Genomic DNA, 43,617 nt, shown 5'->3' on the forward strand with positions numbered 1-43,617 from the left:
ATTAGAAAATGGCTCATCGAATACTTCCTATGCAGCTGCATACTTTGCTAATTCAGCAACAGTAACGCCCAATGGTAATGGCAGTTATACTGTCACATCAACGGTTACGACTCAGAAGGATTTAGGTAATTATCCTGTGCAAGTGCTAAGTATTGACGGCGCAGGTGCTAATGTATCACGCAGCGATTCCGGCAACTCACAGACAATTACTTACAGCTTCGTGACATCGAACTTAAGTGCTCGTCACAATGCTGCGATTAAAGTTGATGTTAATAGCATTAACTATCATCACAACTATGTTGTTGGTTTATCATTGAACGCATCTTCAGTACCTGCTGCAACATCATCATCGAGTTCATCTGCAACTAGTCAGTTATCAAGTTCAAGCAGCCAAGTAGCTAGTTCACAAACAACTAGTTCGAGTGTTGTTTCAAGTAGCTCAAGCTCATCTGAATCAAGCCAAAGTTCTTCCACAACGACTAGTTCGAGTGCAACTAGTAAACACGCTGCATCTAAGAGCAGCCAAAAGTCAACAAAACAAGTTGCTGAAGAGACTCACAAAGACAAGCAATTACCTGTCGCTGCTATTGTAGGTGGTGGTCTGGCAATTGGCGTTATTCTTGGATTAGTCATTAATCTTAAAAAGAAGTAATTGCCTATGCGAAAACAACAAAAAATCTTAACTGTTTTATTACTCGTGCTATTAATTATCAGTGCTGGTTGGATTTGGTTAATGATGCGCCCAACTCATGAAACAACCGTTTCAAAAAGAATTGTCGTGACGACAAATGCGCAAGCTCAGATATTTAATAAGCTAGATGTCCCTTTAGTTGGCGTACCAACGCCCGGAGCGCAACAATCACTACCTAAAAAGTACCGTGATTTACCACAAGTTGGTAATCATGTTGCCCCAAACTTAGAGAAAATTGGTCAATTAAAACCTGATTTGGTTTATTTGGATGCTGCCATTGCTTCTGATTATCAACAAAAATTAGATAGTGAGCATATTAAATATCAACAATTGAAATTTAATACATTATCTGATTTACAAACAACGGTCACTTCTCTTGGTAAGACTTACCACCGAGAAGCTGCTGCTAAACAATTAAATCACTCACTTTCATTGCCACAACAACATCCCAAGAAAAGGCAAAATGTCTTGTTATTGATGGGGATGCCTGGCGGTTCATTTTTAGTTGGTACTGAGCATAGTTATATTGGTAATTTAATTACCCAAGCTGGTGGTCATGTCGTCGGGTCTGGTTCAAGTCCATTTGTCACAATGAATGCTGAACAGATTGCACAATCACAACCAACAGTTATCATTACAATGGCACATGCAATGCCTGATAGTGTCTTCAAAAACTTTGATGCACTGTTCAAACAATCAACATGGCAAGCAGTGCCTGCTGTTAAGGACGGTCATGTTTACCGTGCTAAAGAACCAATATTCAGTATGACTGCTAATTTAAATGCACCGAAAGCCTATCAACAAATTCGGACTTGGCTTAAAAAATAGGAGGAGATAATGTCTAGATATTATCGATTTATTTTGGTCATCTTAGTGATTATCAGCATCATGATTGCACTGGTTGTTGGTAGTACACCGATTTCTCTGATAAAAATGATTCACGGAAATCACAACACTTGGCAGCTAATTATCAATTACCGTTTACCAAGAATCCTTGTAGCGGTGCTTGGTGGTGCACTCATTGGTATAAGTGGCTTGCTGCTACAAAGTGTTCTACGAAATCAACTCGTTGATACATCTATTCTAGGAATTATGAACGGTAGTCAGTTTTTACTAATTGCACTCTTAGTTCTTTTACCTAGTTTCTTAAACGTCAACGTTTTGCTAGGTAGTTTTGCAGGATTAATACTAACTGCGGTTTGGTTCGTTGTGCTACCTAAACATCAACCACCATTGCGGTTGATTCTACTAGGAATTGCGACAGCCATGACTTTTCAAGCGCTGACAAATATTGCGAGTGAAGGTTTGGGTGTCCCATTACCCTCACTAAGTACGGTGAGTTGGCCACAGGTTATGCAACTAATCATGGTCATAATTATTGGTTGTATTTTGATTACGCTGGTCTGGCCAAATCTAAAATATTTTGCGCTCCCTTCTCGCCAAGTAAAATTACTTGGTATCTCAGAAGAGAAAACGATTTGGATCGTCCTACTGGCAATTGGCCTATGGACGGGTGCTCTGACTAGTCTCATTGGTATTGTTTTTTTCCTAGGTGCCATCTTGCCAGAAATTGCTCGCTTTATGAATCCAAAACAAAAAAGCCAACATTTAATCTGGCCAACTGCTTTGTGGGGCAGTCTGTTGCTACTTAATGCTGATACGATTGCACGCACAGTAGTCGCACCCAAGGAATTACCAACTAGCGCCATTCTGCTAGCTATCAGTGGCCCACTATTTGGTCTAATGTTAATCAAAGGAGGTCATCATGCTCGACATTAATCATCTATCTTTTAGTCGTGGTAACCATAAGTTACTAGATAATGTGTCTGCCCGATTACCTACAAATCAGATTACGGCATTAATTGGACCGAACGGCGTTGGTAAATCAACTTTAATCCAGTTACTAACTGCTGAACTATTGCCGGACAGTGGCTCAGTGATTAACCACGCAAAGCATGTTGCAGTATTATCGCAACATAATCAGTTATACGAACCTTTAACTGTTCGTGAACTATTACAGCTTAGTCATGCAAAAATGGACGAAGAAGTGATTAACACACTGCAACTGACACCGTTACTAGATCAAGAGATGACTGATTTATCTGGTGGGCAACAACAACTGGCTTGGCTAGGTTTTGTTCTACAGCAACAACCAGATTTGTTGATTTTAGATGAACCGACCACATTTCTTGATTTACATTTTCAAGAGTTGTTCCTCAAAACGTTACAACAGTTACAAGAAAAACGGCAAATGACGGTCTTAATGGTGCTTCATGATTTAAATCAAGCATTCCGTTACAGTCAGCATATTTGGCTCTTACGACGTACAGCCGATTTGGTCAGTGAAGCTGCTGTATTAATGCAAAATCAAATCGATTTACTTTCTGAAGCTTTTGAGACACCGTTACAATTAATAAAAACACCTAACCAGACGATTATTCAGCCAAAATAACTTTATCATCTGTGTTGCATAAAAATTTTTTCAGGCAGTAGATTATCGAATGATTACGGTAATTTACTGCCTGATTTTTTTATTAATAATTTTCATACAGACAATGTATAATTTAAGCGACAGGATATTAATTAAAGGGGAGCTTGTTCATGGAAAAGGAAGAGGAACGGCATTGTGTCTCATTAGTACCAATTTTTAAGGCATTAGACCAGGATGATCTTGGAAAAATTTCTCAAAATATTACTAGTAGACAGTTAGCTAAAGGGGAAATTCTATATTCTCTGAATGATAATGATGACACTTTGTATATCGTCCATACGGGAGAACTAAAAAACTATCGTATTTTAGAAAATGGCAAAGAACAATTAATTCGTCTTTTGGGACCCGGAGCATTCACAGGGGAATGGAGTATCTTTAAATCAGACATAAAACACAATGATTACATTGAGGCTCTAGAACCAACCGAAATATGCCAACTAACACGACAAGGCTTCAAGCAAGTTTTAGGCCAGTATCCTGAAATAAGTATGAGCCTGTTACAACACATGTCTGAACGCTTAGACATTTCTGAAAATCAAACGGCCACACTTGCCTATGGATCAATCACTAAAAGAATCACGTCTTACTTAGCTGATTTAATCATCAACTCGAAAGTTAATCAAGAAGGTACGATTCAAGTTGCGCTACCGATGACACGGAAGGATTTAGCTTCTTATTTAGGAACAACACCCGAATCCGTCACTCGTGGATTTAATAAACTAGAGAAAGCGGGCGTAATCGAATCTATATCAAATAAAATCATCCAAGTGCATGATTTTAATAGTCTGTAATATTTCAGGAATATTTATACTATAAAACTGACTTGCTTATAACTAAGCTATTTTAACAAAAAGGAGTTGGGAACAATGTTCCAACTCCTTTTTATTAGCTATCAAGCATGCCATTTTTATTCTTCTTCATCCAGTCCGTCACGTGCAGTCTTACCCAATAAAGCCTGTAAAGTCGCAATATTATGATTATTTGCAGCTAATAAATTGGTTAACGTTAATGCTAATACCGGCCGGTCTTCCTTATTAGCCAATTTAATTGCACGTGTAATAAACATATTTTCAGTATCATAATCATGGACAAGATTATTAATTAACCAATCTGTCGTTTCATATTTATTTTGCCCATTTTCTTCAAGCATTGTATAAGTATCAAACTCTTTTTGTACACTGGGTACGATTAAATTTTCATCAATTAAGGTCTCGCCAAGTTGGTCCTTTTGCCCATATGCTTGTAGTAGTAATTGATTAAACAAATCTTTTAGCATTGTTACTTGACTACCTTTTACGTACCATTTTGCTTGTTGTAACTTATTTGCTAAAACGGCTAAATTTGCCACGATATGTCCCGTCATCGCCCCAGCTGTTGGCGTGTGATGATCAATATCAGCTTGCTTAACTTCTGCTGTAAATAATTCTGTTGGTGTTGTCATAGTTTTTTCCTTATTTAACTTTGATTGACTGTACATTGTAACCCAAATTTGTCACGGTATCCGCTACTTTATCCGCTGAAATTTTATCACTGTCAAAATCTGCCTTGACCTTTGCTGCGTTGAACAAAACTTTAACATTTGTGATGCCTACTTGTTTATCTAATGCACTCTGAATTTTTTGCAAACATGACGGGCATGACAATTCATCCAGTTGTAAAACAATTTTATTCATTATAGTAACCTCCTGATTGAAATAGCTTTATCATAAATGATTTGCCGTTTTGCGTAATTGATTAGGATCAAGTTTTGAATTTTTTATTCGATAATTAATTAATCTCATTGCATTAAAAATGACGATTAAAATGCTTATTTCGTGAATGAACATACCACTGGCCATATAGATGAACCCTAGAATGAGGCCCATTAACAATGCAATAACTGTCGCGATAGCAATAAAAATATTTTCTTTGGTATTACGTACTGTTCGCTTAGCTAAACCGTATGCATGTGTCAATTCCTCAAAACCTGATGACATTAAAACGATATCAGATGTCTCAACGGCAACATCCGTCCCACTGCCCATAGCAATACCAATATTTGCAACTGCCAATGATGGACTGTCATTAATACCATCCCCAATAAAAGCGACTGTATGATGATCTGCTTGAGCCGACGTAACATAACTAACTTTGTCCTCGGGCATTAGATTAGCGTGCACCTCATCAATACCAATTTGTTTGGCTACAGCATTAGCTGTTTGGGCATTATCACCCGTCAACATAATTGTTTTTTTAATGCCCAACTGCTTAAGTTGCTGCAAGCTTTCTTTCACATTCGGACGCACAGTATCTGATATACCAATTAGTCCAATGACCTTTCCGACATAACCAAGTAAAACAGTAGAACTACCAGTTTCTTGAATGGTATTCAAATCAGCTAGTTGTTCGGCTGTTAAATCAATCCCATTATCAACCAATAATTGTTGATTACCCAAGTATATTGGCTGTTTGTTGTACTGTGTCACAATACCGCGACCTTTGATGGTGTTTGCATCAGAAACTGTCATTTGGTCAATCGCAATGTGCTGGCTATCTGCATAATTATTAATTGCTCGAGCTAATGGATGATCAGAATGATATTCAATAGCGGCAGCTAAACTAATACTGTCGTAATCAGTCGTATAATTATGAACTTGCGTCACCGTAGCTTTACCTTCAGTTAGCGTACCTGTCTTATCAAACATAACCGTATCTACCTTAGAAAAGGTATTCATGACCTCGCCACCTTTGATCAGCACACCATTTTTGGCGCCATTACCAATCCCTGTCACATTTGAAACTGGGGCGCCAATGACCAAGGCACCTGGGCAACCCAGAACTAGCACGGTAATTGCTAATCGATAATTTTGCGTAATTATGCCAACGACTACTGCAATAACGAGGACGGCTGGTGTGTAATAGGTGGCAAATTTATCAATAAATTTTTCTGCTGGTGATTTAGCATCTTGCGCCTCCTCAACTAACGTAATAATTTTTCCAAAAGTTGTTTCTTCACCAACCTTAGTTGCTCGAATTTTTAAAGTCCCATTATCCAATATTGTCCCTGAAAAAACATCATCGCCAACTGCTTTACTGACGAGTTTCGCTTCACCAGTAATACTAGCTTCATTAATATCTCCTGAACCCGTTATAATTTCACCGTCTACTGGAATCTGTCCACCAGTTTTCACCAAAACAACATCATCAACAGACACAAAATCAACGTCTGTTTCTGCAACCGAATTATCATTCTGAACAACTAATGCAGTCGTCGGAGCCATTTTTGTTAAGTCTTTGATGGACTTTCTGGTTTTCGTTAATGTTTTCTCTTCTAAAAATGTCCCAAACAAAAACAGAAAGGTGACAATGGCTGATTCATTAAATTCACCAATCATAAATGCCCCAATGACCGCAATTGAAACTAGTAACTCAATACTCACTGTTTTATATCGCAAAGCTGACCAAGCCCGTAACATAACTGGGATTGCAGCTATAATCGATGCCAATATAAATGCTCCCGTGTAAATATTCTCATTATGAACAAGTTTTCCAAACAAACCAATAACGATTAAAACTGCCGTAACCAATGTAATCTGATTAGTATGTCGATGAACATATCGCTGAAATTTCATTATTGTATTCTCCTTTGACTAATTTAAGTTCAGTATAGACAAAGCAGTAAAATTAATAATTGATTAGCATCAATTTTTGCATAAAAAAAGACACCAATTTCTAAAGTAAACTGTGTCCTATAAAAATGATACAATACTTCGAAAGAGGAGGGATTAGATGATCGATTGGAAATATGGCACGTATATAACCATTTCGTGGCTTATAATATTATCTACTTTTACCATTGCAAAAGGACTTACCAATAATTTTGGCTGGTATTTCTTAGCATCTTTCCTAGCAATACTGATAGTGCTAGCCGCTAGTTATTTTTATGAGCATAAACATCCTCAATTTCAAGATAAAAACAGACTAGCCACTGTTCGATACTTTAGAGGATTTTGGGTACTGTTCATTTTTATTATTTATCTCGTTGTCGCTCTAACAGCCTCACATTTCAGTGACCTATTTTTCCTGATTTGTCTCTCACTCGGGCAAGCTGTACCCGCATTTTTCACTAAATATCAGCTCAATTCATAGGTGCAAAAAATTAGACTGACTTGGTCTATTTTTTTGCATTTTTTTAATAAAGTGTTATTCTCATCATAAGGAGTGAATACTCACTCACTTTTAATGACAAACATATCACTCAAATTAACAGGAGGGGTCGAGATGGGAGAAATCATTCAAGTAAAAGATCTTGTCCAGGGGTACGGAAAAAATATTGTTATTCATGACATTAATTTATCTATTATGTCCGGTGAGATTTTAGGCTTAATTGGACCAAGTGGTGCCGGTAAAACGACACTGATTAATGCCATTATGGGCATGCTTCGACCAAAGAAGGGGTCCGTCACTGTCCTTGGTACAGCAATGCCTAATCGCAAGATACTAGCCAGAATTGGTTTTATGGCTCAAGCTGATGCCTTATATGAAACACTAACGGCGCGAGAAAATTTAACTTTCTTTGGTCAAATGCAAGGCATGGACAAAAAGGAACTACCTGCTCAAATTGATTATGCAACGAAAGTGGTCGATCTAGATGAAGATTTAGATAAACATGTTAGTGACTATTCTGGTGGTATGAAACGACGGCTGTCATTAGCCATTGCTTTAGTTGCCAACCCAGATATCCTAATTCTAGACGAACCAACTGTTGGTATTGATCCTGAGTTACGCAAGCAAATTTGGCAGGAATTACATCGCTTAAGTCATGAAGGTAAAACAATTCTATTAACGACTCATGTCATGGATGATGCTGAAGAATCTGATAGTTTATTGATGATTCGCAATGGTGTTGCCATTGCTCAAGGACGACCAGCTGAATTAATCAAAGAATTTGAGGTCAATAGTGTTGAAGAAGTATTTTTAAAGGCAGGGAGGGAACAAGATGCGCACACTGGCAATGCTTAAACGTGTTTTACAAGAAATGTTGCGGGATAAGCGAACTCTAGCAATGATGTTTATTGCCCCATTGCTAATTCTCACTTTAATGTACTTTCTTTTCCAATCAAATAACAATCAAACCGCAGATTTAGCTGTTCGAAATGTTGATTCAACATTAATTAAAGCGATTGATAATGATAATTTGAAAATACATCATATCTCTTCCGATGATTCCGCAAAACAATTGATTCGTGATCATGATTATGCGGCGGTCATGACCCAAAAAGGAAATAAGTTAACTTTAACACTTCAAAATAGTAATCAAACAAAAAGTTCAATCATCAAAAAGAGTTTGCAAGCTGGGCAAATTAAGCTGAAGACACAAACATCAGTAACTGCGCTAAAAACACAAAAGGAAGCTATTCAAAAGCTACAACAACAACTAGCAATTCTTGCAAAGCAAACGGGCACACAAGCAAAAGTTCAATCATCATTACCTAACCAACAAAAAACAACAACGAAAAATTACTCAGTTAGTACACATTATATCTATGGCGATAAGGATACTAATTTCTTTGACACCTTCTTGCCAGTTATGATGGGATTTGTTGTTTTCTTCTTCGTCTTTCTAATTTCAGGAATTGCCCTACTACGTGAAAGAACCACTGGTACTTTGAAGCGTCTACTAGCCACACCAGTTAAACGAGGTGAGATTATCACCGGTTATTTGAGTGGTTACGGTATTTTTGCCCTCATTCAAACACTGCTAATTGTTTTTTATAGTACGTACGTTTTCGATATTCAAATTTTAGGTAGCATTTGGAATGTCTTACTCATAAATGTTCTCATGGCCATGGCTGCCCTAACCATGGGACTATTTATTTCAACATTTGCAGCGTCAGAATTTCAAATGATGCAATTCATCCCAATTGTCGTCATTCCACAAGTGTTCTTTTCAGGAATCATCCCCGTCGATCAGATGGCTGGATGGTTACAAGCAATTGGTCATTTGATGCCACTTTATTACGGTGCTAATGCCATGAGCGATGTGGTTACGAAAGGATTTAGTATCACCCAAATTTGGCCAAATCTATTAGCCTTATTACTGTTCGCCACCTTATTCTTGGTTTTGAATCTAAATGCAATGCGCCGATATCGTGAAGTTTAAAGGAGGAAGATTTAGATGGTTAATAATATTTCAACACTTTTTAGTAAAAGTCTTGATGAAATGGATATTTCCGATAAACAAAAGGCTGTTTTGCAAGCAAGTTTAACTCTTTTTTCCGAAAAGGGATTCGAAAACACGAGTACTCATGATATTGCCGCGATGGCTGATGTAGCAGAAGGCACCGTATATAAACAATTTAAAACCAAACAAGAATTATTACAGGTTGTCGTAGACTCTATCATTGATGAAGTCATTCCTAAGGTTGCTAACGAATTTATCGATGAAATAACTAAACCAGAGGGGCCCCACTTTCAAGAATTTTTACAAAATCTGATTCAAAATCGGATGCAGTTTTTTATAAATAATTTACCACAAATTCGCATTTTGATTCGTGAATCAATGACTAACGAAAGGGTTCGCCTACAGATTATTCATAAATTTACCCATTTACATTTAGAAAAATTAGAAACTATTTTTCAATACTATCAACAACAGGGGCAGTTAGTTGCTTGGAATTTTATAAAAATTCTTCAATATATTTTAGGCATAACTGGTAGTTATGTTGCACCTTTACTTTTTTCTGGAAGTACCACTTTTGATATAACTCGTTCTAGCCAAGAGGCAGCTGCATTCTTGGTTAAAGGGCTACAGCCTAAATAAAAAAATAATCTCCCGCTAAATTAGTCAAAGCTAAATTTAGTGGGAGATTGTTTTTTAATCAATATCATACCTGAGTTAACTAGCAACAATTATGCCAAATGTTTTTCTAACGTTGTTTGGGCAATCGTCATTAACCAACAGAAGAACCAATACAGAATCGCAATCATAATATAAATTGTCATATAATCCTGGTCTGCACCAGCAATAATCTGCGCTTTCATAAACATTTCACTAACCGTAATCATTGCTGCTAATGATGTTCCTTTAAACAAATCGAGTAAAATATTACCAAGTGCTGGTATAGAAATACGAAATACTTGCGGAAAAATCACTTTTCTCACAACCTTGCGATAGGGTAACCCCAGTGAATAAGCAGCATCCCATTGTCCTTGTCCAACGGCCAAAAATGATGAACGATAAACTTCTGAAACGAACGCACTGCTACTAATCGTAAAAGCAATCACTGCAGCCGGAAAAGCTGCCGTTTGAAACCCAAAATATATCACAAACAAAATGACCAACATTGGCACACCACGCATGAACGAAATAAATCCTCGTGCTGCCCAGTGTAAAATTTTAAAATGACTAAGTTGAGCCAAGGTTAGTAATAACCCTAGGATGAGTGACAATGCAAAACTCACAGCAGTTAATCCAAATGAAATCGGAAAACCAGACAAAATTGATGGTATCGATGAGATAGCTAGCGGGGCATCAAAAAAGTTAGGAATTGAAAGATAGTGTAAAAATGCCATTCACAATCACATTCCTTATTCCTTAATCGTAAAAGTCTTTGAAATATGAACGTTTGGTTTCTTAGTCACATCCGCACCATAGAATTTCTCAGACAATTTCTTCAATGTACCATCTTTTTTGAGCGAGGCTAAAGCCTTATTTACTTGCTTAGCTAACTTTTTATTGTCTTTTTTCATCAAAATACCAACGCCAGCACCATCATCTTTGGTCTTAAAATACATATCCTTCTTAATCTTTAGACCATTATTAGGAACGGCTTTTAATGCTAGTTTTTGCAAGTAATAATCATTCATAATGAAATCTGTCCGGCCATTTTTAACATCGCGTAGATAGACATCGTTTGAAACATTATTATAGTTAATTGTCTCTGCGCCAAGTTGCTTAGCTAAACGTTGATAACTCGTACCTGCTTCACCAGCAGCTTTTTTACCTTTGATATCATGCCACGAATTAATGCCTGAGTTGTCACTCTTACGAACAACAATACTGTTAAACGAATGCTTATACGGCGTTGATAGCGTAAACTCCTTCTTACGCTGTGGTGAAATACCAATATCATTAGCTGCCATATCAACTTTACCAGTTTTAACCGCGGTTAATTGACCATCAACATTTAATTGCTTAAATTCTACTTTGCGTCCCATTTTCTTGGCCACAGCACGAACAATTTCAATATCATATCCTGTCAACTTTTTAGTCTTTGGATCATGATATGAGGTCGGATAAAGAGTACCCGAAGTAGCAACTTCTAGTGTTGATTTATCCGTTGTATTACTACTAACTTTCTGACCACAACCTGCAACCAACAGACCAGCAGCAACTACAGTTATCCCACCCACGATCAAACCAGTTTTTTTCTTAACCATTTTCCGACTCCTTTTTGAAAACGTTTTCATTTCTCAGTATAGAGTGCGAGACACCCTTTTTCAAGGGAAAGTCCCAGTTATCTTTGGGATTTTATTTTCCGTCAAGAATAACAACATTTTATATTCAAAATAAATCAAAATAACATCAAATTATTTGTCTTCATCATTTTATAAAATTTTCTTCTATTATTTTTTATTGTTGTGTTCCAAAAGCTACGTTAAAATGCTTAGCAGGTACTTTTTACAAAGTAATTAAACATTTTGAATCATACATATATTTAGAAAGAGAGCATAAATGAGGTAGATTGAGGCTTCAGACTTTTAGAACGCGTTTATGCTATCAAACTTTCATGCTGATAATTAATACATTTTTAGCAAAAAGAAGTTGGAACAATTTTTTTGTCTCAACTTCTTTTTTTGTATTAAACTAGGGTTTGATTATTTTTTTCAGCAACAATCTGCGTTAAGTATTGATGACTTGCCATCATTTCTTGACAATGTCGTTGATCCGCTAAATTAATTTCATAGATACGACTTGCTGTCGGATTTAATTCATTTACCACTCGCTGCCAATCAACCAATCCTTTACCCAATGGCAAGCTATCATGATCTTGTCCCATAGAATCAACCAAATGATAGTGTTTCACTTGTAGCTTAAGGTGACGCAAACTCTCTATTAACGCATCATTATCAGCATGCACTGCAATGAACGCATGGCTGATATCAAATGCTAAGGGAAGGTTGGCTTGAATGATTCGATTCTCAAGTTCAGGATCCCCATATCCGTAAACTGGTGAGATACCATTCTCAAAAACAACATGTTCGGGAGCAATTTCTCTTAACCGCTCCATCTCATTAAAAACCGCATCCTGCGCTGCTGCAATCGTTGGCCACTGCGTTGTAATATTGCTAATGGCTGACTTATATGCGCCATGAACCAACGCATAACTATTCGTTTGCGCTGCCAACTTGATCAAACGCGCCGCACTTTGGATAACAAATTCATACAATTCCGGATTGACACTTGGATTCGTATATAGCTCGCAACGTTGATCATGCCACTTCATGGGGTGATGAAAAACGATGTGAGGTACTTGATCACTGACATATGACACCATTTTTAGGAAGTGCTCCCAACCATCAGTTGTAAAGTCTTGATCCGTTAAATGAAATTCAAAGACATCAGGATGATATTGTAGTCGATCATCAATTTGGTCTTTATTAGTACTAGCCTTTAATCCTAATTGCATAACAGTACCTCCATTCATTTCCTAGTATACACTGTTTAAAACTGCACGATTATTAATCGACACCCAGTTATTTTCATATACATGTTAAGATTTAAAAAATTAACATGTATAGAGGTACTTTATATGCAAAGCATCCCCAAGATATTTTACAAAATAGAGAGCGAGACAAAAGTCGTTTTGAAGCCGGTGTGTAACGTAGTTTTCGTCATTTTTGGCCGAAGCAAAGCGAAGGACAGAAATGTCGTAAATTGCGTTACATTGAGGCTTCAGACTTTTGGAACGCGTTTATGCTGTCAAACTGACATGCGTTTAATTAATATCTTTAGCACAAAAATTAGAGGCTGAGACAACATCTGTCCCAGCCTCTATTTAGCTAATCTCAATTTTACTTATTCAAAATATGACTTCCAAGCTGTATTAATATTTTGCTTCTTAGTAGCATTGCCCCAGAATGGTACTTTAACAACCCCAAGGACTTTATCATTATCTACGAATCCCCAATAACGAGAATCATTAGAAACTGTTCGATGATCACCTAACACAAAGTACTTACCAGCTGGTACTTTAACTGTCTTTTGACGAGTCCAACCTTGACGATCACCCAATTGCTTAAGTGATGTCCAATTACCAACTTGGTTAACCGTATTGGTTGCTGATTGCTCAGATTCCGAAATATACTTCTGATCAACCACTTTGCCATTAACTTTAAGAACACCATTAACCGCACTAACCGTATCACCGGGTAATCCGATGACACGCTTCACGTAATCCTTACTTTCAGTTGCTGTTGGATCTTCACCGTGGGCATCAAATACGATAACGCTACCACGATGAATCGTCTCTGTTTTTATTTTATCTGTCCTAAAAACAAAGACTCGTTCGTTATTGGTTAGATTTGGCTCCATTGATGCACCATCGACACGAACCATGGTAAACCAAACAGACCTTACCCCAAAAGCGATAAGTAATCCTACCAAAATTGGAATAACCCAAGACATTATTTCACGAAATGTTTTCATGGGTACGCTCCTTATACATAATATTATCAATGCTTAATTTTACCATAACTGACACTATAAGAGTTCTAAATTAAAAATAGATTAAGTGAAAGGCAGAGCGTGACAAAAGTTGGTTTGAAGCCGGTGTGTAACGTGATTTGCGTAATTTTTGGCCGTAGCAAAGCGAAGGACAGGGATTGCGTAAATTGCGTTACATTGAGGCTTCAGACTTTTGGAACGCGTTTATGCTAGAAAGCTTTCACGCTTATAATTAATACATTTTTAGCAAAAAAAGATTGGAACATTTTTTTCTGTCCCAATCTCCTCCTTAATATCTATTATTAACGCTTATGACGGCGCACCGCTTTACGCATTGCTCGTTGTTTAGCACGTTCAGCTTCTTTCTTTGCTTCACGTTCACGTCGAATTTCAAATGGATTTTGAATCGTCCAAGTTTGAGCAACCTGGAACGCATTTGAAATCACCCAGTAAAGTGATAGGGCAGACGGAACAGAAATGGCAAAGATGAAAATCATGATTGGCATGATATACGTCATTGATGTTGTCATACCATTCTTCTCTGGTTGTCCCATCATAACCAAATATGATGAAGCAAACGTAAACAATGCTGCCAAGATTGGCAAAATAAAGTAAGGATCACGATCTCCAAGTTGTACCCAGAAGAAAGTACCCGTTTCTAGTAACTTTGTTGTACGAATAGCTGTATACAAAGCAATCAAGATTGGCATTTGAACAATTAGCGGAATAAAGCTAGCAAAGGGGTTAACACCTGCATCCTTATACAATTGCTTCTGTTCTGCTTGCATTGCCTGCATTGTTTCAGGATCACGGCTTGAGTACTTTTCTTGTAACTTCTTTAACGCTGGTCCAATTTCTTGCATTTTACGCATTGATCCCGTTTGATAAACCATTAGCGGTAAAATCAATAGACGAATCAATAGGGTGAAAACAATAATACCGATACCGTAGTTATCACCAAACCAGGCCGATACACCCAAAATTGAACGTGAGAAGTTAGCAATAATAATACCACGCCAGAAACCATTTCCTGCTACGTGCCCATCATACATGACAGCCGCAATGATCATGATCAATAATGCAACAAGCGCTGTAATTGCCGAACGCATTGTAAACATTTTTTTAAGAGTCTGCATTCGTTCTCTCCATTATATAGTAGTTTTTTATTTCGTTTCCTCATCAACAAAAACATTTGCTAATTTGAAAACGTGTTCTAAATTCTTTTTGATGATCGCCATGTCTTGATCATGTGCTGATGGGCGCGCAATAACTAAAATATCAAGATCCGAACGCATTTTTGGCTTAAATTCCAAAACACTTTGTCGAATACGCCGCTTTACCCACACACGCTCATGACCACGCAAACCCACCTTTTTAGAAATAGAAATTCCTAGACGAAAGTGGGTTGGTTGTTCACGCGTCATTGTGTAAACAATAAACATTTTATTTGCGACCGAGTGATGCTGTTCAAAAACTAATTGAAAATCAGCTTCTTTTTTTACACGGTAACTCTTACGCATTTGTTTTTGCTCCAAACTTTTTCACGACAAAAGAAAACGCATGAATCAGCCAAAATAGCCGACTCATGCGCGATCATTATCAGTAATCCTAATAGAAGGCCGGACCTAATTAGGCTGACAATACCTTGCGGCCCTTTTGGCGGCGACGTGCTAGCACCTTGCGACCGTTACTAGTGCTCATGCGCTTGCGGAAACCATGTACGCGTTCACGGTGACGCTTCTTAGGTTGGTATGTACGCTTCATATGAATACACCTCCCATTCGTAGTTAGATTTGGCCTGCGGTTGGCGAGGCCAAACCACAATTCGTATTCAATTGTACCATTCCCAATACATCAAATCAAGAATATTAAGCATTTTAAGAATTCTTAAACTCTTTTAAATGTCAAAAAATGGCCAGCATCCATCCGCCTTAAAAAAAACTTTATATTTCAATAATTATCTTTTTTCGAAAAGTTTTCCAAAACCTAACGGAGCGTTATGTTAATAAAATCAATCAATGTAACAGAGCGTTAGGTGAGTTTTCCCCATAATCCACAGTTTTTCCACATGTTCCACATATCGGGAAAACCAATGTTAAATTACCCTGTGGATATGTGCATAACTATTTGCAGAACTATTATATCAAGCTTTGGTTGTTAACAACTACTTGTATATTTCTCACTTTTCCCCCGAGTTATCCACATTTTTCAGAATTTAGCCTAAAATTTGTTTCACATCCAGTTGATAACTCATATTAAGATTTCCACAGCCTGTGAATCTATCAAATTGTTACCTAAAATAGCCTAAACCGTTGATACATCAACTATATTCCTTGTGGAAAACTTATCCACATGCTGATAAAATGTAATTTGTCGAATTGTGCTACTTATGAAAGTAAGTTCAGCAAACGTCCTGTGGAAAACCCACAAAAAAGATAAAATTCTTAAGGAGGTTACCAAATGGATCCTATCCAACTTTGGAACGCTATTAAAGAAGAACTGCGGAATTCAATTTCGCAAGGCTTTTCTTATACAAATTACGTTGACACACTCAAACCATTGCAACTGGTTGAAAACGAAAATAATACGGTAACCTTACAGTTGACAACTGCTTATGAACAAGTTGCATCAGAATGGTTAAACGCCAATAGTTCTTACTATCAAGCCTTCATGCAAGCTGCCATGACAGCTACATTAAAATTAACGGGACAACCAACGTTCATTATTCCTTCAGTAACGTATGTCTCACCAACACCAACAACATTATTTGATTTACCAGAAGATGAAGAAAAGGTGCAGCAACAAAACAATGCCAGTCTTGCATCTGAGTTCGTCACACAATCTATTTTGAATCCAGAATTCCGCTTCGAAACATTTGTTTCTTCAGATGAAAATCGTGAAGCCTATGCCGTTGCACAAGCTGTTGCTGATAAACCCGGTACGCAATGGAATCCTTTACTTATCTATGGTGGTGTTGGTCTAGGTAAAACCCACTTAATGCAAGCAATTGGTAACAAAGTTTTAGAACGGACACCAAATGCAAACGTTAAATTTATTACGACTGAGGACTTCATCAATGACTTTACTGAAGCCTTGCGTCGCGGACAAAAAGAAACTGAAGCTTTCAAACGTGAATACCGGTCAACTGATCTACTAATGGTCGACGATGTACAGTTCCTAGCTGGTAAAGAAAAAATCCAAGAAGAATTTTTCAACACATTTAATGCCATCACACGTGAAAATCATCAAATTGTACTGACATCTGATAAATTGCCAAAAGAAATCCCAGGTCTAGAAATGCGTTTAGTCACACGCTTTGGCCAAGGGTACTCGGCAAACATTACAAAGCCTGATTTACCAACACGTGTTGCTATCTTAAGAAACAAATCCGATCTTGAAAATCTCAGCATTCCAAATGATGTCATCGACGAAATTGCTGCTGCTGTAGATACCAATGTTCGTGATCTAGAAGGGGTTTTCAACCAAGTTGTTGGTAAGATGCGTTTTTCAAATGTACCAGTCACTGTTGAAACTGCTCGTACAATATTAGAAACAATGAATTTCAAAAGACAGCGAGCAATTACCATTCCTATCATCCAAGAGGCAGTCGCTAACTTCTTTAACGTCACTGTCCAAGATTTAAATGGTAAAAAGCGTAATAAAGAAATCGTGGTGCCACGACAAATTGCAATGTATATTGCCCGCGAATTAACACAAGACTCTTTGCCTCAAATTGGTCGTGCATTTGGTGGTAAAGATCATACAACAGTCATGCATTCAACTGAAAAAATTGAAAATGCCATCGAAAATGATAGTATTTTAGCTGAACAAGTGCAAAACATTCGTGAAGAATTGAGCAATTGATAAAAATGTTATTGTGAATAATTCACTAACTATACAAAAGTTATCCACAGGTTTGTATACATAGACCAATTCCTGATGCAATGGTATAGATTATGGTTATCCACAATTTCCACACCCCTTATTACTATTATTATCTTTTTTATTTATAATTAAGTAAGGCATTACGCACTTCATAATTATGTTTTTGTGCATTGAGGAGATCTTATGGAATTTACAATTAATCGAGCAGCTTTTATAAAAGCAATGAATAATGTTAATCGTGCGATTTCATCACGAACATCAATGACGATCTTAAAAGGGATCAAATTAGTTCTTGATGAAACCGGATTAATCTTAACTGGATCAAATACAGATATTTCAATTGAAATTTTAATTCCAGCTAATGATGATGAAGCTAAATTACAAATTATGGAGCCAGGTGCCATTGTTCTGCCAGCCACTTTCTTTTCAAATATTGTTAAGCGATTGCCAGGTGAAACATTTAAGTTAACCAATGCTTCTGGTTTACAAACGAAAATCACATCTGAAAATGCCGAATTTGATATTAATGGGCAAGATGCAAATAATTACCCACATCTACCTGAAGTTGAGGTACGTAATGATTTGACATTATCTGCTGACACATTGAATGAAGTTATTGGTCAAACCGTAATTGCGGTTTCAAAACAATTAAGTCAACCCATTTTGACAGGTGTTCACTTTATTTTGGCAAGTGGTAATTTAACAGCAGTTGCGACTGATCGTCATCGATTAGCACAGCGTTCTGTCGCATTCGATGATTCAGATGTGAATGCAGATATTATTGTGCCAGGAACTTCATTGACTCAATTACAAGCCATGTTAGATGAAGTTGAGAATGTTGATGTGCGTGTTGCTGAGAATCAAGTTATTTTCCAATTAGGAGAAAATACAACTTTTTATTCACGATTATTAGAAGGAAATTATCCAGATGCGTCACGGTTGATTCCTACTGAAAAGCGAACAACTTTGACAATTAATGCTCGTGATTTGTTACAAACAATTGAACGTGCAGCTTTGTTAAGTCATGAGGGTCGTTCAAATGTTATCCAATTTGCAATCACAAGTGAAAAATCTTTGATCTCATCAAATTCACCAGAAGTTGGACGTGTTGAAGAACAGATTTTTGCTGCTGAAACAGCTGGCGATGATTTAACTATTTCATTTAACCCAGACTATATGCGCGAAGCATTACGTTCATTTGGGGATGAACAGATTCAAATTGGTTTTAAAACAGCCCTGGATCCATTCACATTAGTACCAACAAATAATGAAACTAACTTTATTCAATTGATTACACCAGTTAGAACTTACTAAAAACATTTAAAAAGCCGAAAATTGCTATTTTACGACGAAAAAGCAATTTTCGACTTTTTTATTTAAACGTTATTAAACAACCTGAGAGACGCTATGAAGCCGTAATTAGATTGTGAAAAGTTACAAAAAAGCGTATAATGTAAATAATATGGAACCGTGTAAATGCCATTTTAATTAATGGTAGGAAGGATGGAAAATTGGCAACAGAAGTGCAAATTCAAGCACCCTTTATTACATTAGGGCAATTGTTAAAAGAAGAAAGTATTATTGCAACTGGTGGTCAGGCAAAATGGTTCTTACGAGAGAATACTGTTTTAGTGAATGAAGAGCCTGATGATCGACGTGGTCGTAAACTATATCCAGGAGACGTGATTGCAGTCCCATCTGGTGAGCGTTTTGTTATTAATGGGACAGGTGCTAGTACGGACTAATGGAACTAATGTCGTTAAAACTAAACAACTTTCGAAATTATGAATCATTAGATGTTTCATTTTCATCGGGCGTTAATGTCTTTTTGGGTCCAAATGCACAAGGTAAGACCAATTTATTAGAAGCCATTTATGTTTTAGCTTTAACTCGTTCACATCGTACGTCAACTGATAAAGAATTAATTAGTTGGCAAGCAAAAGAAGCCCAAGTTGCTGGTACGGTGGCGCGTCAGTATAGTGATGTCCCATTATCGTTAAAATTTACAAATAAAGGTAAAAAGGCACGTATTAATCATTTAAATCAAGCAAAATTAGCTAATTATATTGGTCAATTAAATGTCATTTTATTTGCACCAGAAGATTTAGACTTAGTAAAAGGTGCACCAAGTGTGCGACGCAATTTTATTGATCGAGAATTTAGTCAGATGAGTGCAAAATACTTATATACTGCAAATCAGTATAAAGAGGTATTAAAGCAACGCAATCGTTATTTAAAACAGTTACAAAGCAAACAAGCCTCAGATAAATTATATTTGGATGTTTTAACCGAACAATTGGTCAATTTTGCGAGCGAATTAATTACTCGTCGTGTCACATTAATTAAAAAGTTGGATGCTGCCGCCCAACCAATTCAAGCAGCAATTACACAAAATAATGAACAGTTACACATCCAGTATGTTTCACAGCTTAATAATGAATCATTAGCTAATATTGAATCGGTTAAACAAGCAATGTTATCGAGATTTAAACAATTACGTGAACGTGAAATTATAATGGGGACAACACTGTTAGGACCACATCGCGATGATTTGCGTTTTGATGTTAATGAGCATGATGTGGCTAATTTTGGCTCACAAGGGCAACAAAGAACGACTGCTTTAGCAGTTAAGTTAGCTGAAATTGATTTGATGAAAGAAGAGACAGGTGAATATCCAGTCCTATTATTGGATGATGTTCTTTCTGAGTTAGATAGTGATCGGCAAACACATTTATTAGCTGCAATGCAAGATAAAGTGCAGACATTTATTACCACACCTTCGCTAAGTGATGTGGCACGTCAATTAATACATGAACCAAAGATATTTCATGTTGATTCAGGGCATTTAGTAGAAACTGAAGATGTTAAGGTAGACGATACTAGCGAAAATAACTAGTTGTTGAGTTTAAGGAGGGAAGCATGGCTGAAGAAGATGTATCACAAATGCATACACAGGCAGATGATTATGATGCCAGTCAAATTCAAGTTTTGGAAGGATTGGAAGCAGTTCGTAAGCGTCCAGGTATGTATATTGGATCGACATCAAGTCAAGGACTACACCATTTAGTGTGGGAAATTGTCGATAATGGTATTGATGAGGCCCTAGCAGGGTTTGCAAACCATATCACAGTAACGATTGAAAAAGATAATTCAATCACTGTTATTGATAATGGTCGTGGTATCCCGGTAGATATTCAAGTTAAGACTGGTAAACCAGCTCTTGAAACTGTATTTACGATTTTACATGCTGGAGGAAAATTCGGCGGCGGCGGTTACAAGGTTTCAGGTGGGTTACATGGTGTTGGTGCTTCGGTTGTTAATGCGCTATCAACAAACCTAGATGTACTGGTTGTGCGTGATGGTAAAGGTTTTGCCATGGACTTTGAACGTGGTCATGTAAAAACAGAAATGCATGAGATTGCCATTGATGACAAGCCTGTTTCACGTGGAACAATTGTTCATTTTGCGCCGGATCCAGATATTTTCCGTGAAACAACTGTATTTGACTATAAAACATTGATGAATCGTGTTCGCGAACTAGCTTTCTTGAATAAAGGACTACGTATTTCAATTACTGATATGCGTCCTGAAGAGCCAGTTGTTGAATCATTTCACTACGAAGGTGGTATTAAGGAATACGTTGATTTCTTGAACGTTAACAAAGATGTCATTTTTAATGAGCCAATTTATGTTGAAGGCATGGAAAATGATATCGATGTTGAAGTATCACTACAATATACAGATGATTTCCACAGTAATTTGCTGTCATTTACCAATAATATTCACACGTATGAAGGTGGAACGCACGAAACTGGGTTCAAGTCAGCTTTGACTCGTGTGATTAACGATTACGCTCGTAAAAATAAAATACTAAAAGATAATGATGACCCACTTTCTGGCGATGATGTTCGCGAAGGATTAACAGCCATTGTGTCTGTGAAACATCCAGATCCACAATTTGAGGGTCAGACGAAAACAAAATTAGGTAATTCAGACGCACGAACAGCTGTTGATCGCATGTTCTCAGAAACATTTGCTCGTTTTATGATGGAAAACCCAACAACGGCTAAGCAAATAGTTGAAAAGGGAATTTTAGCTGGTAAGGCGCGTATGGCTGCAAAACGTGCACGTGAGGCAACACGTAAGAAGTCAGGATTGGAAATTGCTAACTTACCTGGAAAACTTGCTGATAATACATCAAAAGATCCAGAAATTTCTGAACTATTTATCGTTGAGGGTGATTCAGCCGGTGGTTCTGCTAAGCAAGGACGTGAGCGTTTAACCCAAGCCATTTTGCCAATTCGTGGAAAAATCTTGAATGTTGAAAAGGCATCAATGGAAAAGATTTTGGGTAATGACGAAATTCGTTCATTATTTACGGCAATGGGAACTGGCTTTGGAACAGACTTTGATGTGACAAAGGCAAAATATCATAAATTAATTATCATGACTGATGCCGATGTCGATGGTGCCCACATTCGTACATTGTTATTAACGTTAATTTATCGTTATATGCGACCACTATTGGAAGCAGGATATGTTTATATCGCACAGCCACCACTTTACCAAGTACGTCAGGGTAAATTTATTAAATATTTAGATGCTGATTCTGAACTTGAAGCCCTGTTGCCAACATTACCAGCATCTCCTAAGCCAATTATTCAACGATACAAGGGTCTTGGAGAAATGGACGCTAGCCAATTGTGGGAAACAACCATGGATCCATCAGTTCGCCGTTTATTGCGTGTGGAAATGGATGATGCAATTGAAGCAGATATGATTTTTTCAATGCTTATGGGTGATAAGGTTGAACCTCGTCGTAAATTCATTGAAGAAAATGCACAGTATGCTGAATTAGACGTCTAAACAGGCACACAATTATAGTAAGAGAAAGGAAGTCAAATGGCTGAAGAAGAACAAACAAACAGCCGCATTAAATCTGCTAAACTTGGCGAGCAAATGCGAACATCTTTCTTGGATTATGCCATGTCAGTTATTGTGGCACGTGCACTACCAGATGTACGAGATGGGTTAAAGCCAGTTCATCGTCGTATTTTGTATGGCATGAATGAGTTGGGTGTGACCCCTGATAAGCAACACAAGAAGTCAGCCCGTATTGTTGGGGATGTTATGGGAAAGTATCACCCACACGGAGACTCAGCGATTTATGAATCAATGGTTCGTATGGCGCAAGACTTTTCATATCGTTACATGTTGGTTGATGGTCACGGTAACTTTGGATCTGTCGATGGTGATCCAGCTGCCGCTATGCGTTATACTGAGGCGCGATTGAGCAAAATTGCGACTGAAATGTTACGTGATATCAATAAAGATACGATTGATTTCCAAGAAAACTATGATGGTACTGATCGTGAACCAGTTGTTTTACCAGCTCGTTTTCCTAACTTACTAGTTAATGGAGCAAATGGTATTGCGGTTGGAATGGCAACGAATATTCCACCTCATAATTTGGGTGAAGTTATTTCGGGACTTCATATGTTGATGAAGAATCCAGATGTGACGACAGCTGAATTAATGGAAGCTATTCCAGGACCTGATTTTCCAACGGGTGCAATCGTCATGGGAAAATCAGGTATTCGTAAGGCTTACGAAACTGGAAAAGGTGTGGTGACCGTCCGTGCAAAAACGGAAATCGAGACTGAAAAATCAGGTAAAGAACACATCATCGTGACTGAGTTACCTTATATGGTTAACAAAGCCAAGTTGATTGAGCGCATTGCTGAATTGGGTCGTGATAAGCGTATTGAAGGTATCACTGGCGTTAATGATGAATCTGACCAAGAAGGAAATCGAATTGCGATTGAAATTCGTCGTGATGTGTCAGCATCTGTTGTATTGAACAATTTGTACAAAAATACGTTGATGCAAACAGGCTTTAGTTTCAATATGCTTGCAGTACAAGATGGTCGACCAAAGTTACTTAGTTTGAAGGATATGTTGGTCGCTTATCTTGATCATCAGCAAAAAGTTGTTCGTCGTCGAACAGAATTCGAATTACGTAAAGCACAGGCACGTGCCCACATTCTTGAAGGGTTGCGCATTGCTTTAGATCATATTGATGCCATTATTAATATTATTCGGCATTCAGAAACATCAGAAATTGCTAAGCAAAAGTTGATGGTTGATTATGCCTTATCTGATAAGCAATCACAAGCTATCTTGGACATGCGTTTGGTTCGTTTAACTGGCTTGGAACGTGACAAGATAGAAAAAGAATATCAAGGATTGTTAACAGCAATTGCTGATTTCCAAGATATTTTAGCTAAACCTGAACGTATTGATGAAATTATCTATACTGAATTACTTGAAGTGCAATCAAAGTATGGTGATGAACGTCGTACTGAATTGCAAATTGGTGATGTCACAAGCATTGAAGATGAAGACTTAATTGAAGAAGAAGATATTATTGTTTCATTGACACATGCTGGCTATATCAAGCGTATGCTACAATCTGAATTCCGTGCGCAAAACCGTGGTGGTCGTGGTATTCAAGGTATGGGTGTCAATGATGATGACTTTATCGATGAATTGATTGGTACGTCAACCCATGATACGTTATTGTTCTTTACAAATTCAGGTAAAGTTTACAAGATGAAGGGATATGAGGTACCAGAATATGGTCGTACAGCCAAGGGTATCCCAGTTGTCAATTTGCTCGGTATTGAATCTGGTGAGAGCATTCAAACGGTTATTAATGTCCGTGGTGATGCTAGCGAGAGTAGTGATTATCTCTTCTTCACAACCCGTCAAGGTGTGGTAAAGCGTACACCAGTTAATGAATTTGGTAATATTCGTGCGCATGGTTTGAAGGCAATTAACCTGCATGATGGTGATGAATTAATTAACGTCCTTGTTACTGATGGTGATCAAAATATCATTATTGGAACACACGGTGGTTATGCAGTATCCTTCAACAGTGAAGCAGTTCGTTCAATGGGACGTTCTGCTGCTGGTGTTCGTGGTATTACCTTACGTCCTGATGATTATGTTGTGGGTGCCCAAGTATTAATTGATAACGGACATGTCCTCATTATTACTGAAAAGGGTTATGGTAAGCAAACGCCAGTAGACCAATATCCAATTAAGGGACGTGGTGGTAAAGGTATTAAAACTGCACAAGTCACTGAAAAGAACGGTCCATTGGCTGGTCTAAAGGTTGTAGATGGTAGTGAAGACATCATGTTGACAACTAACAAGGGTGTCATGATTCGCTTTACAGTTGATTCTATCTCTGAAACCGGTCGTGCCACACAAGGTGTGCGTGTTATCCGATTGGATGATGACTCAGCTGTGGCAACTTTTGCCAAAGTAGAGCACGTCGTTGCCGAAGAGGTTGATGATGAAGATACTGATTTATCTGAAGCATCTTCTGACTTACCAACGGCACCTACTGAAGGTGAACAACCAGCGGAAGTAACTGAATTATTACATCGTGCTGAAAACGATGATCAAGAGTAGTATTATTTTAATTGAATTTTGGAGGCTGGGACAAAAAAATTGGTCCAGCCTTTTTGTGCTAAAATGTATTAATTATAAGCATGTCAGTTTTATAGTATAAATTGGGGGTACAATAATGAATAAAGCAGGATATCAAGCACATCAAAAAACTTGTACAACTATTCTAGTCGGCAAAAATGCAACAATTGATGGTTCGACCATGATTGCACGTAACGAAGATGGTGGTGATCAGCCTAATCCACAAAAGTTTGTTGTCTATCCAGCTAATGCTGCCAGTACAACTTATGAATCTGGAGCTAATCATGTCAAAATTCCGTTGCCTGGTAATAGTTTGCGGTATACTGCGACACCAGATGCAGATGATTCATTTGGTGTTTGGGCAGGAGCCGGCATTAACAGTGAAAATGTTGCAATGACAGCAACTGAAACAAGCACAACGAATACACACGTGCTAGCTGCCGATCCTTTGACTGATGATGGAATTGGTGAAGCCGATATCACGACGTTAGTATTGCCGTATATCAAGTCTGCACGTGAAGGTGTTGTCCGTTTGGGAGAATTACTAACAGAATATGGTACCTATGAATCTAATGGTATTGCCTTTTCTGATCATGATGAGGTTTGGTATTTTGAATCAATAGGTGGTCATCATTGGGTAGCTATCCGAATTCCAGATGATGCGTTTGTTGTGGCACCAAACCGTTTTAATATCGATTATTTTGATTTTAATTCAAATGATACGATGTCATCAGCGGATTTAGAACAATTTATCGCTGATCATCACCTTAATCCAGATATTGATGAGACAACCGTCAATCTTCGTCATATTTTTGGTAGTGCAACTGATAAAGATCGCATTTATAACAATCCACGTGCTTGGTATGTGCATCAATTATTTGCCAAGGATAGTGAGAATGAGCAACCTGAAGATCAAGATTTACCATTTATCGTTTATCCAAAGAAAAAATTGTCAATTGATGATGTGAAATTTGCCTTAAGTTCACATTACCAAGGCACAACCTTTGATCCATATGATCATGTAGAGAAACCAATAAAGTATCGACCAATCGGAATTAATCGTAATCAGGAATCACATATTCTACAAATTAGACCAAATGTTCCGGCTGATATTGCAGGTGTTCATTGGTTAGGATATGGTCCAAATACCTTTAATGCATTTGTGCCTTTTTATGTCAGCGTGTCAGCTACGCCAGCTAGTTTTGAAAAAACAACCCCAACATTTGATGTATCAACGAGCTACTGGTTGACACGAGTAATTGCAGTCATTGCGGATAAGGATTTTTTAACTTATCAAGATATGCAAGCCAGGTTTGAACAACAAATTGTCGCAGATAATGTACGATTACAACAACAGACGGATAATGCTATCCAATTAGGTCAAACGGTTGATCTAGAAGCGGTCAATCAAAAAATGGCTGATAATTATATGCAGGCAGCCAATACGTTACTTGGCCAAATGACTATTTTGGGAACAAAGAAGATGCATCTACGTTTTTCAGTAGCAGATTAGAAGGTAGATGCTTAGTTATCTTAAAAAAATAAACTGAAATATATAATATATTTAACCTTGACAGTCGAAGTCAATGAGTTTAAAATTCATATCAGATTAAAATAAGATTAAAAAGCAATGAAAAGATGAGTAAGTTCGTAATGTTTTCAGAGAACTTGTGGTGGGTGTGAACAAGTAACTAAGCGGACTGAAGATGGTCTTTGAGCGAAAGATTGGCGAGCATTAGTAAGCTATCGATGGTTAACTACCAATATCAAGTTAATTATGGCAACATGATAAGCTGGTTTTTACCAGGAATTAAGGTGGTACCGCGTATGAAACGCCCTTAAGAAAGATATATTTCTTAAGGGCGTTTTTTTTTAATCTGTCTATCAAGTTAAATAATGTGATTCGGAAAGTAGATACAAAACAAATTTACAGAAAAACGACAAATGATGAGAGTCGTGATTTAGTTTGTAAACGAAAAATGGCCGATGATTAAGCTGTGTGAGCAATCATGTGAGCACTGTTCGGGTTGTCTCCGTTATTGGACAGACCGAAATATAGGTAAATTATCTATATTTTGGTTAATGAGGTTTGTCTGAGTAATCGACAAACGAATCAGAATGGTAACGTGATGCCCTCACTTCTGTTGTTATAAGCAGAAGTGAGGGTTTTTAATTTGTTATGAAAATGGCATTGAAAAGGGGATATAACCATGGGAAAAACAGCAATTATTACTGGTGCGGGTCAAGGAATCGGCGAAGCTGCAGCTTATCGTTTAGCTAAAGACGGCTTTAGCATTGCGGCAGCGGATATTAATCAACAAACGGTCACCAAAGTTGTTCAAAATTTACGTGACCAAGGATTCCAAGCAAAGGCTTACGTATTAGATGTTGCTGATCGGCAAGCTGTATTTGATTTAGTTGATGAAACTGTTAGTGACTTGGGTGAATTAGCCGTATTTATCAATAATGCGGGAATTGCTTTTATTGATTCAGTGATTGATTCAGATCCAGAAAAAATATCTAGACTGTTTGATGTTAATTTGAAAGGAACTTATTGGGGAATTCAGGCTGCTGCAGCTAAATTTAAACACCAAGGTCATGGTGGTCGTATTATTAATGCAGCTTCACTTGCTGGTATTGAAGCATCGGCTTTGCAAAGTGCATATTCAGCTTCAAAATTTGGTATTCGTGGTTTAACGCAGTCGGCTGCTAAAGAGTTAGCGCCTGATCAAATTACCGTTAATTCATACAGTCCTGGAATTGTTCGCACACCATTGCGTGATGCAATCGATGAAAGAACATCACAAATTAAAGGTATTTCCGTTGCACAACAACAAGCAAATTGTTTAACAGAAATTGGATTAGGTCGCGAAGCAACACCAGAAGATGTGGCCGAAATCATTGCTTGGTTTGCATCACCAAGTGCGGCATATATTACCGGTCAATCATTATTGGTCGACGGTGGCATGCACTTTAGCTGATTAATCATTGTTTATTGTCAGTAATCAAGCAAATAAAGGAGGAACCTGCAATGGGTGTAGCAGATATTGCAATTGATCTGCAAGATATTAATGTTACTTTTAAGCGAAAAAATGAAACAGTAACCGCTGTCGATAATGTCTCATTACAAGTAAAAAAAGGGAGTATCTATGGCATTATTGGTTATTCAGGTGCTGGTAAAAGTACCTTGGTGCGCGTCATTAATTTATTACAACGACCTACTAGTGGCAAAGTGACAGTATCCGGCAAAGATTTACAGCAATTAACTGATAAAAAATTACGGGGTGTCCGACAAAAAGTGGGGATGATTTTTCAACACTTTAATTTATTACGTTCACGAACAGTTTTGAATAACGTTGAATATCCACTACTCAGTCGGAAAATATCACGTAAACAACGGCAGGATAAAGCCCTTGAATTACTGAAATTGGTTGGACTATCAGAATATGCCCAATCATATCCAGAAGAACTGTCAGGTGGGCAAAAACAACGTGTTGCAATCGCTCGTGCTTTAGCAAATGATCCCGATATATTGATTAGCGATGAAGCCACCAGTGCGTTAGACCCACAAACGACAGAATCTATTCTGAAATTATTAAAAAAATTGAATGATGAGTTGGACCTGACAATTGTGTTGATCACTCATGAAATGCAAGTGATTAAATCAGTTTGTCAGGAAGTGGCAGTAATGGAAAATGGCCAAATTATCGAACGCGGTCCCGTTGGTGACCTATTCACCGAGCCAAAGCAACCATTAACAAAGAAGTTTGTTGAGTCAGCAGCAAATGTAACGGAAATGCGCCAACAGATCGTAGAAGATAAATTAGTAGAGAAATTGCAACCAAATGAACGGTTGCTTTATCTAAGATTTTCAAGTCAGTCAACGAGTGAATCAGTTATTTCAGAATTGGCTATTCAGTATGACGTGAAGGCCAATATTATCTTTGCGAACGTACAAAAAGTCGCCCAATTATCTTTGGGTTACATGTTAGTTATTTTATCTACAGCAGATGGTCAATTTGATCAAACGTTCCATTATTTAGAGACAGCTGATGTGAAGGTCACTGATTTTTCTAATGATGTCAGAAAGAAAGGGGCAGCATATGTTAGCTAATTGGTTTCCAAATGTTGCTAGTATTTGGCCACAATTTGTCCAGGCTACTTGGGAAACATTGTATATGACATTTTGGTCAGCAATAATTGCTGGTGTATTGGGTCTTGGTACTGGTATTTTTCTTGTGGTTACCCAACCAGGTGGCATCAATGCCGATCCACCATTTTATAGTTTTCTAGATAAAGTCGTTAATTTATTGCGGTCGGTGCCATTTATTATCCTGCTAGCAGTGATGGCACCAGTCACAAAGTATATCGTTGGTACAACAGTTGGTACACCAGCAGCTTTAGTGCCATTAATTGTTGGTATCTTTCCATTTTATGCACGCCAGGTTCAAAATGCGTTATTAAGTATTGAACCATCGGTCATTGAAGCTGCGCAAGCAATGGGATCAAGTACAACTGAAATTATTTTTCGTATTTATTTACGGGAGTGTTTACCAGATATTATTCGTGTTTCAGTCGTTACGATCATTAGTTTACTTGGTCTGACAACGATGGCGGGTGCTATTGGATCCGGCGGACTTGGTGATATTGCAATTAGTGTTGGCTATGCTCGTTTTGAAAATGATGTGACAATTGCGGCACTATTGGTCATTTTAGTTTTGGTATTTATGACACAAATTATTGGTGATTGGGTCGCTCGTCGAGTTGAACGACTATAGTATCAAACAATTCATATCTAGGCATCATAGTAAGGAGGGGCAGAAAGTGAAGATAAAAAATTGGTTGATATTAATTGGTAGTTTGGTGATACTTGGTGTTATTTCAGTTGGCTTGCATACGTTTAATACTTATAAAATAGCAAATGCACCTGACCAAATTACGGTTGGTTCAATGGGGAGTGACTATGAAGTCTGGCAGTACATTGCCAAAAGCAAAGAGGCTAAGGCGCTTAATTTAAAAATTCGTGTGAAGCAAATCAATGATGGGGTGCAGTTGAATAATGCGACTTCAGAGCATAATGTCAACGTGAATGCTTTTCAGTCATATTCATATTATGAGGCTTACAATCATGAGAATCCAAAGCATAAATTAACGGCGTTAGGAACCACATACTTAGAGCCAATGGGTATTTATTCAGATAAGTATCAATCAATTAAAGATATTGGTACTGGGGCAACCATTGCGATTGCAGATAATCCAGCAAATACAGCGCGAGGATTGTTGCTATTACAAGATGCTGGACTAATTAAATTGAAGGCAGGTTTTAATTCATTAGGTAATGTGGGTGACATTGTATCAAATCCACGTCATTTACAATTCAAGAAGATTGACGATACAACAGGTCCACGTGTATTAAAAAGTGTTGGTGCGGCTTTGATCTCGAATACAGTTGCGCTGGAAGGACATCTTAATGTATTGAAAGATTCACTTTATCATGAAAAAATTAATCAAAGTACACGCCAAAATATTAATATTTTAGCGACAGCAGCTGATATTTCTAATAAAGATAAGAAAGTCTATCAGAAATTAGTTAATCTTTATCATGAGCCAGCTATCCAAAAGCATGTGAAAGATAAATATCAAGGTACAAAGATTGACGTACAAAAACCAGTTTCTTACTTGAAGTAGCATTGGTATAAAAAGCAGGTAGATCGCTTATTAGTTGCGATTTACCTGCTTTTGTTTTGGACTAGATACTCTCTGGAAATTCTTCTTTTTGGTAAATATTGTCTAATATTTGATAATCATTAAACATATCATATTTATTTTCATGCATGTCATTCCAAAGTAAAATGCCCACCATTTTACCAATATCCCAAAAAATCTTATCATCTTTTTGCGTTGTAATTAACAATTCAATAAAATTATTTTGGATGGTTTTATTAAAGTCATGATCATTCTGTTGCTGGGTGATGATTTGTTCTAAAGCAGAAAAATAGACATCATGGATACTTTTAAATGGTTGTTGCTTGAAATGTTTAAGATTGATCGATTGATTTTCAAATAGGAAAGTTACCCCTTGTGATTATAAATCATATTTATCATTAAAGTACTTGTAAACGGTATTACGATGAACTAATGCTTTTGCAGCAATTTCAGTCATTGTGATCTCAGAAAATCTTTTTATAGCTAATAATTCACCAAAACTTTCCAAAATTATTTTTTTAGTACGTTGTTGGCTTAAATTACTCATACAATTATCCTCCATTGCCTATTTTGTGTGCACTTCACATTAATTGTACATGGAATCTTTTTGTGAAATCAATTAAATTAAGTAAATGATAATATAGTCATGTATTGTTAGAAGGAGAGCGTATGAAAAATGGTTTAGCCAAGTTTGGGAAATGGGTTTATAACAATAAGTTTAAGTCCATCCTTGCTTGGATTGTTATATTAATTGTTTTTGTAGGTAGTTTGGCCACAATGGGCTCAAACTTTAATACAAATTTGAAGATTTCAGGTGTACCATCAACTGATATACAGAGCGTTTTAAAGAAAGAATTTAATCAGTCTGTTGATGCTGGGACAATGAATATTGTTGTCCAGAACAAAGATGATCATAGTATTAAATCATCAGCTGATAAGCAACGGATAAACGCAGCAGTTGCGAAAATAAAGTCAGAACATAAGGATGATATCAAAACAATTACGAGTCCTTATGATTCACAAACAATTAGTTCAGATAATACAACTGGTATTGTTGCTGTAACTTTTAAAAAAGAAGCGAATAATGTTTCAAAAAGTGTCGTTCATGATATTGAAAAAATTGGTAACGACAAAATTAAATCACAAAATCTAAAGGTTGCTTACTCGGGAAATACGGTCGCTAGTTATGACATCGGTGGTACTTCTGAAATTATTGGTATTGCGATTGCCTTTGTTTTGCTATTAGTTTTGTTCCGTTCTTTTGTCACAGCTGGTCTGCCAATTATTTCAGCGCTTGTCGGTTTAGTAAGTGGGCTAGTGCTAGTTATGATTGGTACGAATTTCTTCTCAATAGCTAGTGTGGCACAAACATTATCAATTATGATCAGTTTGGCTGTTGGTATTGATTACGCGTTGTTCATTATTCATCGTTTTATTGGGGAGTTGCGCACAAGTCGCCAGCATGAAATGGATGACTCAGGAAAGGTACTTGCGCCAGATGAAGCTATGGGAGTAACTTTAGCTAGTGCAGGAAGTTCAGTATTATTTGCTGGAATTACGGTTATTATTGCTTTAGTTGGGTTGTCATTAGTACGAATTAGTTTCCTAACTCAAATGGGAATTGCGGCAGCTGTGGGGGTCGTGTTTGCGGTTCTTTCAGCCATGACCTTCTTACCAGCACTGATTTCACTACTGCATAAGTTTGTTAAACCATCAGAAAAGTCAGTCAAAGTAGCTAAGAATAAGAAGGATGGCTGGTTTACAAAGTCAATTATTCAGCATCCAATTATTATGAGCCTGTTGAGTGTCGTTGTCTTGGTTGCCTTTATGGTACCAGCAGGTCATATGCGGTTAGGAATGCCATTTGATGGTGTATTACCTAAGAATAATACACAGCGGCAGGCTTATGATATGACTGCAGACAAGTTTGGGGATGGTTATAATGCGACATTGGTTGGTGTCGTTAAGTTAGATACTTCTAACACTGATGCGCAAAATAATAAAATTTTAGAGAAGGTCACAAACCACATCAAGAACATGGACAATGTGAAGATGTTGGCTCCAGTGGTTAATGAAGCAGCAGTCGCTAAGTTTAAGACACCAGAAATGCAACAAAAGTTGAAGGCAGAAGGTCAACAATATGTCCAAACTAAGGTGATGGACTATATGAAGGCTAATCCAACAGCTAGTCAAGCAGAACAACAAAGTGTTACAAAAAAGTATACCAGTGAATATCAGGCAAAAGTAAAAGCTGATATGAAAAAGGCAGCTATGTCGGGTATACCAGCCAAAATTAGTAAGGATAAAAAATATGCTTTGATTGTTGTAATGCCTAAAACAAATACGGCGTCAGCTAAAACAGAAAATCTAGCGAAGAAGATAAATAGTTATTCTGATTCTCTAAAAAAGAGTGATCATACAAAGATTACGTTGACGGGAACCAATGCGGTTAATATTGACATTACTGAAAAACTAAATAATGCGATTCCAATGTTTATGGGAATTGTTATGCTACTCGCATTTGTTTTGTTGATGTTCATGTTTAAGTCATTTATCATTCCACTAATGGCAATCATCGGCTTTGGTTTATCATTGATTGCATCATTAGGATTGACGACATTGATTATGCAAGATGGTGTTTTCCATATTAGTGAAGGGTCACCAATTATTGCATTTTTGCCAGTCATTATGATTGGAATTGTCTTCGGTCTGGCGATGGATTATGAAGTGTTTATGGTCTCACGGATTAGGGAGACATACATTGCCACTGGAGATACAAATCGGGCTGTTAAAACAGGATTGCAAGAGAGTGGTCCAGTCATTATTACAGCCGCTTTGATTATGATTGCTGTCTTTGGAAGTTTTGCCTTGGTTGAAGATCCAACGATTAAGTCAATTGGTATTTCATTAGCCAGTGGGGTTCTATTTGACGCCTTCTTGGTTCGTCTGATTATTATTCCAGCGACAATCAAGATATTCGGTCGTGCTAACTGGGTATTCCCAGGAGCAAATTACTATAATAAGTTTAAGGATGATGCGCAATAAATAGGTATTGTGGCATCAAAAATATTTTTTTGGGAGTGATTTTAATCACTCCTTTTTTGTTTGATTATGTCGCATTTTTGATATCTTTACTATTTATAAAACAATACAAATAATTTTATTTTTGAGGTAATAAGATATAGAATGGCACTAACTTGTCGTTTAATATTCATAAAAATTATGGGGGAGTAGCTGTGATAAAAACCAAGAAAACTAGTCTTGTCATTGGGTTGATTTTGGGGGCAGGCTTAGGGTTATATGGCAATATTGATGATGATGTTATGGCTGCAAAAACTGATAGTCAAACAACTAAGGCAGTAAAGCAGGCAAAATCATTAAGTCAACAGTACCAATATAAAGAAGCAAAATCAGTGTTATCGGGGCACAAAGGAACAACAGTTGATCATCTAAAAAAGAGTATTAATAAGCAACAGTCAAAGTTGGTCACGTGGGATGATCCGACAAAAATTTCACATCTTTTTTATCATTCACTAATTGTTGATCCTGGTAAAGCTTTCTCATCTAAGCAGGCACAGGGATACAAAGATTATATGGTGACTATCGACGAATTTATGCCGATGCTGAATCAGTTATATGATAATGGCTATGTATTAATTAACTTTAAAGATATCATTTCGATTGATAAACAAGGGAAGGTGACTTTCAAACCAGTCAAATTACCTGAAGGCAAGAAGCCTTTAATTATCTCACAGGATGATGTTAACTATTATGAGTATATGAAGAATTCTGGATTTGCAGATAAATTAGTCGTCAATAAGCAAGGTGATGTTAAAAATAAATATACCAATAATGGTCAGAAGAAAATTGGTGATTATGACATGGTACCGATTATTGATACCTTCATCAAAAAGCATCCAGATTTCTCATACGGTGGATCAAAGGGTGTGATTGCTGAAACGGGTTATAATGGGGCGCTAGGTTATCGTTCATCAGAGAGTCAATATGGTGATACAAAAAAGACACATCGCGAAGCTAAGAAAGCGACAAAGGTTGCTAACGCTATGAAAAAGGAAGGTTGGCAGTTTGCATCGCATTCCTGGGGTCATATAAATATGACTACGGCCAGTGTTGATGATATCAAAAAGGACACTGCACTTTGGCAAAAGGAAGTACAACCAATTGTTGGTAAAACACCAGTATTGATTTTCCCATTTGGAGCAGATATTGGCTCATTTACAAATTATACAAATGATAATGCAAAGTACACTTATCTTAAGAGTAGCGGTTTCAGTATTTTCGATAATGTTGATGCGTCACAGACATCATGGGGTCAATTAACAAATGATTATTATCGTAATGCGCGGATAAATGTCGATGGTATTCGTTTACATGAAACAATGACTGGTGAGAACACGGTTCTAAATGACTTCTTTAATACAAAAGATTTTTATCATCGTGGTAAGTAATGAAGAGTGCGAGACAAAAGTCGTTTATGATTATTTAACAACTTAGGACTCAGTTATTAAATTAATAGAAAAATAGTTAAGATTCACTATTGATTTGTAAATTCGCGGTATAATGGTACGCAAGAGCAATATGTAGTGGAGGAAAGATTTATCATGGGAAAAAATCGCGTACCTGCTGAGGCAGTTCGGAATGCGTTAATACATTTTATTAAGAAACGTAATATTTCCATTCCGATTATTTTAAAGTCTGTTGATATCTCTAGATCGCGTTTGTATGACTATTTAAATGGTAATGGTCGAGTTAGCGCAACGACGTTTGTGAATTTGTTGAGCACAATTGGTGTATCTTACGATGAGCTTTTACTACATATTTATTTGAATCAGCCCGAATTGGTTGATTCAACGATTAAAGAATTGGGATTAGACCCAAATTCTTATACGCAAACACCAAATGAAGATATGGTGTATCAGGTCTTGGCGTTATTTGAAGAAACACAAGATACTCGATTATTGCTAAATGTAGTACGCGCAATTAATGCGCAAGTGGTTGATTTTGGGCAACGTTACCGCTTAGTTGAAATCGCTCGTCCTGCAATTGTGAAATTGTTAGGTCATCGTGATTCATATTCTTCGACAGATATGCTATTGTTTGCGAATATCATTCGTCATGAACCATACGAAACGGTCAAGGTCATGGTAAAAAAGATGTCTGATCAAGTGCAACAAATTGCAACATTAGAAGGCTATGGTCTAGTGGAGATGGATAACTTTTTGCCAGCAGCTGTTTGGAATGTTGGTCTCTTAAACTTCCAGATGTTATTAATAGCTTTAGAAAATGGTGATCAGGAAACTGTTGAGGGGACATTGACCTTTATTAAAGAATGTCAATTACCAGACTTTGGTAGTTACTTTACATTCGTTAAGAAATTATCAGAAGTGGTTAAGTTAACCTTGGATGATCAGCAAGATGAAGCAGAAAAGCTTTGGCAATCAACAGTTCATGCTTTAAAGTTTATGGTTGATGATCGTTTCTGGCCAAGTTTCACATACTTGTCACAGCAATCGTATCATGAATTTATCAAACCAGTTATCGATTATCGTCGTGTGATCGATGCAAAATAAGACAATATGAAAAAAGAGAGCAAGACAAAATCGTTTCGTTGAATTTTGTCTTGCTCTCTTTATAGCTTTTATCTACTTTATAAAGTTAGAATCATATGGCGGTGGTCAATGTTGGCATCTTTGAAAACAGGACCTTCAGCAATGAAGCCAAGTTTTTCATAAAAACCAATTGCCGTTACTTGAGCACCTAAGTCAAGTGTTTGTACCTGTGCTTGCTGGGCATCAGCAATAATTTGTTTTAGCAGGGTCGCAGCATAACCTTTACCACGAGCGTCACGTAACGTGGCAACACGCTGAATGTGCCAATTTTTGGTAGCTTCATTAATAGCCACTCGAGCAGTTGTGACTGGCGTGTGTGATAGAAAACCAACATAGTGATCGGTTTGGTGATCAAGATTATCTATTTCAATAGTTGTTGGGACACCTTGTTCTTCGATGAAGACACGTTTGCGAATAGTTAGGGCAGCGTCATTGATGGCACCAAGACCTTGCGCATGTTTAATTTCTAATTTATTTTCTGACATAATGTGATCCCCACTTAATGATGTTTTTATTATTTTAACGCATATTTCTTAATTTAGAAAAAGTCTAAGGTGTATCAATCAAAATTACGCTATAATGGAAAAGATTATTATTTTTGGAAGTAATGAAACAAGATTTAGAAAGAAGAGAACAGACAACTATGATGCATAAGGGTCGTTTTTCTTGGATCAATACACGATTTGGTTTTGTTATGGTATTGATTGTATTGGTCTGGGCAAAAACACAACTAGCAAATATAATGGATTTTCATCTCTATTCAGGTGCATCTATTATTCAAGTAATTACCTTGTTGCTCAATCCAATACCGATTGCTGCGTTATTAATCGGAATAGCTTTTTATTTTCGGAAATCTAAGTTATTTTACCCCGTAGCAATTATTATGTATCTCATCAATACATTGTTGATACATTTAAATGTTATTTATTATCGTGAATTTACAGATTTTATGTCTGTGGCAACGATGCTGGGATACAACAAGGTCAATCAAGGGTTAGGCGCATCTGGATTTGCGTTAACTAACATTCATGACTTACTGTACTGGATTGATGTACCTATTTTTATTGTATTGTTCTTATTAAAGAAGATGCATTTTGATAAGCAAGCAACAACGAAATTCATGGGCTTTGCATTTTCAACGTTTGCAATTTTTGGTGCCATGACGGTACTGGTGCTAGGCGAGGCTGATCGTCCACAACTAATTACGCGTCAATTCGATAGTAAGATGTTAGTGAAATATCTAGGGATCGATACTTATACTGTGTTAGACGGTATTAAAACACACGGTGTAACAGAGATGCGTAAATCAGCTAAAAAGTCTGACATCGATAATGTATTATCATATGTTAATAATCATTATGCAGATGCCAATGCAAAATATGCTGGGATAGCTAAAGGAAAGAACGTTTTTGTGATTCATCTAGAATCATTCCAACAGTTTTCGCTTGATTTGAAAGTTAATAATCAAGCGGTCACACCAAATCTGAATAATATTTATCATTCAGATTCAACCATTGCCTTTGATAATTTCTTCCACCAGGTTGGACAGGGTAAGACCTCTGATGCTGAAAATATGCTAGAAACTTCAACGTTTGGCTTACCACAGGGATCGCTATTTGCTACCCAGGGAAATAATCAAACATTTGAAGCAATGCCTAATATTTTGAAACAAAATGGTGGTTATTCATCAGCAGTGTTCCACGGTAATAATGCTAGCTTCTGGAATCGCAGTAATGTGTACAAGAATATGGGTTACCAATATTTCTTTGATGCCAGCTATTATGATACTTCTGGTGATAAGGCTACCGGATATGGGTTGAAGGATAAACTATTATTCTATGATTCAATTCCATATTTGGAAAAAATGCAGCAGCCGTTCTATGCAAAGTACATTACGGTAACGAACCATTTCCCTTACAGTCTTGATGACGAAGATAAAGATCCTAATTTCACAACAACGAATACAGATTCAGACGTTGTTAACGGATATTTTGAAACAAATCATTATCTAGATCAGTCAATTGGTGAATTCTTTAACTATCTGAAGAAATCGGGATTGTATAATAAGTCAATTATTGTACTGTATGGTGACCATTATGGTATTTCAAATTCTGAAAATAAGCAGTTAGCGTCAGTATTAGGAAAAGATCCTAGTGATTGGAATGATTTTGATAATGCCCAATTACAACGTGTGCCATTTATGATTAATATTCCTGGTTGGCATGGGGGTGGTATTAATCACACATACGGCGGTGAGATCGATGTTATGCCAACGTTGTTACATCTTCTAGGTGTTAATACTAAGAAGTATGTACAGTTAGGGCAAGACTTACTAAGTACTAAGCGGCAACAAGTTGTTGCTTTCCGTGATAAGGACTTTGTCACACCGAAGTACACGTATACTAATCATGTGTTGTATGATAATGCCACAGGTGAAGCAATTAAAAATCCTTCTAAGAAGATAAAGGCGCAAGTTGCTAAGTATAAGAAAGAAGTTCGTCAACAATTAAGCGTTTCAGATAATTTGAATCAAAAAGATTTGTTACGTTTTTATAAACCAAAAGGCTATAAATCAGTTAATGCTTCGGACTACAATTACTCAAATGGACTTGCTAAACTACAAAGGCTCAATAAACAGTTAGGAACCGGTTCGACTTCACTATGGCATGAACGTGGTGACAAGAAATCACAATCGCTATATGAAACAGATGCACCAGAAAAGGATAAGCCAAAGTCTGATACGTCACGTATTCAACAGGTCAATCCAGATGGTGGAGATGATACTGATGGTGGCGATGATACGCCAAATCCTTAGTAGTAAGAGGGAGCGAGACAAAAGTCGTTTTGAATTAATAACTTTTAGCACAAAAATTAGAGGCTGAGACAACATCCGTCCCAGTCCTCTTTTTTAAATACTATCGTGAAAAGGCGTGACTAGTTTTTGATTTAAAGTGAATTGTGCTATTTTTAACGAAGTTGACAAATTTGTTAGATAACCTGACAATAAAGGCGATGATATTTGAAGGAGAGAGATGATGGCATTTTCAGGAGAACATCACTTACGAATGAAAGCTTTAGCATCTGAATTGTTTCAATTCCGTATCGGTGAATTAGCGACAATGACTGGTGTGTCAACTCGCCAATTACGGTATTGGGAGAGTAAGGGCATTATTTCCTCATTAGAACGTGAGGGAGAACAAGATGCACGTGTCTATAATTATACGGCTTACGTCACTGTTGCTGCGATTAAGGAATTTTTAGACGATGGCTACACATTAAAAGGTGCTGTTAAAAAAACAAAAGAGTATCAAGAGAACTGGCGGGTCTTGCATGACGTGATGCATAATGCGGTGAAAGGCGTTGTTTTGTTAGACAATAAACCCGTTGTTGATCTAGGATTTTTTAATGAGGATGAAACCCAACGTTTGTATGCAACTATAGATAAAAATAACCAGGTGAAGTACCTAGTCCAAGCTTGGCCAAGTGATGCAAAGAGCATTGAGTAGATAGAGGTTTCAGATTTTTTGGAACGTGTTTATCCTGTAAAACTAACATACTTTTTAGCACAAAAATTAGAGGCTGAGACAACATCTGTCTCAGTCTCTTTTTATATAAAACGCAAAATCTTGTTAAGAACTGTTAAACTAATAATAGATTAAATAAAGAGGGATAATGTATGACAAATTGGCATAGTTTTTATAAACGACCATGGTCAGAACGTCTAACTATTTTGACCGATAATCAAAATTTAACGATTGATGAACAGCAATTAATGCAGGACCAATATGATGATATCGGTGCGCAACAAGTTGAAAATTATATTTATAATTTTGGTGTACCGACAGGTTTATTATTACAATTACCAGTAGACGGTCAAGAATTTATTGTACCTATGACAACTGAAGAGCCTAGTGTCATTGCAGCTGCTAATAATGGTGCTCGTATGATGCGACAAGGTTCTGGCGTGAAGACGAAACGGCGAGAGCATCTCATGCGTGGTCAAATTATGCTTGTTAACCTATCAGACATGGCGAAACTGCAGCAATTCATCCAGAATCAGGAGTTGCAATTGTTGCAAATTGCAAATGATGCTCATCCATCAATGGCAGCTCGTGGCGGTGGTGCAAAGCAGTTGACCATCGATGTGCTAGATGAAAATACCGCGGCGGTTAATGTGTTGATAGATACTAAAGAAGCTATGGGTGCAAATACAGTAAACACAATGGCGGAGGCTGTAGCAACACAATTACGTCAGCAAGGCTATCAGGTTTTGATGGCTATTTTGTCTAATTATGGCACAGAGGCATTGGTGGAAGCAGAAGTAGCTATCCCGGTGACAGCATTAGCAACGAAACAAGGGGTGTCAGGACAGACGATTGCAGAAAAAATTGCCTTGGCAAGTCATTTAGAAGAATTATCCCCACATCGGGCAGTCACATCCAATAAGGGTATTTTGAATGGTATTGAAGCAGTTGTATTAGCAAGTGGTAATGATACAAGGGCTGTTAATGCTGCTTTGCACGCATATGCCGCACATACTGGTCAATACAGTGGTTTGATCTCATGGCAAGTAGAACATGATCAATTAGTTGGTCGTACTGTCATGCCAATGTCAATTGGTGTTGTTGGCGGATCGATTGGTATCGTGCCAGCAGTGAAATTGAACCACCACATTATGGGTAATCCAAGTGCAGAACAATTAGCAGGTATTATCATTGCCACCGGTTTAGCACAGAATTTAGCAGCTTTGCGAGCCCTTGTTTCAACCGGTATTCAGGCAGGTCATATGGCTTTGCAGGCTAAATCACTAGCTATACAAGTCGGTGCGATGAATGATGAAGTTGAACAATTAGTGGCGCAGCTAAATCAAACTAATCAGATCAACGCAGCGATGGCGCGTCAATTATTACAGAAGATGCGTGATTCACACGCAGAGAACTAAAGATAGGACAGAAAAAATGAAATTTGCGAAAGAAACAATTACATTGTTAGACCAGGTCAATGCACTATATCCTGGATCAGTTGTCTTACGAGGTAACGAAGATGCTAGTGGCATAATTACTCATGATCAAGTATCAACATCAATGTTAGGTACACGACTAATGGTTGAAGTCAATGATGGGACGGCACCTGATTTTTTGGCAACATCAGAATTATTGCTGATGCTTTTGACATTGAACGGGTACCCACAGGTTTATTTTCAATTGAAAGATGATGATGTGGAATTAACGAACCAATTAATGGTTATGGCAACCTATCTTTATCAACCAGCATTACGTGCCATTGTTTATCGTGAGCAGGCAGCGCATGGGTTACTGACGGATGATGTTGTGGAAGGCGTGGTTGATGGCGTACAGCAGACGATTTCAAAAGAGATTGCGGATGATAATGGTGAAGCAGCACTACGATTATTGACGTTATTAGATTTCCAAGTATTTTTGCATGCTGTGCCAAATGACACGACGGCAATCGTTGAAAAAATGGCGGCGCTTTATCCAAAAGCTTGGTCAGCGGCTGAAAAAATAACAATTGCTATGAAGATTGATGATATTAAAGATCCATTCAGTGTCCATCGTGCGGTTGTGACAGCTTTTTCAATGTTTGATGAGCAAATGGTTGCTTGGGACTTGCCAGAAATTTATGCTAGCGAGTTTGCAACATTGACACCAGTTCTGTCGGAACGTCAATTGCGGTTACCTCTCGCGCAAGTATTTGATATTAAACACATGACGATGAAAGATCGCCATACAGATAAAGATGCTTATGCAGGGCTATTAAAGGCTTCAGGTCAAAATAGTTTTGTACTTGCTGCACCAGAAGATAAGTTGGCTGACTTTTTTAAGGAGCTCTATCAAACGCCAGTTAAAGAGGTGCTGACTAAACTTGGACAACCATTCGCAATACGATAGGAGGAAATGATGGCATTGGTAACATCAGACGTACAACAACTATTTGATGATGCAAAAAATATCGTTTTTTTGACGGGTGCAGGTGTATCCACGGCTTCAGGTATTCCCGATTACCGATCAAAAGGTGGTATCTATGATGGTATGACATTACGTCCCGAGTATTTATTGAGTACGGAAGCATTAGCAAAAGAACCAGAAAAAATGTATGAATTTGCTAAGGAAAACATGTATTTTCCAGATGCACAACCAAATATTATTCATCAAAAAATGGCTGAATTGACGCAAAAAAATCGTGCACGTATCATTACGCAAAATGTTGATAGCTTGCATTTAAAGGCTGGGGCTAAGAATGTTATTGAATTTCACGGATCACTCTATAACATTTACGCAACGAAGGATGGTAAACCTAGTGATGTGAATACCTATCTACATTCACTTTATCGTGAAGATGGTGCGCTATTACGACCAGCAATTACATTGTATGGCGAGATTCCATTTAGAGTAGATGAGGCAGCTCAATGGATGTCGCAAGCAGATTTGGTTGTAATCGTTGGGACTAGCTTTGTGGTTTATCCATTTGCTGGGTTGCTACAGTATGCTCGTCCAAATGTACCGATACTAGCAGTTAATTTGGAGAAAATTCCCGCACCAGCTCATGTTGAGCAAATCGTTGGGGATGCACGCGAGTTTTTCTCAGAGTTGCAAGTGTAGGGGGTGTTTGTCAGCTTAGCAATTATACTAATTGTTGTTACATTGAGGCTTCAGACTTTTGGAACGCGTTTATGATATCAAACTGACATGCTTTTAATTAAGATATTTTTAGCAAAAAAAGTTGGAACATTTTCTGTTGTTCCGACTTTTTTGTTATATATCCGCGACTTATTTTTTAGACTCGTTATGTTTAATGAATTGTAATGTTCGTAAAAAAATAAAAACGATAATCTATTGACGAATATTATGATTGCTGGTATGATATTTAAGTGGTCGCGTGAGACAACTTAGTTACTAAAATTATTGATTAATAATTATAGTAATTAATAGTTGACAATCATTTGATTATACTGTAATATCAATTAAGTTGTCAGCGAGACAACAAAGAT

40 protein-coding genes and 1 other annotated feature are annotated in these 43,617 nt (G+C 37.3%); of the genes, 28 read left to right on the forward strand and 12 right to left on the reverse strand.

All coding sequences use genetic code 11. The features are described 5' to 3' along the window. The 5 genes from HMPREF0877_RS05675 to HMPREF0877_RS05695 all read left to right on the forward strand — a co-directional run. On the forward strand, positions 1-652 hold a 652-nt coding region (locus tag HMPREF0877_RS05675; protein ID WP_167528793.1), incomplete at its 5' end, for an NEAT domain-containing protein. Between the two features lie 6 nt (positions 653-658). Next, a complete protein-coding gene (locus HMPREF0877_RS05680; RefSeq protein WP_002828316.1) occupies positions 659-1,519 on the forward strand; it encodes an ABC transporter substrate-binding protein in 861 nt (286 codons plus the stop codon). 9 nt (positions 1,520-1,528) lie between these two features. Next, entirely contained in the window at positions 1,529-2,470 is a 942-nt protein-coding gene (locus tag HMPREF0877_RS05685) for a FecCD family ABC transporter permease (protein WP_040760687.1), read from the forward strand. Beyond that, positions 2,457-3,143: an ABC transporter ATP-binding protein gene (locus HMPREF0877_RS05690; protein WP_002828318.1), complete on the forward strand. Its 687-nt coding sequence runs from the start codon at positions 2,457-2,459 to the stop codon at positions 3,141-3,143. The genes HMPREF0877_RS05685 and HMPREF0877_RS05690 overlap by 14 nt, the downstream gene beginning before the upstream one ends. Positions 3,144-3,292: 149 nt before the next feature. Then, positions 3,293-3,973, forward strand: coding sequence for a Crp/Fnr family transcriptional regulator (locus HMPREF0877_RS05695; protein ID WP_002828319.1), 681 nt, complete (start codon positions 3,293-3,295; stop codon positions 3,971-3,973). A 116-nt stretch (positions 3,974-4,089) separates the two neighbouring features. Here the strand turns inward: HMPREF0877_RS05695 and HMPREF0877_RS05700 are convergent, their stop codons facing one another. From HMPREF0877_RS05700 to HMPREF0877_RS05710, 3 genes are read right to left on the reverse strand one after another with little or no spacing between them, the layout of a single operon-like run. Beyond that, positions 4,090-4,623, reverse strand: a complete 534-nt coding sequence (locus HMPREF0877_RS05700; RefSeq protein ID WP_040760689.1) for a ferritin-like domain-containing protein — start codon at positions 4,621-4,623, stop codon at positions 4,090-4,092. 10 nt (positions 4,624-4,633) lie between these two features. Continuing rightward, a complete protein-coding gene (locus HMPREF0877_RS05705) occupies positions 4,634-4,855 on the reverse strand; it encodes a heavy-metal-associated domain-containing protein (RefSeq protein ID WP_002828321.1) in 222 nt (73 codons plus the stop codon). Between the two features lie 30 nt (positions 4,856-4,885). Continuing rightward, positions 4,886-6,793 carry a heavy metal translocating P-type ATPase gene (locus HMPREF0877_RS05710; protein ID WP_002828322.1) on the reverse strand — a complete coding sequence of 636 codons (1,908 nt, stop codon included), beginning with the start codon at positions 6,791-6,793 and terminating at the stop codon, positions 4,886-4,888. A 157-nt stretch (positions 6,794-6,950) separates the two neighbouring features. On the opposite strand from HMPREF0877_RS05710, the gene HMPREF0877_RS05715 reads away from it, so the two are divergent. The 4 genes from HMPREF0877_RS05715 to HMPREF0877_RS05730 all read left to right on the forward strand — a co-directional run bounded on the left by HMPREF0877_RS05715 (position 6,951) and on the right by HMPREF0877_RS05730 (position 9,984). Further along, on the forward strand, positions 6,951-7,310 hold the full coding sequence (locus HMPREF0877_RS05715) for a hypothetical protein (RefSeq protein ID WP_002828323.1): 360 nt from the start codon (positions 6,951-6,953) through the stop codon (positions 7,308-7,310). A gap of 132 nt (positions 7,311-7,442) precedes the next feature. Then, the gene (locus tag HMPREF0877_RS05720; RefSeq protein ID WP_040760691.1) at positions 7,443-8,183 is read left to right on the forward strand and encodes an ABC transporter ATP-binding protein; all 741 of its coding nucleotides are present in this window, start codon (positions 7,443-7,445) and stop codon (positions 8,181-8,183) included. Then, positions 8,161-9,324: an ABC transporter permease gene (locus HMPREF0877_RS05725; protein ID WP_040760694.1), complete on the forward strand. Its 1,164-nt coding sequence runs from the start codon at positions 8,161-8,163 to the stop codon at positions 9,322-9,324. The genes HMPREF0877_RS05720 and HMPREF0877_RS05725 overlap by 23 nt, the downstream gene beginning before the upstream one ends. 15 nt (positions 9,325-9,339) lie before the next feature. Then, positions 9,340-9,984 (forward strand): TetR/AcrR family transcriptional regulator, encoded by a 645-nt coding sequence (locus HMPREF0877_RS05730; RefSeq protein ID WP_002828326.1) that lies wholly within the window; start codon positions 9,340-9,342, stop codon positions 9,982-9,984. An 89-nt stretch (positions 9,985-10,073) separates the two neighbouring features. Here the strand turns inward: HMPREF0877_RS05730 and HMPREF0877_RS05735 are convergent, their stop codons facing one another. From HMPREF0877_RS05735 to rpmH, 7 genes are all read right to left on the reverse strand, one after another. Beyond that, a complete protein-coding gene (locus HMPREF0877_RS05735; protein ID WP_002828327.1) occupies positions 10,074-10,736 on the reverse strand; it encodes an amino acid ABC transporter permease in 663 nt (220 codons plus the stop codon). A 15-nt stretch (positions 10,737-10,751) separates the two neighbouring features. Beyond that, entirely contained in the window at positions 10,752-11,603 is an 852-nt protein-coding gene (locus HMPREF0877_RS05740; RefSeq protein ID WP_096740521.1) for a transporter substrate-binding domain-containing protein, read from the reverse strand. Positions 11,604-12,025: 422 nt separating this feature from the next. Then, on the reverse strand, positions 12,026-12,853 hold the full coding sequence (locus tag HMPREF0877_RS05745; RefSeq protein ID WP_040760697.1) for a sugar phosphate isomerase/epimerase family protein: 828 nt from the start codon (positions 12,851-12,853) through the stop codon (positions 12,026-12,028). A 389-nt stretch (positions 12,854-13,242) separates the two neighbouring features. Further along, positions 13,243-13,872: a signal peptidase I gene (gene lepB, locus HMPREF0877_RS05750; protein ID WP_002828331.1), complete on the reverse strand. Its 630-nt coding sequence runs from the start codon at positions 13,870-13,872 to the stop codon at positions 13,243-13,245. Positions 13,873-14,192: 320 nt separating this feature from the next. Next, on the reverse strand, positions 14,193-15,026 hold the full coding sequence (locus HMPREF0877_RS05755) for a YidC/Oxa1 family membrane protein insertase (RefSeq protein WP_002828332.1): 834 nt from the start codon (positions 15,024-15,026) through the stop codon (positions 14,193-14,195). A gap of 27 nt (positions 15,027-15,053) precedes the next feature. After that, entirely contained in the window at positions 15,054-15,410 is a 357-nt protein-coding gene (gene rnpA, locus HMPREF0877_RS05760) for a ribonuclease P protein component (protein ID WP_002828333.1), read from the reverse strand. 109 nt (positions 15,411-15,519) lie between these two features. After that, positions 15,520-15,654, reverse strand: a complete 135-nt coding sequence (rpmH, locus tag HMPREF0877_RS05765) for a 50S ribosomal protein L34 (RefSeq protein ID WP_002828338.1) — start codon at positions 15,652-15,654, stop codon at positions 15,520-15,522. A gap of 696 nt (positions 15,655-16,350) precedes the next feature. Here rpmH and dnaA point away from each other — a divergent pair. The 11 genes from dnaA to HMPREF0877_RS05820 all read left to right on the forward strand — a co-directional run bounded on the left by dnaA (position 16,351) and on the right by HMPREF0877_RS05820 (position 30,960). Then, positions 16,351-17,754, forward strand: coding sequence for a chromosomal replication initiator protein DnaA (gene dnaA / locus HMPREF0877_RS05770; protein WP_002828339.1), 1,404 nt, complete (start codon positions 16,351-16,353; stop codon positions 17,752-17,754). A gap of 204 nt (positions 17,755-17,958) precedes the next feature. Next, positions 17,959-19,089 carry a DNA polymerase III subunit beta gene (gene dnaN, locus HMPREF0877_RS05775; RefSeq protein WP_002828340.1) on the forward strand — a complete coding sequence of 377 codons (1,131 nt, stop codon included), beginning with the start codon at positions 17,959-17,961 and terminating at the stop codon, positions 19,087-19,089. A gap of 197 nt (positions 19,090-19,286) precedes the next feature. Then, positions 19,287-19,520 carry a S4 domain-containing protein YaaA gene (gene yaaA / locus HMPREF0877_RS05780; protein ID WP_002828341.1) on the forward strand — a complete coding sequence of 78 codons (234 nt, stop codon included), beginning with the start codon at positions 19,287-19,289 and terminating at the stop codon, positions 19,518-19,520. After that, complete coding sequence (gene recF, locus HMPREF0877_RS05785; protein WP_002828342.1) at positions 19,520-20,671, forward strand: DNA replication/repair protein RecF; 1,152 nt, start codon at positions 19,520-19,522, stop codon at positions 20,669-20,671. The genes yaaA and recF overlap by 1 nt, the downstream gene beginning before the upstream one ends. A 23-nt stretch (positions 20,672-20,694) precedes the next feature. Then, the gene (gene gyrB / locus HMPREF0877_RS05790) at positions 20,695-22,641 is read left to right on the forward strand and encodes a DNA topoisomerase (ATP-hydrolyzing) subunit B (protein ID WP_002828343.1); all 1,947 of its coding nucleotides are present in this window, start codon (positions 20,695-20,697) and stop codon (positions 22,639-22,641) included. A gap of 36 nt (positions 22,642-22,677) precedes the next feature. After that, complete coding sequence (gyrA, locus tag HMPREF0877_RS05795) at positions 22,678-25,254, forward strand: DNA gyrase subunit A (protein WP_002828344.1); 2,577 nt, start codon at positions 22,678-22,680, stop codon at positions 25,252-25,254. 115 nt (positions 25,255-25,369) lie between these two features. Continuing rightward, a complete protein-coding gene (locus HMPREF0877_RS05800; RefSeq protein ID WP_002828345.1) occupies positions 25,370-26,785 on the forward strand; it encodes a C69 family dipeptidase in 1,416 nt (471 codons plus the stop codon). Positions 26,786-26,893: 108 nt separating this feature from the next. Further along, positions 26,894-27,115, forward strand: a binding site (T-box leader). Positions 27,116-27,482: 367 nt separating this feature from the next. Then, the gene (locus tag HMPREF0877_RS05805) at positions 27,483-28,253 is read left to right on the forward strand and encodes an acetoin reductase (RefSeq protein ID WP_002828346.1); all 771 of its coding nucleotides are present in this window, start codon (positions 27,483-27,485) and stop codon (positions 28,251-28,253) included. Between the two features lie 50 nt (positions 28,254-28,303). After that, a complete protein-coding gene (locus HMPREF0877_RS05810) occupies positions 28,304-29,386 on the forward strand; it encodes a methionine ABC transporter ATP-binding protein (protein WP_050755315.1) in 1,083 nt (360 codons plus the stop codon). Next, positions 29,376-30,050, forward strand: a complete 675-nt coding sequence (locus HMPREF0877_RS05815; RefSeq protein ID WP_002828349.1) for a methionine ABC transporter permease — start codon at positions 29,376-29,378, stop codon at positions 30,048-30,050. The genes HMPREF0877_RS05810 and HMPREF0877_RS05815 overlap by 11 nt, the downstream gene beginning before the upstream one ends. 46 nt (positions 30,051-30,096) lie before the next feature. Next, positions 30,097-30,960 carry a MetQ/NlpA family ABC transporter substrate-binding protein gene (locus HMPREF0877_RS05820; RefSeq protein WP_040760709.1) on the forward strand — a complete coding sequence of 288 codons (864 nt, stop codon included), beginning with the start codon at positions 30,097-30,099 and terminating at the stop codon, positions 30,958-30,960. Positions 30,961-31,357: 397 nt separating this feature from the next. Here HMPREF0877_RS05820 and HMPREF0877_RS09990 read toward each other — a convergent pair whose 3' ends face one another. Next, entirely contained in the window at positions 31,358-31,525 is a 168-nt protein-coding gene (locus HMPREF0877_RS09990; RefSeq protein WP_167528794.1) for a TetR/AcrR family transcriptional regulator, read from the reverse strand. Between the two features lie 122 nt (positions 31,526-31,647). Between HMPREF0877_RS09990 and HMPREF0877_RS05830 the strand changes: the two genes are divergently transcribed. From HMPREF0877_RS05830 to HMPREF0877_RS05840, 3 genes are all read left to right on the forward strand, one after another. Further along, positions 31,648-34,023, forward strand: a complete 2,376-nt coding sequence (locus tag HMPREF0877_RS05830) for an MMPL family transporter (protein ID WP_002828354.1) — start codon at positions 31,648-31,650, stop codon at positions 34,021-34,023. Positions 34,024-34,214: 191 nt separating this feature from the next. Then, entirely contained in the window at positions 34,215-35,447 is a 1,233-nt protein-coding gene (locus tag HMPREF0877_RS05835; RefSeq protein WP_040760713.1) for a polysaccharide deacetylase family protein, read from the forward strand. 153 nt (positions 35,448-35,600) lie between these two features. After that, positions 35,601-36,569 carry a helix-turn-helix domain-containing protein gene (locus tag HMPREF0877_RS05840; protein ID WP_002828356.1) on the forward strand — a complete coding sequence of 323 codons (969 nt, stop codon included), beginning with the start codon at positions 35,601-35,603 and terminating at the stop codon, positions 36,567-36,569. A gap of 77 nt (positions 36,570-36,646) precedes the next feature. Here HMPREF0877_RS05840 and HMPREF0877_RS05845 read toward each other — a convergent pair whose 3' ends face one another. Then, the gene (locus HMPREF0877_RS05845; protein WP_002828357.1) at positions 36,647-37,093 is read right to left on the reverse strand and encodes a GNAT family N-acetyltransferase; all 447 of its coding nucleotides are present in this window, start codon (positions 37,091-37,093) and stop codon (positions 36,647-36,649) included. 158 nt (positions 37,094-37,251) lie between these two features. Here HMPREF0877_RS05845 and HMPREF0877_RS05850 point away from each other — a divergent pair, with 158 nt between their 5' ends. The 5 genes from HMPREF0877_RS05850 to HMPREF0877_RS05870 all read left to right on the forward strand — a co-directional run bounded on the left by HMPREF0877_RS05850 (position 37,252) and on the right by HMPREF0877_RS05870 (position 43,228). After that, entirely contained in the window at positions 37,252-39,423 is a 2,172-nt protein-coding gene (locus tag HMPREF0877_RS05850) for an LTA synthase family protein (RefSeq protein ID WP_040760715.1), read from the forward strand. Positions 39,424-39,643: 220 nt separating this feature from the next. Next, the gene (locus HMPREF0877_RS05855) at positions 39,644-40,114 is read left to right on the forward strand and encodes a MerR family transcriptional regulator (RefSeq protein ID WP_002828359.1); all 471 of its coding nucleotides are present in this window, start codon (positions 39,644-39,646) and stop codon (positions 40,112-40,114) included. A 170-nt stretch (positions 40,115-40,284) separates the two neighbouring features. Beyond that, positions 40,285-41,550 carry a hydroxymethylglutaryl-CoA reductase, degradative gene (locus HMPREF0877_RS05860; RefSeq protein ID WP_002828360.1) on the forward strand — a complete coding sequence of 422 codons (1,266 nt, stop codon included), beginning with the start codon at positions 40,285-40,287 and terminating at the stop codon, positions 41,548-41,550. Positions 41,551-41,566: 16 nt separating this feature from the next. Continuing rightward, positions 41,567-42,517, forward strand: coding sequence for a hypothetical protein (locus HMPREF0877_RS05865; protein WP_040760718.1), 951 nt, complete (start codon positions 41,567-41,569; stop codon positions 42,515-42,517). A 9-nt stretch (positions 42,518-42,526) separates the two neighbouring features. Beyond that, positions 42,527-43,228: an NAD-dependent protein deacylase gene (locus HMPREF0877_RS05870; protein ID WP_002828362.1), complete on the forward strand. Its 702-nt coding sequence runs from the start codon at positions 42,527-42,529 to the stop codon at positions 43,226-43,228. Positions 43,229-43,617: the final 389 nt, after the last annotated feature.

The sequence above is a fragment of the Weissella paramesenteroides ATCC 33313 genome (genome assembly GCF_000160575.1).
In the GTDB taxonomy this organism is placed as follows: domain Bacteria; phylum Bacillota; class Bacilli; order Lactobacillales; family Lactobacillaceae; genus Weissella; species Weissella paramesenteroides.

Excerpts from the sequence above, each read along its gene's own strand:
- HMPREF0877_RS05680 (WP_002828316.1), top strand. The coding sequence starts at position 659 with ATGCGAAAACAACAAAAAATCTTAACTGTTTTATTACTCGTGCTATTA.
- HMPREF0877_RS05685 (WP_040760687.1), top strand. The coding sequence starts at position 1,529 with ATGTCTAGATATTATCGATTTATTTTGGTCATCTTAGTGATTATCAGC.
- HMPREF0877_RS05690 (WP_002828318.1), top strand. The coding sequence starts at position 2,457 with ATGCTCGACATTAATCATCTATCTTTTAGTCGTGGTAACCATAAGTTA.
- HMPREF0877_RS05695 (WP_002828319.1), top strand. The coding sequence starts at position 3,293 with ATGGAAAAGGAAGAGGAACGGCATTGTGTCTCATTAGTACCAATTTTT.
- HMPREF0877_RS05700 (WP_040760689.1), bottom strand. The coding sequence starts at position 4,623 with ATGACAACACCAACAGAATTATTTACAGCAGAAGTTAAGCAAGCTGAT.
- HMPREF0877_RS05705 (WP_002828321.1), bottom strand. The coding sequence starts at position 4,855 with ATGAATAAAATTGTTTTACAACTGGATGAATTGTCATGCCCGTCATGT.
- HMPREF0877_RS05710 (WP_002828322.1), bottom strand. The coding sequence starts at position 6,793 with ATGAAATTTCAGCGATATGTTCATCGACATACTAATCAGATTACATTG.
- HMPREF0877_RS05715 (WP_002828323.1), top strand. The coding sequence starts at position 6,951 with ATGATCGATTGGAAATATGGCACGTATATAACCATTTCGTGGCTTATA.
- HMPREF0877_RS05720 (WP_040760691.1), top strand. The coding sequence starts at position 7,443 with ATGGGAGAAATCATTCAAGTAAAAGATCTTGTCCAGGGGTACGGAAAA.
- HMPREF0877_RS05725 (WP_040760694.1), top strand. The coding sequence starts at position 8,161 with ATGCGCACACTGGCAATGCTTAAACGTGTTTTACAAGAAATGTTGCGG.
- HMPREF0877_RS05730 (WP_002828326.1), top strand. The coding sequence starts at position 9,340 with ATGGTTAATAATATTTCAACACTTTTTAGTAAAAGTCTTGATGAAATG.
- HMPREF0877_RS05735 (WP_002828327.1), bottom strand. The coding sequence starts at position 10,736 with ATGGCATTTTTACACTATCTTTCAATTCCTAACTTTTTTGATGCCCCG.
- HMPREF0877_RS05740 (WP_096740521.1), bottom strand. The coding sequence starts at position 11,603 with ATGGTTAAGAAAAAAACTGGTTTGATCGTGGGTGGGATAACTGTAGTT.
- HMPREF0877_RS05745 (WP_040760697.1), bottom strand. The coding sequence starts at position 12,853 with ATGCAATTAGGATTAAAGGCTAGTACTAATAAAGACCAAATTGATGAT.
- lepB (WP_002828331.1), bottom strand. The coding sequence starts at position 13,872 with ATGAAAACATTTCGTGAAATAATGTCTTGGGTTATTCCAATTTTGGTA.
- HMPREF0877_RS05755 (WP_002828332.1), bottom strand. The coding sequence starts at position 15,026 with ATGCAGACTCTTAAAAAAATGTTTACAATGCGTTCGGCAATTACAGCG.
- rnpA (WP_002828333.1), bottom strand. The coding sequence starts at position 15,410 with ATGCGTAAGAGTTACCGTGTAAAAAAAGAAGCTGATTTTCAATTAGTT.
- rpmH (WP_002828338.1), bottom strand. The coding sequence starts at position 15,654 with ATGAAGCGTACATACCAACCTAAGAAGCGTCACCGTGAACGCGTACAT.
- dnaA (WP_002828339.1), top strand. The coding sequence starts at position 16,351 with ATGGATCCTATCCAACTTTGGAACGCTATTAAAGAAGAACTGCGGAAT.
- dnaN (WP_002828340.1), top strand. The coding sequence starts at position 17,959 with ATGGAATTTACAATTAATCGAGCAGCTTTTATAAAAGCAATGAATAAT.
- recF (WP_002828342.1), top strand. The coding sequence starts at position 19,520 with ATGGAACTAATGTCGTTAAAACTAAACAACTTTCGAAATTATGAATCA.
- gyrB (WP_002828343.1), top strand. The coding sequence starts at position 20,695 with ATGGCTGAAGAAGATGTATCACAAATGCATACACAGGCAGATGATTAT.
- gyrA (WP_002828344.1), top strand. The coding sequence starts at position 22,678 with ATGGCTGAAGAAGAACAAACAAACAGCCGCATTAAATCTGCTAAACTT.
- HMPREF0877_RS05800 (WP_002828345.1), top strand. The coding sequence starts at position 25,370 with ATGAATAAAGCAGGATATCAAGCACATCAAAAAACTTGTACAACTATT.
- HMPREF0877_RS05805 (WP_002828346.1), top strand. The coding sequence starts at position 27,483 with ATGGGAAAAACAGCAATTATTACTGGTGCGGGTCAAGGAATCGGCGAA.
- HMPREF0877_RS05810 (WP_050755315.1), top strand. The coding sequence starts at position 28,304 with ATGGGTGTAGCAGATATTGCAATTGATCTGCAAGATATTAATGTTACT.
- HMPREF0877_RS05815 (WP_002828349.1), top strand. The coding sequence starts at position 29,376 with ATGTTAGCTAATTGGTTTCCAAATGTTGCTAGTATTTGGCCACAATTT.
- HMPREF0877_RS09990 (WP_167528794.1), bottom strand. The coding sequence starts at position 31,525 with ATGAGTAATTTAAGCCAACAACGTACTAAAAAAATAATTTTGGAAAGT.
- HMPREF0877_RS05830 (WP_002828354.1), top strand. The coding sequence starts at position 31,648 with ATGAAAAATGGTTTAGCCAAGTTTGGGAAATGGGTTTATAACAATAAG.
- HMPREF0877_RS05840 (WP_002828356.1), top strand. The coding sequence starts at position 35,601 with ATGGGAAAAAATCGCGTACCTGCTGAGGCAGTTCGGAATGCGTTAATA.
- HMPREF0877_RS05845 (WP_002828357.1), bottom strand. The coding sequence starts at position 37,093 with ATGTCAGAAAATAAATTAGAAATTAAACATGCGCAAGGTCTTGGTGCC.
- HMPREF0877_RS05850 (WP_040760715.1), top strand. The coding sequence starts at position 37,252 with ATGATGCATAAGGGTCGTTTTTCTTGGATCAATACACGATTTGGTTTT.
- HMPREF0877_RS05855 (WP_002828359.1), top strand. The coding sequence starts at position 39,644 with ATGGCATTTTCAGGAGAACATCACTTACGAATGAAAGCTTTAGCATCT.
- HMPREF0877_RS05860 (WP_002828360.1), top strand. The coding sequence starts at position 40,285 with ATGACAAATTGGCATAGTTTTTATAAACGACCATGGTCAGAACGTCTA.
- HMPREF0877_RS05865 (WP_040760718.1), top strand. The coding sequence starts at position 41,567 with ATGAAATTTGCGAAAGAAACAATTACATTGTTAGACCAGGTCAATGCA.
- HMPREF0877_RS05870 (WP_002828362.1), top strand. The coding sequence starts at position 42,527 with ATGGCATTGGTAACATCAGACGTACAACAACTATTTGATGATGCAAAA.